The organism is Acinetobacter sp. AG1, assembly GCF_001005525.1.
GTDB classification, from domain to species: Bacteria; Pseudomonadota; Gammaproteobacteria; order Pseudomonadales; family Moraxellaceae; genus Acinetobacter; species Acinetobacter modestus.
The window spans coordinates 1-45,164 of record NZ_LBMZ01000097.1 but is presented as its reverse complement, the minus strand read 5'-3'; the positions used below and the strand labels follow the sequence as shown (position 1 = coordinate 45,164).

The 45,164-nt window shown below is 38.7% G+C and carries 39 protein-coding genes; 26 read left to right on the top strand and 13 right to left on the bottom strand.

Annotated elements, in window-relative coordinates; genetic code table 11:
- Positions 1–21: 21 nt before the first annotated feature.
- Positions 22–981 carry a hypothetical protein gene (locus AAV96_RS05015; RefSeq protein WP_046738519.1) on the bottom strand — a complete coding sequence of 320 codons (960 nt, stop codon included), beginning with the start codon at positions 979–981 and terminating at the stop codon, positions 22–24.
- A gap of 75 nt (positions 982–1,056) precedes the next feature.
- Positions 1,057–1,416 (bottom strand): hypothetical protein, encoded by a 360-nt coding sequence (locus AAV96_RS05010; protein ID WP_004658999.1) that lies wholly within the window; start codon positions 1,414–1,416, stop codon positions 1,057–1,059.
- 1,111 nt (positions 1,417–2,527) lie between these two features.
- Between AAV96_RS05010 and AAV96_RS05005 the strand changes: the two genes are divergently transcribed.
- The 8 genes from AAV96_RS05005 (at position 2,528) to AAV96_RS04970 (ending at position 13,239) form a co-directional block, all read left to right on the top strand.
- Complete coding sequence (locus AAV96_RS05005) at positions 2,528–3,559, top strand: AraC family transcriptional regulator (protein ID WP_046738518.1); 1,032 nt, start codon at positions 2,528–2,530, stop codon at positions 3,557–3,559.
- A gap of 341 nt (positions 3,560–3,900) precedes the next feature.
- On the top strand, positions 3,901–5,493 hold the full coding sequence (locus AAV96_RS05000; protein WP_005218358.1) for a peptide chain release factor 3: 1,593 nt from the start codon (positions 3,901–3,903) through the stop codon (positions 5,491–5,493).
- Between the two features lie 68 nt (positions 5,494–5,561).
- Positions 5,562–6,389: a hypothetical protein gene (locus AAV96_RS04995; RefSeq protein WP_046738517.1), complete on the top strand. Its 828-nt coding sequence runs from the start codon at positions 5,562–5,564 to the stop codon at positions 6,387–6,389.
- Between the two features lie 108 nt (positions 6,390–6,497).
- The gene (locus tag AAV96_RS04990; RefSeq protein WP_046738516.1) at positions 6,498–7,412 is read left to right on the top strand and encodes an RsiV family protein; all 915 of its coding nucleotides are present in this window, start codon (positions 6,498–6,500) and stop codon (positions 7,410–7,412) included.
- Positions 7,412–8,227 (top strand): TatD family hydrolase, encoded by an 816-nt coding sequence (locus tag AAV96_RS04985; protein WP_046738515.1) that lies wholly within the window; start codon positions 7,412–7,414, stop codon positions 8,225–8,227. The genes AAV96_RS04990 and AAV96_RS04985 overlap by 1 nt, the downstream gene beginning before the upstream one ends.
- Before the next feature lie 126 nt (positions 8,228–8,353).
- Positions 8,354–11,110 (top strand): aconitate hydratase AcnA, encoded by a 2,757-nt coding sequence (gene acnA / locus AAV96_RS04980; protein ID WP_046738514.1) that lies wholly within the window; start codon positions 8,354–8,356, stop codon positions 11,108–11,110.
- A 109-nt stretch (positions 11,111–11,219) separates the two neighbouring features.
- Positions 11,220–12,407, top strand: a complete 1,188-nt coding sequence (locus tag AAV96_RS04975; protein ID WP_046738513.1) for an MFS transporter — start codon at positions 11,220–11,222, stop codon at positions 12,405–12,407.
- 61 nt (positions 12,408–12,468) lie between these two features.
- A complete protein-coding gene (locus AAV96_RS04970; RefSeq protein ID WP_046738512.1) occupies positions 12,469–13,239 on the top strand; it encodes a ThiF family adenylyltransferase in 771 nt (256 codons plus the stop codon).
- 30 nt (positions 13,240–13,269) lie between these two features.
- Here the strand turns inward: AAV96_RS04970 and AAV96_RS04965 are convergent, their stop codons facing one another.
- Entirely contained in the window at positions 13,270–13,752 is a 483-nt protein-coding gene (locus tag AAV96_RS04965) for a hypothetical protein (RefSeq protein ID WP_004658972.1), read from the bottom strand.
- 336 nt (positions 13,753–14,088) lie between these two features.
- Here AAV96_RS04965 and AAV96_RS04960 point away from each other — a divergent pair, with 336 nt between their 5' ends.
- Positions 14,089–14,520, top strand: a complete 432-nt coding sequence (locus tag AAV96_RS04960; RefSeq protein WP_046738511.1) for a GNAT family N-acetyltransferase — start codon at positions 14,089–14,091, stop codon at positions 14,518–14,520.
- A gap of 9 nt (positions 14,521–14,529) precedes the next feature.
- On the opposite strand, the gene dusA is transcribed toward AAV96_RS04960, so the two are convergent.
- Complete coding sequence (dusA, locus tag AAV96_RS04955) at positions 14,530–15,534, bottom strand: tRNA dihydrouridine(20/20a) synthase DusA (protein ID WP_046738510.1); 1,005 nt, start codon at positions 15,532–15,534, stop codon at positions 14,530–14,532.
- A 504-nt stretch (positions 15,535–16,038) separates the two neighbouring features.
- Between dusA and AAV96_RS04950 the strand changes: the two genes are divergently transcribed.
- Both AAV96_RS04950 and posA read left to right on the top strand, forming a co-directional pair.
- Positions 16,039–16,602 carry a phosphatase PAP2 family protein gene (locus AAV96_RS04950; protein WP_046738509.1) on the top strand — a complete coding sequence of 188 codons (564 nt, stop codon included), beginning with the start codon at positions 16,039–16,041 and terminating at the stop codon, positions 16,600–16,602.
- A 382-nt stretch (positions 16,603–16,984) separates the two neighbouring features.
- On the top strand, positions 16,985–20,983 hold the full coding sequence (gene posA, locus AAV96_RS04945; protein WP_046738508.1) for a delta-poly-L-ornithine synthetase PosA: 3,999 nt from the start codon (positions 16,985–16,987) through the stop codon (positions 20,981–20,983).
- Positions 20,984–21,047: 64 nt separating this feature from the next.
- On the opposite strand, the gene AAV96_RS04940 is transcribed toward posA, so the two are convergent.
- Positions 21,048–21,659 carry a DoxX family protein gene (locus AAV96_RS04940; protein WP_046738507.1) on the bottom strand — a complete coding sequence of 204 codons (612 nt, stop codon included), beginning with the start codon at positions 21,657–21,659 and terminating at the stop codon, positions 21,048–21,050.
- Positions 21,660–21,819: 160 nt separating this feature from the next.
- Here AAV96_RS04940 and AAV96_RS04935 point away from each other — a divergent pair, with 160 nt between their 5' ends.
- The 5 genes from AAV96_RS04935 (at position 21,820) to AAV96_RS04915 (ending at position 24,557) form a co-directional block, all read left to right on the top strand.
- Positions 21,820–22,128, top strand: a complete 309-nt coding sequence (locus AAV96_RS04935; RefSeq protein ID WP_005218272.1) for a hypothetical protein — start codon at positions 21,820–21,822, stop codon at positions 22,126–22,128.
- Positions 22,129–22,194: 66 nt separating this feature from the next.
- Entirely contained in the window at positions 22,195–23,058 is an 864-nt protein-coding gene (locus tag AAV96_RS04930; protein ID WP_046738506.1) for a DUF692 domain-containing protein, read from the top strand.
- Entirely contained in the window at positions 23,009–23,761 is a 753-nt protein-coding gene (locus AAV96_RS04925) for a DUF2063 domain-containing protein (RefSeq protein WP_046738505.1), read from the top strand. The genes AAV96_RS04930 and AAV96_RS04925 overlap by 50 nt, the downstream gene beginning before the upstream one ends.
- Positions 23,762–23,763: 2 nt before the next feature.
- Positions 23,764–24,384 carry an RNA polymerase factor sigma-70 gene (locus tag AAV96_RS04920; RefSeq protein ID WP_046738504.1) on the top strand — a complete coding sequence of 207 codons (621 nt, stop codon included), beginning with the start codon at positions 23,764–23,766 and terminating at the stop codon, positions 24,382–24,384.
- Complete coding sequence (locus AAV96_RS04915) at positions 24,378–24,557, top strand: zf-HC2 domain-containing protein (RefSeq protein ID WP_046738503.1); 180 nt, start codon at positions 24,378–24,380, stop codon at positions 24,555–24,557. The genes AAV96_RS04920 and AAV96_RS04915 overlap by 7 nt, the downstream gene beginning before the upstream one ends.
- Before the next feature lie 22 nt (positions 24,558–24,579).
- Here the strand turns inward: AAV96_RS04915 and AAV96_RS04910 are convergent, their stop codons facing one another.
- Together AAV96_RS04910 and AAV96_RS04905 are read right to left on the bottom strand one after the other, a co-directional pair.
- Positions 24,580–25,773: an MFS transporter gene (locus tag AAV96_RS04910; RefSeq protein WP_046738502.1), complete on the bottom strand. Its 1,194-nt coding sequence runs from the start codon at positions 25,771–25,773 to the stop codon at positions 24,580–24,582.
- Positions 25,774–25,793: 20 nt separating this feature from the next.
- Positions 25,794–26,213 carry a RidA family protein gene (locus tag AAV96_RS04905; protein WP_046738501.1) on the bottom strand — a complete coding sequence of 140 codons (420 nt, stop codon included), beginning with the start codon at positions 26,211–26,213 and terminating at the stop codon, positions 25,794–25,796.
- 71 nt (positions 26,214–26,284) lie between these two features.
- On the opposite strand from AAV96_RS04905, the gene soxR reads away from it, so the two are divergent.
- The 4 genes from soxR (at position 26,285) to AAV96_RS04885 (ending at position 30,387) form a co-directional block, all read left to right on the top strand.
- A complete protein-coding gene (soxR, locus tag AAV96_RS04900) occupies positions 26,285–26,770 on the top strand; it encodes a redox-sensitive transcriptional activator SoxR (RefSeq protein ID WP_046738500.1) in 486 nt (161 codons plus the stop codon).
- A gap of 696 nt (positions 26,771–27,466) precedes the next feature.
- Positions 27,467–28,594, top strand: coding sequence for a Re/Si-specific NAD(P)(+) transhydrogenase subunit alpha (locus AAV96_RS04895; RefSeq protein WP_004664153.1), 1,128 nt, complete (start codon positions 27,467–27,469; stop codon positions 28,592–28,594).
- An 11-nt stretch (positions 28,595–28,605) separates the two neighbouring features.
- Entirely contained in the window at positions 28,606–28,929 is a 324-nt protein-coding gene (locus AAV96_RS04890) for a proton-translocating transhydrogenase family protein (protein WP_004664154.1), read from the top strand.
- Between the two features lie 3 nt (positions 28,930–28,932).
- Positions 28,933–30,387 carry an NAD(P)(+) transhydrogenase (Re/Si-specific) subunit beta gene (locus AAV96_RS04885; protein WP_004664155.1) on the top strand — a complete coding sequence of 485 codons (1,455 nt, stop codon included), beginning with the start codon at positions 28,933–28,935 and terminating at the stop codon, positions 30,385–30,387.
- Positions 30,388–30,446: 59 nt separating this feature from the next.
- Here the strand turns inward: AAV96_RS04885 and AAV96_RS04880 are convergent, their stop codons facing one another.
- On the bottom strand, positions 30,447–31,268 hold the full coding sequence (locus tag AAV96_RS04880; RefSeq protein ID WP_046738499.1) for an SDR family NAD(P)-dependent oxidoreductase: 822 nt from the start codon (positions 31,266–31,268) through the stop codon (positions 30,447–30,449).
- Positions 31,269–31,530: 262 nt separating this feature from the next.
- Between AAV96_RS04880 and AAV96_RS04875 the strand changes: the two genes are divergently transcribed.
- Together AAV96_RS04875 and AAV96_RS04870 are read left to right on the top strand one after the other, a co-directional pair.
- On the top strand, positions 31,531–32,853 hold the full coding sequence (locus AAV96_RS04875) for an ammonium transporter (protein WP_046738498.1): 1,323 nt from the start codon (positions 31,531–31,533) through the stop codon (positions 32,851–32,853).
- A gap of 12 nt (positions 32,854–32,865) precedes the next feature.
- A complete protein-coding gene (locus tag AAV96_RS04870) occupies positions 32,866–33,480 on the top strand; it encodes a hypothetical protein (RefSeq protein ID WP_004664158.1) in 615 nt (204 codons plus the stop codon).
- A 40-nt stretch (positions 33,481–33,520) separates the two neighbouring features.
- On the opposite strand, the gene rsfS is transcribed toward AAV96_RS04870, so the two are convergent.
- The 5 genes from rsfS to AAV96_RS04845 form a co-directional block, all read right to left on the bottom strand.
- Positions 33,521–33,919, bottom strand: a complete 399-nt coding sequence (gene rsfS, locus AAV96_RS04865) for a ribosome silencing factor (protein WP_046738497.1) — start codon at positions 33,917–33,919, stop codon at positions 33,521–33,523.
- An 81-nt stretch (positions 33,920–34,000) separates the two neighbouring features.
- Positions 34,001–34,795: a hydroxypyruvate isomerase family protein gene (locus AAV96_RS04860; RefSeq protein ID WP_004664162.1), complete on the bottom strand. Its 795-nt coding sequence runs from the start codon at positions 34,793–34,795 to the stop codon at positions 34,001–34,003.
- A gap of 23 nt (positions 34,796–34,818) precedes the next feature.
- The gene (locus tag AAV96_RS04855) at positions 34,819–35,685 is read right to left on the bottom strand and encodes an NAD(P)-dependent oxidoreductase (protein WP_046738496.1); all 867 of its coding nucleotides are present in this window, start codon (positions 35,683–35,685) and stop codon (positions 34,819–34,821) included.
- Between the two features lie 18 nt (positions 35,686–35,703).
- Positions 35,704–36,492 carry a crotonase/enoyl-CoA hydratase family protein gene (locus AAV96_RS04850; RefSeq protein ID WP_046738495.1) on the bottom strand — a complete coding sequence of 263 codons (789 nt, stop codon included), beginning with the start codon at positions 36,490–36,492 and terminating at the stop codon, positions 35,704–35,706.
- Positions 36,493–36,568: 76 nt separating this feature from the next.
- Positions 36,569–39,379, bottom strand: coding sequence for an ATP-binding protein (locus tag AAV96_RS04845; RefSeq protein WP_046738494.1), 2,811 nt, complete (start codon positions 39,377–39,379; stop codon positions 36,569–36,571).
- Positions 39,380–39,528: 149 nt separating this feature from the next.
- Here AAV96_RS04845 and cysM point away from each other — a divergent pair, with 149 nt between their 5' ends.
- The 4 genes from cysM to AAV96_RS04825 all read left to right on the top strand — a co-directional run bounded on the left by cysM (position 39,529) and on the right by AAV96_RS04825 (position 45,121).
- The gene (cysM, locus tag AAV96_RS04840; RefSeq protein WP_004664170.1) at positions 39,529–40,452 is read left to right on the top strand and encodes a cysteine synthase CysM; all 924 of its coding nucleotides are present in this window, start codon (positions 39,529–39,531) and stop codon (positions 40,450–40,452) included.
- Between the two features lie 90 nt (positions 40,453–40,542).
- Positions 40,543–41,364: a 3'-5' exonuclease gene (locus AAV96_RS04835; protein ID WP_046738493.1), complete on the top strand. Its 822-nt coding sequence runs from the start codon at positions 40,543–40,545 to the stop codon at positions 41,362–41,364.
- A gap of 9 nt (positions 41,365–41,373) precedes the next feature.
- Positions 41,374–42,783, top strand: a complete 1,410-nt coding sequence (gene rlmD, locus AAV96_RS04830; protein ID WP_046738492.1) for a 23S rRNA (uracil(1939)-C(5))-methyltransferase RlmD — start codon at positions 41,374–41,376, stop codon at positions 42,781–42,783.
- Positions 42,784–42,814: 31 nt separating this feature from the next.
- The gene (locus AAV96_RS04825) at positions 42,815–45,121 is read left to right on the top strand and encodes a RelA/SpoT family protein (RefSeq protein ID WP_004664174.1); all 2,307 of its coding nucleotides are present in this window, start codon (positions 42,815–42,817) and stop codon (positions 45,119–45,121) included.
- The last annotated feature ends 43 nt before the right edge of the window (positions 45,122–45,164 follow it).

Here is a 45,164-nt window from a genome sequence, read left to right as displayed (position 1 = left end):
TATGGTTGTACATGAAAAACCTTATATTTTTAGATGATTTCTGATTTTATTGAAAAAATTAGTTAAGAAGCTTCTGCTACTACTTTCTTTGAGTATCTCATTTTTCTTATAATTGCTTTCTAATTCTAGTATTTTTTTTCCATTCATTGATATCAGACATGCAGATATAAACTGTTGGACTGTTTTAATTGGAAGGTTTAGTTCATTTGCGACTTTAGAAAGCTGAGCACCATGGATAAAACATGCTGAAAGTTGTAATATGATCTTTTGGTCCTTATTTTGATTAGGTTGTGGCCAATAAAAAATCTTATAATATTCATTTTCTTTTAATGTTAATTTACTAAATTCAGGTGATCTCCAGAATAAATTCCAAATCCAATCTTCTAAATTAGCTTCAGACGTAAAATTGTTTTTTAATAAATCTGAATTGGTTGCTATTTCATAATTAAAACTTTGATTTGTTTTTCTAGATAATTGTTGAGGATCAAAAAAAGCTAATCTTCTGCCAGTATCAATAATCGCTAAACTACCATTATCATCTGATAGGTGAAGTTTAGTGTTCTTAAATTTAAAAATATCATTTAAGTATTTTAAATCTATAGAATTTTTTTCTGGCGAACTGTTATTGATATTTGTTGGTATTTGGTGTGATAAATTATTGATAACATAATACTGTATCCAGTTTTTTAATATTGCAGATTGGTGTATTGAGATAGATATGTCACTATTTTCAATAGTGGTAATATTTTGTTTTTCTGATATTTTTAAATATTTAATTTTTTTCTGTTTTATGAAACGTTGGATTGTATGTGTATCGAAAATTGAATCGCCTACTATGATGAGGTCTATATTTTCATCTAATGTATAAATCCAATTAAGATGTATTTGCCTTGGAATTATTCTTCGTAATTCACTTTTTAACTCTAAAGTTGTTTTGATGTCTAAACCTAGAATTATAATATTGATATAAATTTCATTCATGGTATCACTTTATTTTAAAGTTTATTTATTAGTACCCCTTATGCAAGATAAATTTGTATAAGGGGTTTGATTTATTTAAGAAAAGTCTAATTCTTTTTCGAAAGTTTTTAATTCATGTCGTGCCATAGCTAAATTAGATTTAGCACGATCTAATACAAGATATAAAAATAAGTTTCCATTGCTTTCTAATGGTCTTATCAAGTGATAGGCTTTACCAAGCGTAATAAGAATATCTTCGATATCATCATTTAGTTTTAATGAACTCGCTACACGACGTTTTGCGCGAACTACTTCTGTATTACCAGCGGCTGCCAACTCTAAATCAAGAGTTCCTTTTTGTTGGGTTGATAGTGCTAAACCGCTTTCAGCATCAACCAATGCTGCTGCCACAAAACCATCGATGCCTGTCAAACTTTCTAAAGAAATTTTAGCCATTTTTATCTCAACTTTTTATTTAGATTTAATATTCATAAAGAAGATCTTTGCTGAATAACTTAATTTTAAAAACGAGAATATTTCACACATATTTTTATTAAGAAATTTTATGTAATTAATATTCCTAGTTAAAATTATAGAAAATTTGAAAAATTGTATTGACACTAATCATGGTGAAAATTGACATCTCTTAGCTTTTTGATAAATGGATTATGTGTATGAATTATTGAAAAAAGTATTTAGCCAATAACTAAGTTCTGCAAATTCAGGCTTGTTTTTTAATTATATGTTGTTATTTTCAATTGAATTTTTACTTTAAAATTATTGTTCTTTTGTTCACGTGATCTTGAAAATATCTATTAATTTGAATAAACAACACCAGATTATTTTTAAGCAGGATCAATTTTTTTATCTTACTATGTGATCAGTAATGAGGATCTTCAACAAATCATCATGAGTTTGTCATTGATGGCACATGCTAATTGTCGCAGAAAGTTGAAATCTTTAGTAAGTACAACTCTAAACAGCGTAGAAAAATTCTATCAGTGGATTTCGCAATAGAACAAATTTTTCCCCTCTGTATTGTATACAGTTTTTCTCAATCTAAATTACAACTAGTGCTCATGAACCATCCTATCCAATAAATGAATCGTCTAAGTTTCTAAATAATATTGCTTTTTTAGACATTACTAAACACTTCATTCTAGCTTATCGAAGCGGTCACATCGTCCATTGATTGTTTAGCTTTCTTGAGGGCTTATTGAGCCGAATTCATTAATGTCAATTTTTGATAATTTTATTGTCAATGTATTTTTAACAATCTTTGCTAAAATTAATAATGTGACACATGTCACAATCTTGTTGGTTAATGTCAATTTTATCGTTTTAGCGAACAAGAAAATTTTTTCTATAAGCCATAGTTATGCCAATTTCTATTTGAAATAGCGGGATAAAAAATAAATTTAAAATTAATATTTAACGATAGATTTTTTTAAATTTATAGTTGGAGATTAAATTTTTTATCAAATTCTATTAATTAGAATGGTCGCAGAAGTTATGATTTTAAAATGACTTTTTATAAAAAGTTATAAGTAATGGAATACTTTTTTAAATGAATAAGTCTGTTTTTTTGGGGTCTGTAGCTACACCATTATTAATGACAATAGTTGATTTTTGCTTATTCAATAAAATTAATTTACCTGAAGAGTGTCTTTATTATTTGGATGTTAATACATTACAACCAAAAGATCTTGATGAACGTGTACCATTTCAAATTTGGCATAATATTTTACATAAAATTAGTTTGCAGCATCCAATCGAAGGATTAGGTTTGGAAATTGCTAAACATATTCAATTAGCTCATGCTGGAATTTTATCTTACCTGGCATTTTCGGGGGCTAATTTATTCGAAGCATTCTTAGATTTTGTGACTTATAATCGTTTAGTATATGATTTTAATCTTATAAATTTTTGTAGTCAAAATGATTCAATTGAATTAAGTTGGGGAGATTCAAGAGGGCGTCCAGGCTTGTTGGTTGATGAAACAGCAATTGCATTATTTTTGAATATTATTATAAAAGCGATAGATCCACTCAAATTTTCAATAAAAAAACTTAACTTTATTTACCAACAACCAAAAAATATAAAAGTATATGAAGATTATTTCGATTGCCCAGTTTTTTTTGATGCTCACATCACGTCAATCGTTTTTTCTTTTTCAGAAATTGAGACTATTTATTTAGATCGAGCCGACCCTATATTGTATAGAATATTAAAGAAGCAAGCAGACAAGTTAATTGATAAATTAGAAGTATATGATGATATAGAGCATCGACTTTATATGGGTATTAAGTGTTGTATTAAAAATAAGAATATCAATATTGATGAGGTGGCAAAACATATGGGAGTTTCAAGGCAAAAGTTAAAAAAAGACTTGTTTACGGCAAATATTAATTTTAATAAAGCAGTCAATCAAGTGAGGGAAAATTTAGCAAAGGAGTATTTAAGTGATAAAAATTTTAATATGAATGAAATTTCTGATTTATTAGGATATGCGGAGCAAAGTGTTTTTCAGCGTGCTTTTAAAAACTGGACTAAAAAAACACCATTACAATTCAGAAAAGATATATTAAAAAAGAGTTAATTCATTTTTTATTTCTGTCTTTAGGTAGCAACATGCTGTTTCATAATAATATTTTAAAAAATGATTACTTTGTGTAACTAGTTGTCTTCGAGTCTACCTATATAAAGAAGAGTTTTCGTTTTATTTATAATTTACACTTAACGTGAACATCTTTTTTAGCTCCATTTCAATTTGATTTTTAGCTAGCAACGCTTTTTGTGGATAACTTGGTACATATCAACAATCAATAAACAAGTTCACTAAATCTGCTACAATTGCGCCAATTTCGAATTCTCACTTTTCAGTTATGGTACATATCGAGTCATGTGTACGTAACTGTGTACATATTGAAGATTTTTCTCATGAGTTTTAAAGACGAATTAGCGGCACAAGTTGCCCAACGACGTACCTTTGCGATCATTTCCCACCCCGATGCGGGTAAAACTACGATGACCGAAAAGCTTCTATTATGGGGCAAAGCTATTCAGGTTGCTGGGATGGTTAAAAGTCGTAAGTCGGATCGTGCTGCGACATCTGACTGGATGGAAATGGAAAAAGAGCGTGGAATTTCGATTACCACTTCTGTCATGCAATTCCCTTTTAAAAGTCACACTATCAACTTACTTGATACACCGGGGCACGAAGACTTCTCGGAAGATACTTATCGTACTTTGACTGCTGTTGACTCTGCATTAATGGTGATTGATGGAGCAAAAGGTGTTGAGGAACGTACGATTAAATTGATGGAAGTGTGTCGAATGCGTGACACACCGATCATTTCTTTTGTCAACAAGATGGACCGTGAAATTCGCGAGCCTCTAGAATTGCTTGACGAAATTGAAAATGTTTTAAATATTCGCTGTGTCCCAATTACATGGCCTTTAGGTATGGGGCGTGACTTTGCAGGGGTTTATAACCTACTTGAAAACAAGTTGTATGTTTATAAAGCAGGTTTTGGCTCGACGATTACGGACATTGAGGTGCGTGATGGTTATGATCATGCTGATATTCGTGAAAAAGTGGGTGAATTAGCTTGGGCTTCTTTTGAAGAATCACTTGAGTTAGTTCAAATGGCAAATGAACCACTTGATCGTGAATTATTCTTACAAGGTAAACAAACGCCAGTACTTTTTGGTACGGCATTAGGTAACTTTGCTGTTGATCATGTGCTTGATGCATTTATCAATTGGGCACCGGAACCAAAAGCACATCCAACACAAGAACGTACGGTAGATGCCAATGAAGAGGGTTTCACTGGTTTTGTTTTTAAAATTCAAGCCAATATGGATCCGAAACATCGTGACCGTATTGCCTTTATGCGTATTTGCTCAGGTAAATATGAAAAAGGCTTGAAAATGAACCATGTGCGTATCGGTAAAGATGTACGTATTAGCGATGCATTAACCTTCCTTGCGGGTGAACGTGAACATTTGGAAGAAGCTTGGCCTGGAGACATTATCGGTTTACATAACCATGGTACGATTCAGATCGGTGATACATTTACCAGTGGTGAAAAATTACATTTCACAGGTATCCCACACTTTGCACCTGAAATGTTCCGCCGAGTTCGTTTACGTGATCCGCTCAAATCTAAGCAATTGCAAAAAGGTTTGAAAGAGTTATCTGAAGAGGGTGCAACACAGGTATTTATGCCTCAAATTAGTAATGATTTGATTGTCGGTGCAGTCGGTGTGTTACAGTTTGATGTGGTCGCTTATCGTCTGAAAGAAGAATATAAAGTTGACTGTATTTATGAGCCTGTCAGTGTTCATACAGTACGTTGGGTCCATTGTGATGATGAAAAAATTCTCAATGAGTTCAAGAAAAAAGCGCATGATCAGTTATCGGTAGATGGCGGCGGTCATCTGACTTATCTTGCACCAAGCCGTGTAAACTTGCAGTTAATGCAAGAACGCTGGCCAGATATTCAGTTCCGTAACACGCGAGAACACTAAAATGCACAAAAACAGCTTCTAAATTAGAGGCTGTTTTTAATTGAACGATCTAAAAAAAGGATGATGAGATGAATACTTTAAAACCACTTTTTGCTGTCAGTATAATGATTGGAATGATGGCTTTAACGGCATGTGATCATCCTAAAAAAAATGAGACTGATACAGCTCAAAACAAAAATCAAGTATCAACGCATACTGAAAAAGCTGAAGTCCTGCCATACCTCAATATGCAAGAAGCCAAAGCGGATTATGCCTTGCCGTTCTGTGAAAAGAAGAACTGTATTGATGTCGATATTCAAACTATCAAAACCCAAGATGCGTGGCTTAACACATGGATTGCAAAAAATCAGGCCAATGTGATTCAACAACAAATTGAGCAAAACAAGAATTTAACCTTACAGCAAGCCGTGAATGCTTATGTGAAAAAGTCAGATGAATGGCAAGATAAATATTCTAAAAATAAAGCGTATGAGCTACGCTTAACGACACGTATTGCTTCACAACGTAATCAGTATGTGTTGTTGCAAATTGGCGTTGATACGCAGCAAGAAGATATTGCGGTTAAAGACAGATTTTACTTTTTCGTTGCTGATCGTAAGTTACAGAAAAATCTAACCGTACTCGATGTGATACAGAAAAATCAGCAAAATGAATTAAATAATATTATTCAAGCACATTATCAACAATGGATTGAAAAACAAAGTACAGAAGTGAAGAAACAAGTTCCTAAAAAACTGTATTGGGGGCAGGCAGATTGGTTCTTCGATGGAGAAGGAATCGGCTTGCATTATCGTGCCAATGAAATCAGTAAAGATGCACCGCAGTTGGATATTTATTTAACCACTGAACAAAGCAAACAGATGCTACAACCTGAAATTTATCAGCAAATGTTTTAATCTACTTGCTTGAGTTTCGTATAGAAATTGCATGCGCTTATAGCGGTTTTGCTTTAACTTCGATAGCATTTAAAAATCTTGTGTAATAACAATACTGATAGGTTTTAAATGAAAGCATTTTATAAATATAGCATTCTTGCAGGTGCGATTTTGCTTGCTGCTTGCCAGCCGAAATCAGAGCCGAAAGAATCACAGGATAAACCGACAGATCCGCCAGTGGTACAGCAAACTGCTGAGCCAATTCTGCGTGGTGAAACCGTGAAATTGCAGGTAAATTTACCTGAATGTAAAGGCAATACCTGTCCAGATTTCACAGTTGAACGATTACAAAGTAATTTCCCATTTATTGATCAGTTATTGGATCAACAGATTCTCAATCAACTGAGTAAAATGCTCGATGTCGTTGATGCTGATACCGCAGCAGCATCGGCACCCAAAACTGCTGAACAAAAAACAGGTTTAGATACTCAAGCACAAGCCTATGCTAATGCTTTTGTAAAGATTGATGAAGAGTTAAAAGCGCTCAGTAGTAGTCATCAGATCAGCTTGATGGTTAAGCCAAAGATTTTACAACCGAAAGGCAAGTTGGCAACCGTAGTGTTAAATAGCAGCAGTTATTTGGGTGGAGCGCACGGTTCAACCTCACAACGTTACTATAACTTTGATTTAGCGAACCAAAAACAGATTCAATTGCATGATCTATTATTACCGAAGCAAAAAGCAACTCTAGACAAACTGGCGCATGAAGCCTTTAAAGTGTGGATTGTTGATGCCAAACTTGCCACTGACCCGAAAGAATATGAACAGGCTTGGCCATTCCAAGTAACAGATAATTTTTTATTGGGTGAGCAGGGGTTAATTCTACAATATGGCGAATACGAGATTGGTCCTTATGTTGTCGGTTTACCACGTTTAGTCATTCCATTTAGCGAATTACAAGGGGTATTAAAGCCTGAGTATTTACCAAAAATAGATACGCCAGCAGCCTCAACACCTACTGCAAGTACGCCAAGTCAAAGTTAATGCAACTGTTCGATACCCATACCCATTTTGATGTTGCCGATTTTGATCATGATCGGCAACATCTGGCTGAACAAGCAAAACAGGTTGGGGTCTATGCTTTAGTGTTAATTGGTTTTGTTGAATCCCGATTCGATGAACTGATCCACACCCATCAACAATTACACGCTTGGGAAAATGTGCCATGCTCTTATCTGGCGCCTGGCTTACATCCATTTTATATCGAACAACATCAGCCAGAACATTTACAGCGGCTTGAGCAAGTCCTACAGCAGCATGACTGTGCTGCTGTAGGTGAAATCGGTTTAGATACTTTTTTAAAACAGCATAAACAGCCCGAACTATTTGCCAAGCAACAACGTTATTTTATTGAGCAACTTGTATTGGCAACACAGTATCAAAAACCGGTGTTATTACATATCCGTAAGGCACATGCAGAAACGATTTCCATTTTAAAAACACAAAAATTCAAATTAGGTGGCATTGCTCACGCGTTTAGTGGTGGAGTCGAAGAAGCCAAAGCCTTGGTTAAACTGGGCTTTAAAATCGGGGTGACAGGACAAATCACCAATCCGAATGCCAAGAAACTGCATCAAGTGGTACAGGCGATAGGCAGTGAAAACTTGGTGATCGAAACTGACTGTCCAGATATGACACCGTTGTGTTGCCAAACTTCGAGCGAGCATCGTACCCGTAATACCCCAGTCAATTTACCTTATGTGCTGGAGAGTTTGGCTCAGACCCTTGACCAGCCTGAATTGCAACTGGCTGCACAACTCTGGCAAAACTCATTGACTGCATTGCGACTTAAATTTTAAGAGAATAAGCAAATAATCTCGTTAAAAATAAGATACTAAAAGGGAACACATGCTTTTCTAAACAGGGGTACATTAAAAGAACAATTTGATAATAAACACATCAGCCAATACTGGGAGGGTAACCTTATGGCCAGATATAGCAAAATCAATAGTTTCAATGCATTACAAACACTCAGCGTCGGTTCGACATCCTATCAAATCTATAGTTTAGCGCGAGCAGCTGAAACACTTGGTAATATTGATAAATTGCCAAAGTCTTTAAAGGTTTTACTCGAAAATTTACTCCGTTTCGAAGATCAAAAAAGTGTAAAAGTGGAGCATATTCAGGCTTTGGTTGATTGGCAGAAAACCAAAAGTTCTGATCAGGAAATTCAGTATCGCCCTGCACGGGTGTTAATGCAGGATTTTACTGGTGTTCCTGCAGTGGTGGATCTGGCGGCGATGCGTGCTGCGATGTCTCAAGCAGGCGGTGATCCTAACCTCATCAATCCTTTGTCACCCGTCGATTTGGTGATTGACCATTCGGTGATGGTCGATCATTTTGCCGATGAAAATGCCTTTGCCGAGAACGTTGAAATTGAAATGCAGCGCAATGGGGAACGTTATCAATTCCTGCGTTGGGGACAATTTGCATTTAATAATTTTAGTGTGGTGCCACCCGGGACAGGGATTTGCCATCAAGTCAATTTAGAATATTTAGCGCAAGCTGTCTGGTTAGGGGATGATGAAGGTCAGGTTTTTGCCTTTCCAGATACCTTAGTTGGAACAGATTCACATACCACTATGATCAATGGTCTTGGTGTATTGGGATGGGGTGTTGGAGGGATTGAGGCCGAAGCAGCCATGCTCGGGCAACCTGTATCAATGCTCATTCCAGAGGTGATCGGATTCAAACTCACAGGTAAGTTGAATGAAGGGATTACTGCGACCGATTTGGTTTTGACCATTACTCAGATGTTGCGTCAAAAAGGCGTGGTGGGTAAATTCGTTGAGTTCTACGGCGATGGTTTGGCTGATTTACCTCTGGCTGATCGTGCCACCATTGCCAATATGGCACCTGAATACGGTGCGACTTGTGGATTCTTCCCAATTGATGAGGTGACATTGGGGTATTTATCCCTGACAGGTCGCAAGCAAGAGCGGATTGATTTAGTTGAAGCTTATAGTAAAGCACAGGGCTTGTGGCGTCATATGGGTGATGAGCCGATCTTTACCGATACACTGAGCTTGGATATGAGTACCGTTCAGGCAAGTTTGGCAGGACCAAAACGCCCACAAGATCGTGTTTTGCTGTCAGATGTTCCGAAGACCTTTAATGCATTGATGGAATTGAATCTCAAACCCGCCAAAGAAGCCAAAGAACGTTTGGAAAATGAAGGCGGCGGAGGGACTGCCGTTGAAGCCAAGAAAGCAAATTTAGCCCATGAAGAACCCGCATGTACCATTGATGGAAAATCATATCCATTGACGGATGGTGATGTGGTGATTTCAGCGATTACCTCCTGTACCAACACCTCGAATCCAAGTGTCATGCTGGCAGCAGGTTTGCTGGCGAAAAAAGCCATTGAAAAAGGTTTACAGCGTAAACCATGGGTGAAAAGCTCACTGGCGCCAGGTTCTAAAGTTGTGACTGATTATCTGGCCGCGGCGGGCTTAACGCCGTACTTGGATGAGTTGGGTTATAACTTGGTTGGTTATGGTTGTACCACCTGTATTGGTAACTCAGGGCCTTTACCTGAACCGATTGAAGAAGCAATTCAATGTCATGATCTGAATGTGGCTTCGGTACTTTCAGGTAACCGTAACTTTGAAGGGCGTGTTCATCCATTGGTAAAAACCAACTGGTTGGCGTCTCCACCTTTGGTGGTGGCTTATGGTTTAGCAGGGAATATCCGTACTGATTTAACCACGCAACCGATTGGACAAGATCAAAATGGTCAAGATGTCTATTTGAAAGACATTTGGCCAAGTCAGATTGAAATTGATCAAGTCTTGCAGAAGGTCAATACCGACATGTTCCATAAGGAATATGCAGCGGTGTTTGATGGAGATGCAACTTGGCAAGCGATTCAAATTCCACAAAGCCAAACTTATGCGTGGCAAGAAAACTCGACCTATATTCGACATCCGCCATTTTTTGAAGAAATTAATCAACCTCCAAAAGCCATTACTAATATTGAACAAGCAAGAATCTTGGCGGTATTGGGTGACTCAGTTACCACCGATCATATCTCTCCAGCAGGGAATATCAAGAAAGACAGCCCAGCAGGACGTTATTTACAGCAGCAAGGGGTCGAACCAAAAGACTTCAACTCTTATGGTTCTCGCCGTGGTAATCATGAAGTGATGATGCGTGGGACGTTTGCCAATATTCGGATCAAGAATGAAATGCTGGATGGTGAAGAGGGCGGCAATACCATCTTCATCCCAACAGGTGAAAAGCTGGCCATCTATGATGCATCCATGCTTTACCAGCAACAGCAAACGCCGTTGCTGATTATTGCAGGTAAGGAGTATGGAACAGGTTCGTCACGAGACTGGGCAGCAAAAGGCACTAATTTATTAGGCGTTAAAGCGGTCATTGCCGAGAGTTTTGAACGGATTCACCGTTCGAATCTGGTTGGCATGGGCGTATTACCTTTGCAGTTTGTGGATGGTCAAACCCGTCAATCTTTAAATCTGACCGGCCGAGAAGTACTGTCGATTTATGGCCTATCCGATGATATTCAGCCACACCAGACGCTGGATATTCAGGTGCTACGAGAAGATGGCAGTCAAGACCAGTTTAAAGTGTTGTGCCGCATCGATACCTTGAATGAGGTGGAATACTTTAAAGCAGGCGGTATTTTGCATTATGTACTACGCAATCTGATTGCTGCATAACGAGACACCTTCTGAAAAAAAGATGAAAGCTGGTCTTTCATCTTTTTTTGTTTGAATTTCAAGCATTCAGCGTTAAGGTAGTCAGGCTCGATTAAATTGGATAAAGGCTTTGAATCAGTTACCTCGCTATGTTTATTATCTGTTGGTGGCTCAGGCCTTTAACTTAATTGCCGCTGTTTTGTCTGTTATTGTAGCTGCAATTGTGGGGTTAAAATTAGCGCCAACACAGGCTTTGGCTACGGTTCCTTATGGCTTGCAATTTTTAGCAATGCTACTGACGACTTTTATTTTTTCATTCTTGATGAAAAAGTTAGGGCGGCATTTGGTTTTCCAGTTTGGTTGTATCTGTCTTTTCTTCGCGGGTGTTCTGGGCTATCTGGCATTACAGCATGAACAGTTTTATTTATTATGCCTGAGCCATTTTGCTCTCGGTTTATTTATCTCCACGGCTAATTTTTACCGCTTTGCTGCTTCTGATCGGCTAGCAACAGATTTAATTCCGAAAGCCACCGCGATGGTCATTTCGGGCGGTGTGATTGCAGCAATTATTGCGCCCATATTGGCAATTCAATTTCAGCAGGTAGCAGGTTTACCCGATTTCACTGCGATCTATTTCATCTTTAGTGTCTTGGCTTTGTTACTCTCTCCGACTTTGTATCTATGGAACAAAAAATTTCAACGCCAGCAAACACAGCAGGTGCTAATTGAACCAACCCAGCGTAGCAAACTGCCAAGTACTTTGATTATTGCTGCGGTGATCAGCGGAGCATTTGCCTACTATATTATGAATGTCATGATGATTATGTCCTCCTTGCATCTCAAGGAACATCACTCATTTCATTATGCTTCGATCTCGATTCAGTTACATGTGCTGGCAATGTTTATCCCATCCTTCTTTGTGTCGAAACTGATTCAACGATGGGGAACGCATACCACGATTTATGTTGGTTTTGCTTTGTTGATGTTGTCGTCTTTAATTCCAATGTTTGGACAGGTCGGTATCTATATTAATGTTGCCTTGATCGTCCTAGGCGTGGGTTGGAATTTTGCTTATTCAGGTGCATCAACCTTGTTAGCAGGTCTTAACGAACAGCAAAAGCATCGTGTCCAAGGCATCAATGAAACAGGAATTGCTTTGTTTGCGACTTTGGGAGCATTTTTACCTGCACCGATTTTGAGTAGCGTTGGATGGATTAATGCAAACCTGTTGGCTCTATGCATGAGCCTGATGGTTTTTATCTTATTGGTGATTTTAATTCGTCGAGATCAATCATCCCTTAAAGTTTCACGGGGCTAACCTAAATGGGTTTAAACACGCTAAAATAGTGCTTTGATTAAAAAGATAGACCACGACTGTGATGACCGATGTTCCTGTAAATGATGAATATGAACGCCGTTTTGCTGGCGTTGCCAAAATTTATGGAGAAACTGCCTTTTCGCATTATGAACGCAGTCATGTCATGGTGATTGGGATTGGTGGTGTTGGCAGTTGGGCGGTTGAGGCGTTAGCACGTACAGGGATTGGTGAGCTGACCTTAGTCGATATGGATGTGGTGGCTGCATCGAATATTAACCGTCAATTGCCTGCGATGAGCTCAACACTCGGACAAGAAAAAATTGAAGTGATGGCGGAGCGTTGTCGCCAGATCAATCCACGCATGAAAGTGAATGTGATTGATGACTATCTGACGCCTGAGAATGTCAAAGAAATTTTAAATCCAGTACCAAGCATTGTTTTGGATTGCATCGATGATGTCAAAGCCAAACTTGCCTTGATGCTGCATTGCCGCTTTAACAAAATCCCGTTGATTGTGTCAGGCGGAGCAGGAGGAAAACTCGATCCACTGAAGATTCGCGTGGCAGATCTGTCCAAGACCGAACAAGATCCAATGCTTGCAAAGTTACGCACGCAACTGCGTTCAAAAGGGATTTGTAAAAAACCAAAAGAGAAATTCGGAATCACTTGCGTGTATTCGATTGATAATCCATTTTCCAGTGCAGATGTTTGTCCAAGTGCGGGTCTGCGCTGTGGCGGCTATGGTTCTGCGGTGGTGGTGACTTCAAGCTTTGCCATGGTGGCGGTGGCTGAAGTGCTGAAAAAATTAGATGCTAAAAAGCCTAAAACATAATGTTCGTTTAGGCTTTGATTCAGTCTTTTATTAACCAAGACGGTAATAAGTATAAGTGACGTTTTTGTCTTTATAAACGTCATAGCTAGTCTGCTTAAAATCAGAAACCCATTGTGAGCCTGTAAAACCGGCAATATGGCCATACACATGTTTTTTGGTGCGATGAATAATATAAATATCACCTGGCATTGGGTTATCAAAAGCAGGGTCAATTTGCTTATAGCCAATCTTTTGTAGCGTTCCACCCCAATCTGAGGCGGCTATAGGATGTTGTGCAATTTTTGCGCCCGCTGTTTGTAATGCGATACGAATTGATTTGGCACACTTTGCTGAACTATGAAATGAGGAAACACGAGAAAGTTTATCTGAAAACTTCTGTAAGTTAATTTGCTGCGAATTCTTGGATAATGCGTATGGCGGTGTAATATCTGCGGGAGTTTCTCTGAGCATAATGACTGCATTTTGAGTCTGTGCATGCATCATCGAATCTAATGAGGGTGCATCATAAATCATAGTTCAATCTCAACCAATCCTAAAACAACTTTGAAGCGGTCGCCAAATTCCGTGGCTCGCAGATATTAAGCGATAAATCTTAAAAAAACTTATTTGCAATGTAATAACGTAACTTTTTGAGGGTGTTGTGAGGAACTTAGCGTAAAAATCACATAAAGAATCTTTTTTATTATCATGAATTTAGTTATTAATTAGTTTGAATAAAATGATTTGTAAGATTATATTTCTTTTTTGATTGAAAAATATACGCAAGCGCTGATTCAAAGAAACAAAGCTTTGTGATTTACAAAATAATAAACTATTGTTTATTAAAGTGAAAAATGGAAAGAATAACAAGTGATACGTCCAGCAAAAGCAACAGATATCAAGCAAATAATAGAATTAATTCAGCCATATATAAAAGATTTTGCACTGAATGCTGAGGGTGAAGCAAAATTTAGTCAGGATATGATTGAGAAATTACTTGAAATGCAAAGCATTGAATATTTTGTTTTCGAGAAAGATTTATCAATTATTGGTGTGATTGCTTATAAACAACCTTCTCATTTGATTCATTTCTTTGTTAAGCAGGATTCACAACAGCAAGGAATAGGTCGTCAGCTTTGGATGTTTTTAGAAGATAAACTTTCTCAGCAACATTCAAAAATTACTGTAAATTCTAGTTGTTATGCGCAGCCCGTTTATGAAAATTTCGGATTTACAGTCACTTCAACAGTGATTGAAAATGGCGGATTACGCTATATTCCGATGTGTAAACGTTATGCGTAGAACATCAAATTAACTTTGATGTTCTCGAACGTAATCTTCAGTACGTTGCATCGCTGTTTGGATATTGATGATTGCATTTTCAATATCAGCAATCGTTTTGGCATTTCCACCACTGAGGGCCTGACGCCATTTACGTGCGCCTGGTAGATTTTGAAATAAACCTAGAATATGGCGAGTGATAATCGAAAGTGGAGCACCTTCAGCAACGCGTTGATGAATATAAGGCATCATGTGCTGCATGATCTCAAAACGATTAGGTGCTTCCAAATTCCAAAGTTCACCCATCTCCGCCAATAAGTACGGATTATGATATGCCTCACGACCAATCATGACTCCATCAACATGCTGTAAATGTTGTCGTGTTTCTTCAAAGGCCTTGATACCGCCATTAATCTCAATGGTTAGATGTGGGCGTTCTTGCTTTAAACGATAGACATCTTCATAGCGTAATGGTGGAACTTCGCGATTCTCTTTCGGCGATAAGCCCTGCAAGATCGCAATACGTGCATGTACAATAAAATGTGTGCAGCCTGTTGATGCCACCGTATCAACAAAATGCAGCATTTCTTCGTAAGATTGCATGTCATCAATCCCGATACGATGCTTTACAGTTACAGGAATCGATACTGCTTTTTGCATACTATGAATACATTCTGCAACTAAATTGGGTTCAGCCATTAAGCAAGCCCCAATTTTATTGTTTTGCACGCGATCACTTGGACAGCCGACATTCAGATTAACTTCGTTATAACCCCAGTCCTCGGCCATTTTGGTGCAGGTAGCTAGCTCTTGTGGATTTGAGCCACCAAGTTGTAGCGCAATCGGATGCTCTTGCTGATTGAAATCGAGATGCCGATTAGCACCACCGTAAATAATCGCGCCTGTAGTGACCATTTCTGTATACAACACGACATTGGGATTAAATAAGCGAGCAAAGAAACGATAGTCTTTTGTGGTCCAATCCATCATGGGCGCAACACTGATTCGTGGTGTCTGAGTTTTTTCAATATTCATAAAAAATCATGCCTTTATTCAGTGTTAAACAACCTAATGAAATGATGGAGTTGATTGAAAAATGGACTATTTATGACAAATAGTGGGAATTAAACTTAAAAATAAGAATTCATCGCTGATGTATGCCCAAACATTTTTAAGCAAAGCATAACCGATTGATCTGATCAAACAGATACCATGACTAAATATTTGTATACATTGAGAGTGAGCATCAAAGAACGAAACTCCTCTAGCTTGATTAAGAGATTTCCAATCGCGCGTAATACTACCACAAATATTTAATCTATACATTTCGGACGGTATTGATGCTGTGCACATGTCGAGGTTTTCTTTAAATGCTATCTAGCATCGTTCAGCTGTTAACTGATTGGAAAGTCTTTAATTCTGTTAATGGTGTCTACGGTGGGCGTAGTCTCTATTTTCATCTATTTAATAAGACTTAATTTTGGTTTAAGTTCGTGTTTTTAGTCTATCTCGCATAAAGCCCTTATGGATTGATAGGCAATGTCTATTGAAGAGATCAATATTCGTATATTTAACTGGATTAATTCTGGTGCTACAGAAAACTCATTTTTTGCGAAAGTCGCTATGTTCTCATCATATAACCTGATAGGGGCTTTTCTGATTTTTCTAACGGTTTTATTGCTATTTAAGGATAAAAAATATCAATTTCAGTATTTTAAAACTGTGGTGATGGTCGTTCTATCTTCATTTGTTGTGAAGTTATTACACGCATTTTATCATCATCCTAGACCTTTCGATCTTGGATTAGGGCACACCTTGATTCACCACAGTTCCAGTTCATCTATGCCTAGCCAACATACACTCACAGTTGCAATTATCGCATTTTCATTTCTGATGTCTGAGTATCGTCAAATTGGTGTTTTCGGATTATTTGTAAGTTTGATTGTAGGATGGTCAAGGATTTACATGGGAGTTCATTTTCCTTTTGATGTATTAGGTTCTTTTGTTATGGCTTTTCTAATTGTATTCAGCGTCAATATTTTGATTAAACGATTTATTTCAAAATCAAAGCAATCAATTACAGTACAAGCTGTAGATGTATAAATTGATAGGTGGTTTGTGTAAAAAACGAGCGATATATTGTGGTCGCTTCTTTAAATAACGACTGTCTTTAAACCATAAGAAATTTACCATAGCATTTTGTGGATTTAGAAATCCTTGCATGATCTATTTTCTGTGAAGAGTATTTGTTTAAATCTTGTTCAGTTTTTTCATTTTTAATATTTTGATTTAATTATATTTCCATATTTTAAAATCTCTTTTTGTCCACTTGGTTACTTATATTCACTTTTCTAATGAGTTCAATTTAATCTCTTTTTAAGTTCAGCTCTTTAACTTACAGCATAACGACTAAATTTGATTCGTAAGCAGAAAGTAAGATAGGTCTAAATTCTAGCGAAATCAGAACATTAAAGAGAGTATAAAAATGAACCAATGTGTGATGAACGCAAAAAATATTATTCGTGGTAAACACCACCCTGAGTTTTTGCAGAATGAAGTTTTAACCGATATTTTTATCCAGACAGCACAACGCCTACCAGAAAAAATAGCTTTAATCGAAGCAGATCAAACGATTAGCTATGGTGAGTTATATCAGCAAGCTCAACTTATGGCCAAACATTTAACCCTCAAAGGTGTTAAAGCTGGCGACATCGTTGGATTGTGGTTGCCACGTGGTATTGAATTATTAAAGTCTCAATTAGCAATCTGCTTAAGTGGTGCTGCTTGGCTACCATTTGACATGGATACCCCTGCAGATCGAATCGCAGTTTGTCTTGAAGATGCAGCGGCTGTAGGAATGATTACCACTGATGAGTGGTATGAGCATGTATTGGAAGTGCCACAAAGCAAATGGACCAATACTGAACTACAAAAAACGCTGCATGAAACTATAGAGTTGGCAAAATCGACCCCTGAGCAACCTGCTTATATTATTTATACTTCAGGCTCAACAGGAAAACCCAAAGGTATTGTCATTACTCAGAAGAATATTTGTCATTTTCTGCGCAGTGAAAACAGTATTTTAGGTATCCAAGAACAAGACAAAGTTTATCAAGGCTTCTCAGTTGCATTTGATATGTCTTTCGAGGAAATCTGGTTGTCCTATTTGGTTGGAGCAACTTTATGGATTGCACCAAAATCTTTGGTCAGTGATCCAGAACGATTATGTAAAACCTTGCAACAAGAGCAAATTAGTGTTTTGCATGCTGTACCAACTTTGCTCGCTTTGTTCCCTGAAGATGTTGCTAATTTACGCATCATCAATTTAGGAGGGGAAATGTGTCCAGACTCATTGGTTGAGCGTTGGGCATTGCCACACCATCAAATGTTTAATACTTACGGACCGACAGAAACCACAGTCTCTGCGAGTCTTGAGTTATTACAGCAGGGTAAGCCTGTCACGATTGGCAAACCATTACCTAACTACGGTATGTTGGTGATTAATGCTGATCGAGAGCTATTGGCACAAGGGGAAACGGGCGAATTGTGTATTTTTGGGCCAAGCGTGGCACAAGGTTATTTAGGTCGCCCAGATCTAACAGCTGATAAGTTTATTCAGAATCCATGGGCAACGAGTCCTGATGAAGAAAGTTTATATCGGACGGGTGACTTAGCTAAAATCGATGAATTTGGTCAAGTACATTGTTTAGGACGTGCGGATGATCAAGTAAAAATTCGTGGTTTCCGCGTAGAACTTGGCGAAATTGAAGCTGCATTATGTGATCTCGATGGTATTGGCACAGCTGCTGTCATTTTACGTAATGAAGATGGTATTGATCAGTTGATCGCCTTTATAGCCGCAGAAATTGATGCAAAACAATCCATAGAAATTAAACAGCTTCGACATCATCTTGGTCAGCGCTTACCGCCATACATGGTACCTAATCGTTTTGAAATTATTGAAGAAGTACCGCGATTACTTTCTGGGAAAATTGATCGAAAAGCACTAAAAGCGAGACCTCTAACAAGTGTGGTCGATCGGAGTGAATCAGATCAACCTCAAAATGAAGCTGAAGAAATTTTATTTGAAATCTTAAATCGACTGTTTCCGAATCTTCCAATTAAATTGGATGCCGATTTCTTTGATGATCTGGGTGGACACTCTTTATTAGCTGCAGTTTTAATTTCAAATTTACGTGAACATTCTGAATATAGTCACCTCACGATTCAAAGTTTATACCAAGCACGAAGAGTAGGAGCAATTGCAGCTTTGATGCTTGAGCAACCAGAGCCATCAATATTTGATAGCCAAATTGGTCAAGACAATCCACGAAATCAAACCTATAAATGGCTCTGCGGTATTGCACAGGTAGTCACAATTCCAGTGTTGATTTCAATTAACATCATGCAATGGCTCGCTCCATTCTTTACCTATCATTATTTTACTGGTGGCGCACGAGACAGTATTCCTTCTGCAATTTTGCTTTCTTTATTGGTTTATGTCAGTGTCATTATTGCTAGTTTTGCCCTTTCTATCACGGTTAAACGTGCGCTAATGGTTGGCGTGGGTGCGGGTCGTTATCCGTTATGGGGAATGACTTATTTCCGTTGGTGGTTGGCAGATCGGATTAGTAGTATTTCACCTGTTTATCTCTTATCAGGTTCAACTTTACTGAATTTATATCTCAAAGCACTTGGAGCGAAAATTGGACATGATGTTTCTATCAGTTCAGTGCATATTCGTATGCCATCCTTATTGACGATTGAAGATGGTGTCAGTCTTGGTTCTCAGGTGAATTTAGAGAATGCTAAAGTTGAACATGGGCATTTGGTCTTAGGTTCAATTCATTTAAAACGTGATAGTTATGTGGGTTCTTATGCGGTATTAGAAGAAAATACTGTGTTAGAACAAACTGCTCATATCAATGCTTTGACTGCGATTGAATATGATACGACTGTGCCTGCTGGTGAAATTTGGGATGGCACGCCTGCGAAGAAGATTGGTCATGTGGATCAGTTAGAACAGTTAGCACCGCGTCCAAAACTTTCTTTAATGCGTAAAGTTTCAGAGTATGTTTACTATGGAGTGAGTGCATTAATTATCGCTTGTATTTTCTTTATTCCAATCTTTCCAAGTTTCTTATTGGTTGATTGGTTAGATGTGAATGTTTTCAATATTGACCCGAATAATCATATTCAAACAGCGCTTTATTATTTCCTATTGGCTATCCCTGCGAGTGCGATGATGATGATCATTACCGCCTTGATTTCTTCAGCTTTACGTAAAATAGTATTACCTCGTTTAGAGGTGGGTACTTATGCGATTCACGGTGCAACGTATTATCGGAAGTGGTTCGCAGCCCAAATTTTAGAAACCAGTTTACAAACGCTACATGGTCTATTTGCAACAATTTATGCACCAACTTGGTTTCGTATGTTAGGCGCAAAGGTTGGTAAAAATACTGAAATATCAACTGCAACAGGCGTTATTCCTGAAATGCTTACCTTGGGTGAAGAAAGTTTTATTGCTGATGCGGTGATGTTGGGTGATGAGGAGATTAAAGGCGGTTGGATGTCATTAAAATCAACAAAAATTGGTCATCGTAGTTTTGTTGGGAACAGTGCTTATATCGCAGATGGTACGGTATTACCTGATAATATTTTAATTGGTGTGCAGTCTAAAACGCCAGATAATCGAGAAATGTATTCAGGACAAACTTGGTTTGGTTCTCCAGCGCTACTTCTCCCAGCACGAGAAGCCGCAGAGAAATACCCAGATTATCTTACTTTCAAACCGAGTCTCAAACGCCGTTTCATGCGTGCTTTTATTGAGGGGCTACGGATTGTATTACCCGCAGCGCTTGCGATTGGTGTGGGGTATATGATTGTGCTAGAAGTGATTGATGTCATTAATAACTATACGATTCCAATGGGATTGTTGGCCTTAACCCTCGCAGGCTTATTGTATGGTGTGGGTTGCTTTATCATCGTGGCTTTATTGAAGTGGATTTTAATTGGACGCTACCAACCTCGTTCAGCGCCAATGTGGACCATGTTTGTTTGGTTAAGTGAAGGGATTACAAGTTTATATGAATCAGTCGCAATTCCAAATTTCCTGAATTATTTAAGAGGAACACCAATGCTGCCATTTTTCTTGCGTATTTTGGGGGTTCGAATAGGGAAAGACGTTTATATGGATACTGCGGATATTACAGAGTTCGACTGTGTTGATATTGGAGATCGCGCTGAATTTAATAGTTTTTCAGGTCCACAGACACATTTATTTGAAGATCGTATTATGAAGATTGGTCAAGTAAATGTTGGAAGTGATGTGGTCGTGAATGCGAGAAGTATCATTTTATATAATGCTAATGTCAGTCATCATGCGGTGTTAGGGCCGTTAACTTTAGTGATGAAAGGTGAAAATATTCCTGCCAAATCAGCATGGATTGGCTCACCAGCAGTACCTTGGAAACATAAATAAGCTCTGTGGCTTAGAATATTCGAATACATGAAATTAATTGAATATTCTAAGCCTTTCATAGGGCTTATAAGCGTTTGGTTAAATGATATTTCATCCAGAAATCTAAACTGATATAACGCCCACCACCGATAAAGATTAAAGCGAGTAACATCACTAAATAGGTCACTGCGAATTCAACACCATTATTTAAAATGACAAATGATCCGCTGGCAGTAAGCCAGTCATAGTTACCATAGTTTTGTAAAATCTGATGGGCTTTTTCTAACTTCTCAGCGGAGGCGAGAACTTGAGCGTTTGCAAATGGTGCATTTGGATCAGCAATGGCTTGCCAACCATTCGGTAAGTGTACGGTTAAAATTGCTACCAACATTGTGATGATGAGTGGAATACTGATAAAGCGAGTGAATAAACCTAATCCTAACAATACTGCACCAGCTAATTCTGTTGAGGTTGCGAGTGCTGCCATCAATGTAGGGAATGGTAAACCGAGACCCCAATCAGGATTACCAAACCATTCAATTGTGTCTTGGAAATGCATGAGTTTATTACTTCCTGCCATCCAAAAAATAGGGACTAAATATAATCTGAGTGCAAGCGCTGCAATTCCATCGAAATGTTTTATACAGTGAGAATTTTTTTGATAATGTTGTGTTAAAGAATAAATAAAGTTTTTCATGGGAATTTCACATTGAGTGCTATTGAATAGTTATTAGTCGGATGAACATGGAACTTCTTACATATTTTTTTCATTTGATCTGTAATAAATCGTCTTTTACTCCGTCTAACTTAATGTACCTCCGTACAAACCGAGCAATTACCTTACAAGGAATACAAAAATGAATAAATTAAACTCAATCACATCAGTCGCTGCATTACTGGCTTTATCAGCTGTAGGCATCACTCACGTATCTGCTGCACCAACCACGACCACAACTGAGTCTCATGCATCGAAAGCTGCTGATGGAAAATGTGGCGAAGCCAAATGTGGTGCAAATAAGGCAAAACAGCAACAAAAGTCTGCTGATGCAAAATGTGGGGCAAATAAAAAATCAGCAGAAGGGAAGTGCGGAGCAGCTAAGAAAACTGCTGATGCAAAATGTGGTGCAGATAAAAAAGTTGCAGATGGCAAGTGTGGTGCTAAATAGTTTAGATCAGCCGAATGATACCGATACATTTCAAATTGTCGGTATCAGTTCAAAAAGGAAAACAGCATGGCTGCATTGAATGGTGTTGGTTTAGGCTTAAGGCGTGATTTTATTGATACGTTTTTGAATGCGGAATCACATCCAGACTTTATTGAAGTTGCACCAGAAAATTGGATGGGTTTTGGTGGACGACACGCCAAGTTATTGGCTCAATGTACTGAAAAATCACCTTTGGTGTGTCATGGTCTGTCCCTTTCTATTGGGGGACCTCATCCTTTAAATATTGAATTTATTCAACAGATCAAAGCTTTTTTAAAGCAGTATCAAGTTTCCATCTATTCTGAGCATCTCAGTTATACCTCTGATGGGGGGTATTTATATGATCTATTACCGATACCGATGACTGAAGCTGCGGTCAAATATGTCGCTGAGCGTATCTTACGTGTTCAAGACATTTTAGGGCAGCCGCTCGTTATTGAAAATGTATCTACCTATTTAATGCCAAATGCAGAAATGAGTGAGGCTGAGTTTGTTTGTGAAGTACTTGAGCAAGCAGATTGTGAATTATTACTTGATGTTAATAATGTCTATGTGAATAGTATCAATCATGGCAGTGATGCACATGGCTTTATCCAAGCGATGCATAAAGAACGCATACGTTATATGCATATTGCTGGGCATGAAAAAATGAATGAAAACTTATTGATTGATACGCATGGCGCCGAAATTTGCGATCCTGTATGGCAGCTATTGCAATTTAGTTATCAACATTGTGGCGTTAAACCAACCTTGTTGGAAAGAGATTTTAATATTCCATCATGGCAACAATTACAGCAGGAATTGACTACAATTAAAACGATGCAGCAACAGGAGAACGGTTATGGTGCTCAAAGTAAGCACTTTCAAAACCACTCAGCAGCAATTCTGTAATTGGATTCGTGAACCAAATGCTGAACACATTAAAATATGTGATCTTGAGCGAATGCAGATTTATCGAGATTTATTGTTCAACAATATGTGTTCATTTATAAATTTGGTTTATCCCATAGCTCGCTCTATTCTACCTGTGGATCAATGGCAGCTTTTATTGGAAGAATTTTTTCAAAAAGCTAAATGCCAGTCACCTTTCTATAATGATATTTCGTTGCAATTTAGAGATTATTTGACTGAAAACCGACATCCAGTTTTAAGCCAATATCCTTGGCTAGAAGAGTTGTTGCAGTTTGAGTGGTTGGAGTTGTATTTAGATACGCTTGAAATTGAAGACATTAACATTGTTGAAAAGACAGGTTGGCAACTCACACACAAAGTGTGGATTTTGGTCTATCAATATCCTGTTTATGCTTGGACGGTTCATACAACGCTGGCAGATATTGAAGTAATGCCAAGTGCAATTATGGTTTGGCGAGACAATCAGGATAAGATTTGCTTGGAAAGATTGTCCCCCTTATTTGCAATGTTGATTGAGCAAATGAACCTAAGGATATACTCAGAGCTTGAGCTTCATGACTTAATTAAATTAATTGCACCAACTTTTTCTGAGCAAGAGATTACAATACAACTGAATCAGTTGGCAGCAACACTCACGAATCTAGGCTTGTTAAATCATCCTCAGAACAGTAATAGGAAGTGATCATGTTTGGGGCTGAATTGAATAATAATCAAGAAATATTGCATCAGCTTGAAAATCCTGAATTTCTAATGGATTTAAGACAACAGATGCTGAAGTTTACTGTTTTACAACTGTCCTCATTTCAGCAAGCTGAAGATGTGGTTCAAGAAGCGTTAGTGAGTGCTTTGCAGCATCTAGGCTCTTTTTCAGGAAGAGCGGCGTTTAAAACGTGGGTTTTTGCGATTTTAAAAAATAAGATCATTGATCTGATCCGACAAAAGTCTCGATTAGTGACTATGACTGAATTATTTGATGAACAAGATAATGAGTTGAGTATCGACGAATTATTTGATGCCTCGGGCCACTGGCATAAATATCAAGCGCCTAAAGCGTGGCAAAGCCCTGAAGAAATGATGGAACAGCAAGATTTTTGGATTGTTTTTGATGCTTGTTTGAATCATTTGCCTGCTAAATATGCGCAGGTGTTTATGTTACGAGAAGTAATTGAACTCAGTTCTGATGAAATTTGCGAAAGGTTAGAGATTACTGTCTCAAATTTTAATGTCTTGATGTATAGAAGCCGAACTAGATTACGTGAATGTCTAGAAAATAAATGGTTACTTAAGGAGGATTGCTCATGCTAACTTGCCGACAAGCAACACAGTTGATTTCCGAGAAACAGGATAGACCACTTCAGCTTATAGAGCAGAGCAATCTACAATTACATTTATTTGCTTGTCGTTCTTGTCGCCGTTATGGAAAACAAATCAAAACACTTCATCAGCTTTCAAAAGCATTTAGCAAATACGAGGGTTAAGCCCAAATAGATTGCTCATGAATTAATTTTTAACACCCTTGTTTTTCTGTGTTAAAAAATTATCCAATAAACTAAAAAGCATACAGGCAAAAACAAGACTTATTCCAGCGAGGCAAGTCATTGTCCAACCGCCATGGTTCCATGAAAAAATCCCAAGTGCAGAGCCACAAGCACCGCCTGTAAAATACGCCGTCATATATATGGCATTAATTCGAGATTTTGCATCAGGTCGTAAGCGGAAAATAATACTTTGATTACTGGTATGGACAAGCGCTAAAGCCAATTGGATAACGGCAAATCCAAGAATGTAGCTGAATAGAAAAGTTTGTCCAAAATAGAAACAAATCCAACTGAGGATGAACAAGCCACAACCGATCCAAGTTAATTGTTTGGTATAACCTTGGTCAGCGTAGCGACCTATATATTGAGTTGATAATGCGCCGAAGATACCGACTAGGCTAACCATTCCAATCACAAGGTCAGGAAGGTGATGTGCTGCTGTGAGCAATAACGCAATCGTTGAGTACAAAATACTGACTGCTGCAAATGCAAAAGCACCTGTCAATGCACGTAATAGCAAACGTTTTTCTTGTTTTAATAATTCAGCCATAGAGACAAAAATTTGTCTGTAATCCATTTTGATTCGCATAACATATGGGAGTCGACTTTTGAGTGCATAAGCCAAAATCAACATTAAAATACCACTCACGACATAAATGACTTTCCAATGAAACAAATTTGAAAAGAGCCCTGCAAGACTTGTGGAAAGTAAAATACCAACCAATAAACCACTCATGAGAAAGCCAACAACTTCACCTGTTTTTTCTGGTTCAACAGTCATGGTTGCGAGTGGAATTAAAACTTGAGCAGCTACAGAAAATAGTCCAACTAGAATTGTACCAATCCAAAGCATTGGTAGATTCACAGAGAAAGCACAAATAAATAGGCCTACCGCACACAATGCCATTAAGAGCGGAATAAATTTTGTCTTATTAACGACATCGCCCATTGGAACAATAAAAAGCAAGCCGAGCGCGTAAGAAACCTGAGCAAAAGTTACAGTCAGAGCTGCCTGTCCCTCTGTAACCGCAAAAAATTGCTGAATGGAGTGAATTAAGGGTTGGCTATAATAGTTTGCACCTGCGCATAAACCACATGCTGCTGCCATAAACCAGAGTAAGGCTTTATTTTGACTAATATTTTGGGTGTTTGACATAATATTCTCTTCTCTGGTTCTTAGGCAGTATACGCAGTCGCTTCGATTTCAATTTGCATTTCTGGTAATGCTAAGCTTGTGACTGGAATAAGTGTACAAACAGGGAAATCAAGAGTTTTCCAAAGATCTACTATTGTTTTAATCACCAGCTGATGTTTCTGAGCGTCATGATCAACAATCAGAACACGTAACACGGCAATATCTGAAAGCGTTGCTTGAACTGAGGCTAAAGCCTGTTGAATATTATAAAAGACTTGTTGTACCTGTTGGTCAAAAAAAGGTGAAATTTCACCATTTTTATTTTCTCCACCTTGCCCCGCGAGATGAATAGCTCGCATATTCGGTTTTACAACAGCAATATGACTATATCCATTGCTTTTAGGATGATAGAGCGCTTCAGGATTAATTATTTGAAAGGCTTGAGTATTTATTTTATTCATTACTGTACATCTTCATAAAATCTGATATGTGCTAGTATCAAAGCTCAAGTTAACTAGAGGTCAAGAAAATTTTGAAGCAATATTCGCCAGAAACATGGCTTAGCATCGGAGAACTTGCAAAACGTAGCGGCGTAAGTGTTCCAACGATTCGTTTTTATGAAGAAAAATATTTGATTTGGAGTACTAGAACGGAGGGAAATCAGCGTAGATATCAGCGTGCGATGCTTAGGCGAATTGCAATTATAAAAGCGGCTCAACAGGTTGGGATCAGTTTAAAACAAATAAAACAAACGCTGAGTATTTTACCAAAGCAACAAGTAGCTACGAAAAAAGATTGGCAAATCATGTCACAAGAGTGGCAAGGGCAATTGGATCAGCAAATCATGATGTTGTTGCAGTTACGCCAGCAATTGGATCAATGTATCGGTTGTGGTTGTTTGTCTTTGGAGCAATGTCCTTTGCGAAATCCTGAAGATTGTCTTGCAGAGGAGGCAATGGGTGCACATTTTCAAGAAATTTTATTTTTAATGAATCACAAAAATGAGTCAGAATTTTAAAAGATGATTTTATTGCACTAATTTTGTGCAATTTTCAGGATTTGATTAGATAAAATCATACAAATATCACTTGAAAAAATGCCATTTAAAATTTTTACATTTATTTTTGATAATTATCTATATCGATCACTATTTAAATCTTTAGAGCATTTTGAATGATTTGCTTAGTCTTTACTAATCGATGATTTTATCTGTAAAAATTTGATCGAAGTCGCTCTAAAAACGCTATAAATGTTCTAAGAAGCCAATCCCACCGATTAATTGCATGATTATGATGCAGATTCGAATGATTTATAAACCACAATACGTTCAATATCTAAACCAGATAAGTAATTTGTATTGATTATGAGTCATTGATGGAACAAAGCCCTGATTTGTTATTTGTACCTTACTTTTTTATCTGTTGTTGAGGACTGAAAAGACAGCGAGCTGGTGAGTTTGTCTAAATAATCAGACTTATTCATATAGTATATAAAGATAAAGTGTTTTTACTTATAAGCAGGCAAACATGCTGATTATACAAGTTGTAAACATTAATCTGAATCATCAGTTCAAAATATAGGTATTTATTAAATAAATATTGGGTGGAATTTTAAAAAAGTTCCATTAGAATCCAAAATTCAACAAAGAATACTCCTGGGGGAAACATTGCTACTCGCGATGTTTACTTAAGAAAAACTAGCTTGAGGAACGCTCATGCAGATCGGAATCCCAACCGAAACTGTTGCAGGTGAAAGTCGTGTAGCGGCAACACCAGAAACAGTTAAGAAGTTGATTAACGCAGGTCATAGTATTGTCATTCAACGTGGCGCTGGTGTTAAAGCAGCCTATATTGACAGTGCTTATGAACAAGTTGGCGCAACTATTACGGACGATGCTTATACAGGCAGCCAAATTATTTTGAAGGTACGTGCTCCTAGCGGTGACGAAATTCAAAAACTTGCGGCGAATACAACTGTAGTAGCTATGTTTGACCCTTACCGCAATCCAGAACTAGACCAGTTTGCTACTCAGCAAGTGTCTGCTTTTGCTTTAGAATTACTTCCTCGTACGCTTTCACGCGCACAAAACATGGACGTACTTTCTTCTCAAGCAAACTTAGCGGGTTATAAATCTGTATTGTTAGCTGCGGCTGAATATCAACGTATGTTCCCAATGTTAATGACTGCTGCGGGTACCGTAAAACCTGCGCGTGTCGTGATCATGGGTGTTGGTGTTGCTGGTCTTCAAGCGATTGCGACTGCAAAACGTTTAGGTGCAGTTGTAGAAGCAACTGACTTACGTCCAACTGCTAAAGAACAAGTTGAGTCTTTAGGTGGTAAATGGTTAGACGTACCAATGTCAGACGAAGAAAAACAACGTGCTGCTGAAGCTGCGAAAAGCGGTTATGGTTGGCAGCCGGGTGAGCAATACATCAAAGATCAAGCTGCGATTGTAGATAAAGCTGTATCAAATGCTGACATCGTAATCACGACTGCATTGATTCCGGGTCGTAATGCCCCACGTCTGATCAAAGCTGAAACTGTTGCCAAGATGAAACCGGGTTCTGTCATTTTAGATATGGCAGTTGAAACGGGTGGTAACGTTGAAGGTTCTAAAGAAGGCGAAACTGTTGTTACTGAAAATGGTGTGAAAATTTTGGGTATTCCAAACATTCCAGGCACAGTTGCAACGGAAGCATCTGCATTGTATGCACGTAACGTTTTTAACTTCCTTGAAACATTATTCGACAAAGACAAAAACTTTGCGATTAATCCAGAAGAAGAAATCCAAAAAGCGTTACTCGTGACTCATGGCGGTCAAGTACTGCTCAAGCGCGGTTAAGGAGAGTTCTCATGGTTGAAACGATTACAATTTTCGTCCTTGCCATCTTCGTAGGTTATTACGTGGTGTGGGGTGTAACGCCAGCGTTACATACACCATTAATGGCAGTAACGAATGCGTTGTCTTCAATTATTGTGGTTGGAGCGATGATCCAGACTGTAGGTATGCCTGCAATTGGTGTTGATGCCAATGTAGCATTCCAAAGTGTAAATGTTGTAAGCATCTTAGGTGCTGTTGCTGTGTTCTTGGCAAGTATCAACATTTTTGGTGGCTTTGCTGTAACTGCTCGTATGCTTGAAATGTTCAAGCCGAAGCAAAAGAAAAAAGAGGGCTAAGCAATGGAATTTATTCGAGACTATGCGGATTGGTTCTACCTGATTGGTGCTGTCCTCTTTATCTTAACTTTACGTGGCTTGTCTGGCCCTAAGACTGCAATTGCAGGTAACCGCTACGGTATGATCGCAATGGCGATTGCTGTAGTAACAACCTTCTTTGTTGCTGAGCATCCAGTAGTTTGGATGATTGGCGGTGCAATGGTATTGGGTGCTGTTGTTGGTATCGCACGTGCGAAAACAGTTCCAATGACGCAAATGCCTGAGACTGTAGCATTGATGCACTCTCTTGTGGGCTTGGCTGCGGTATTGATTGCGATTGCTGCGATTCTGCACAACAACCAACTCAATGTATTATTTGAACAAAATGAAGCTGCTTTAACTGCTGCTGGTGTTCAACACGCACATATGAGTCCAGTTCATTTATTCGAATTGTTTGTTGGTTGTTTCGTTGGTGCGATTACATTTACTGCGTCGGTATTTGCTTACGGTAAATTGGCTGCGAAGAAATGGGCAAAAACAATTTCTGGTGCATGGGTTAAACCAGTTCAAGCAACAATCTTTATTGCGATGCTTGCATGTGGTTTCTACTTCTTCACTACGGGTAACATGACTGCATTCTGGGCAATGACAGCACTTGCACTTGCATTTGGCTGGGTATGGATTGCGCCAGTAGGTGGTGGTGATATGCCAGTTGTAGTATCACTCTTGAACTCATTCTCTGGTTGGGCTGCGGCAGGTATTGGTTTCACACTTGAAAACAATATGTTGATCGTTGCGGGTTCGCTTGTAGGTTCTTCTGGTGCGATTCTTTCTTACATCATGTGTAAGGCGATGAACCGTTCAATCATCAACGTCTTGTTTGGTGGTGCGATGGGTGGTGCAGCAGTTGCATCAGCAGATAAAGGTGAGCAAGTTCAACGTAATCACCGTTCTGGTTCAGCAGATGACGCAGGCTTCCTGATGTCAAATGCAGACAGCGTTGTGATCGTACCTGGTTATGGTATGGCGCAAGGTCGTGCACAGAATGCTGTAAAAGAATTGTGTGAAATTTTGAAAGAGCAAGGCGTAAAAGTTCGCTTCGCGATTCACCCAGTTGCTGGGCGTATGCCTGGTCATATGAACGTATTACTTGCTGAAGCTGATGTTGCATATGAAGACATCTTAGAGATGGATGAGATTAACTCAGACTTCCCTGCAACAGACGTAGTACTTGTGATTGGTGCGAATGATGTAGTGAACCCTGCGGCGAAAGACGATCCGACATCACCAATCTATGGTATGCCGATCCTTGAAGCGCATAAAGCACGTACCATCATGGTGATCAAGCGTTCTATGGCAACAGGTTATGCTGGCTTAGACAATGACTTGTTCTATAACGAAAAAACGATGATGATCTTCGGTGATGCGAAGAAAGTTGTGGAAGATATGACGAAAGCAATTAATGGTGGTGGTCACTAATCTGACCTCATTAAGATTGTAAAAGCCACCCTCGGGTGGCTTTTTTATTTTCGATTTAATTAAAGATATTTTTCTACCAGATCCATAGACTGAGCATAAAGATCGCGTGCAAGCTGTTGGTTTTTAGCATGTGGTGATTTCCAATCTGGCATATGAGCACTGACATATTCTCCATTACGCTTTGCCCACTCATCTCCAGTCGCCATTTGTGTAATCAACTTTGCAGGAACCGAGGTTGGCACTAAACCAATTTTCATGACTTCATATACTGGTTTAGGGAGTTCTCTATAGATATCTGATGCAACACCGCCTGGATGTAAAGCATTATTGGTAATTGTGCTGTTTGCCATTCTTTCTGCTAGTGCATTACTGAATAATAGATTTGCAAGTTTAGACTGGCCATAATAAAACAGTGGATTATAAAAACCCTCAGCACGAAATTTATTTGGTTTGATTGAACCCGCCCAATGTGCAATTGAAGCAAGGTGTACGATTCGGGCTTTAGGAGCTTTTTCTAGAACAGGGAGTAATTTTTGAGTTAAAAGGAAATGTCCTAAATAATTCACCCCAAATTGTTGTTCAAATCCATCAGCGGTGAGTTGCTTGGTTTTGGCAAAAAGACCGGCATTGTTAATTAAAACATCTAGATTGCCATATTGATCGGCGATTTGATCTGCCGCTTTTCGGGTTTGTTCAAGACTATTTAAATCAAGTGAAACTAAGTCTACTTGTGCTTGATCAAGTTTACGTAATTTTTCTTGTGCAGCTTGTGCTTTTTGAGGATTGCGGCAGGCAAGAATGACATGCTGTCCTTGTTTGACCAATTGTTCCGCTGTAGCAAAGCCAATTCCTGTATTTGCACCTGTAATCAAGACCTTCATGTGTTACTCCTGTGATACTTTTTATTAACTGAGTTCTAAGGTAGTGTTATAGTGCGTTAAATTTGACAATTTGTCATGTCAATTTTTTAAAATTACCAATAGCTCATCTTTGTACTTTGAGTAAAAAACTTTAATCATCAATATGAATGTTAAATCGCTTTTTTATGATAGATAAATATAAACCAATAAATTTTTTGAATAAATGAAGTTTGTTTTGGCATTCTCTTTGCATTTAATTTCTTGTTCTTTTTAGGGGAATTATATGAAAAATGTCGTATTGATTTTGCCATTTCTGTTGTTTCTCTCTTCCGCTACTTTTGCCGAAACTACACCTAATATTCAAGAAATTCGCCTTTCCTTGGATAGCGTGTGGGTGGTTGTTGGTGGAATTTTAGTTTTCTTTATGCAAGCAGGATTTGCTTTAATCGAAAGTGGATCTGTTCGTAGTAAGAATACCGTTAATGTTCTTATGAAAAATTATATGGATACCTGTATAGGCGGCATCATTTTCTGGCTATTTGGTTTTGGTTTGATGTTCGGTTTAAATCAAACAGGCTGGATAGGGTGGGGATATTTTATGCCGAGTCAATTAGATGACTGGCATTGGAATTTATTATTTTTCCAAATGATGTTTGCAGCAACAGCAACCACGATTGCAAGTGGTGCGATGGCAGAGCGAATACATTTTGTGGCCTATGTGGTGAGTGCAATCTTTGTCAGCGGTGTGATTTATCCGATATTTGGAAGTTGGGCTTGGGGAGGATTGTTTGGTGGAGATGGTTGGTTAAAAGCTCTAGGTTTTATTGATTTTGCAGGTTCAACAGTCGTGCATTCAATTGGTGGTTGGGTGGCACTGGCAGGCATTATCGTGTTAGGACCACGTTTAGGTCGATTTGGTCGCAAAGGGCAAAGCCATTTTTTAGCAGGACATAACTTACCTCTTGTTGCATTAGGGGGCTTTATTTTGTGGTTTGCTTGGTTTGGTTTTAATGCCGCCTCAACCGTTGCAGCCAGTGTTAGTATTGGGCGTATTGCACTGAATACACATCTTGCTGCGTGTGCGGCAGCTTCAACTTATATGATTCTTGCACTGCTTCAATCAAAAGCAGTCTTGATGCGTCATACGATTAATGCTTCATTAGCAGGCCTAGTCGCAATTACGGCAGGATGTGCCACAATGTCACCGCCGTTTGCCATTATCACAGGGGCAATCGCGGGATTTTTAATTACCTTTGTTCCACAATTTATAGAAAAGATGCAATTAGATGATGTTGTGGATGCAGTGACTGTTCATGGTGTTTGTGGTGCATGGGGGACATTAGCCGCAGGTATTTTCTTTGAAAAAGCACTATTTAATTTAGATATTATTCTTGTTCAAGCCTTAGGTGTGGGAGCTGCATTGATTTGGGGATTTGGTGCATCTTTTATTATGTTTAAATTACTTGATAAGCTCTTAGGTGGTTTGCGAGTTTCACAACAGCATGAACAACGTGGTTTGGACTACACTGAACATGCGGAGTTATCTTATCCTGAGTTTCAAAGAGATGTGACTTTTGAGACTGAAAACATCACTCATCGGCATTAAGGGGTGATCGTTATGGTAGAACTGACAATTGAACAAAAGAAGCAGGCAGTCACAAAAGGATTATCCCAATTTTTGCCAGATACCGTGTTGCAACGTGTTTTACAGTATTGGGAAAGTGAATATGGACATCAGCCTTCTTTTGTATTAAACCGTTTTTTAAGTGAAATTTGTACAACACATGAGTTGCGATTGCTCCGCAAAGACATGTTGCGTCAGGTCTTGCATGAAATATCGATTGTTGAAAAACAGCAACATCTTGAGGTTAAAGAAGATCAAGATGTGGTGATTGTGGAAGAAGAGCAGCCTGTAGATCTATTTCAAGCTTTTTATGATTTTATTATCACAATTTTAAAATCAGTTCATCGGAATGATTATTTAGAGTTCGTAGATGAATTGGGGATAAAAATGAAGAAGCATCGCTCATTGGCTGCTTATCGGTTTATTGATGGTTCAGAAAAAAATTGTCTTAAGCAAATACCTCAAACACTCTATGCGGAACTGATTACAATTTTTTATGCCATTTATTGTGATTTTTATGGGCCAAATAAAGCTGATCAGCTTTATGCGCAGATTAAGAATATAGTGAAGCAACAATATCCTGAAATTGATTTAAAACAGTTATTATGAATATAAAAAAAGCGACCAATTTGGGTCGCTTTTTTGAGCATTACGCTACTGATTCTGGTGCACGCCATAAACTTTCTAAGTCATAGAACTTACGGGCGGTAGGTAACATAACGTGTACAACAACGAACCCTAGATCAATTAGGATCCATTCAGCGTCTCGTTCACCCTCAACACCAATCGGGCGAAAACCTGCTTTACGTGCTTCATCAGCAACATTGTCAGCAAGTGCTTTGACATGACGAGTAGATGTTCCGCTTGCAATCACAATTGCATCGGCAACATTGCTAATAGAACTTACATCAAGTTCTAGAATATCTTTGGCTTTTACATCAGTAAGGACTTCATGTACAACTTTTAAACAAGCATGTACATCTTTGTTTGCTGTTTTGATTTTTAGGTCGTGAGAATTAGAAGCGCTGGGCGATGGTTCTAAATTCATAGAGGGTATATTTTCCTGACAATTGCTCATCGTCAAATATACCGTTTTTCTCTATAAAATTCAAATTTCAGCAGTAACAGTTTATGTATTCACGTCATTGGAAAAGTACTTTTCTTTCCATGCAAAAGATTGATCTGATTGAGTTTTTGGTCGGTATTCTGCACCAATATAACCTTGATAGTCACTTTGACGTAACCAGTCAAAAATTTGCTTATAGGGAATATTTCCTGTGTCAGGTTCATGTCGATTTGGATAGTCGGCGAATTGGATATGTCCAATTTGATGTAAATTTTCCTGTAATCCAGCCAAAATCTCTTCACCCATCATTGCCATATGGTAACAATCATATTGCATTTTTAAAGCAGGATGGTTGACGACTTCCAGCATTTCTTGGGCTTGAGCGATATTCTGAACTAGAAAGCGTGGCATATCTGTGCCATTAATCATTTCAAAAACGGGTTCAATACCTTGTTCACTGAGCATGTGGCAAGCCAGTTTCAAATTGCTTGCTAAGGTATTTAAACAGGGTAAGAGGTCAGCATCTTGAGGCTGTTTACCCGCTAAAATATTAACTCGAGGAACATTCAGTGCCTTTGCATAACGAATTGCAAGCATAAGGGCATGATGAAATTCAATTTCTTTTCCAGGAATACCTGCTAGGCCATTACCGCCCTGCATTAAATCGCCAGCAGGCACATTAATGAGGCAAAGGGAAAGATCGTATTGTTCAAGCTGAGTTTGAATATCAAAAATTTCTAATTCATATGGGAACTGAATTTCGATATGTTGGAAGCCATGTGCATGAGCTAAAGCAAAACGCTCAATCAAAGGGACTTCCGTAAAAATCATCGACAAATTGACTGCAAGATGGCTCATATTCAATCTCCTTCAATCAATTATTATTGCTCTATATATTGAATAATAGTCGCTAAATCATTATCAGCAAAGCCGTTTTCTTGGTGGGCTTGTAACTGTAGTAGAGCTTTTTGTGCAACAGGTATATTTAGGTTAAAACTATGTGCAAGTTTTAATGCATTATTAAGGTCTTTGGATAAGGTCTGCACTTTCCATTGCACAGGCTCGAAAGTATGGGTTGCCATACGAGGAGCTAAAATTTGAAATGGTTTAGAATCTGCAAAACCGCCCGCGAGAGCAGGGGCAAGCAAGTTAGTATCTACGCCTGCTTGGCTTGCTAATGCAACAGCTTCTGCGATCAACGTGCTATTTGCAGCAACTATTAATTGGTTACAAATTTTGGTGGCTTGTCCAGTCCCTGTTTCACCCATACGGGTGACACGTTGTGATAAGACTTTATAAATAGGCTCGAGTGCTTGGATGGTGTGTTCATCGCCACCAGCAAAAATGACCAATGTACCTTGTTCTGCCCCGATAGTCCCACCTGAAACAGGCGAGTCAATCCAAGTCACTTGTTGCTGTTGGGCAGATTGCGCCAATTGTTGTGTCACGGTTACCGACAAGCTAGAAAAATCAACAATCACTTGCTCTGCTTTTAAATAGGGCTGGATTTGATCGAAAACGCTTTGAACAGCTTGATCATCCGCTAAACAGATTAAAATAACAGGGTATTCCGCAATCTTGTTTAATTCTAACTGAGTTGCACCTTGTTGAATAAGTGCTTCACATGCATGTTGGCTGCGATTCCATACAGCTACAGTATAACCAGCTTGAAGAAGTCGAGAAGCCATACGTGTACCCATTAAACCCATACCTAAGAACGCGATAGGTGTTTGTTGATTCGCATGCATGTGAATTTATCCTGGTGCTTATTTATATTGGCGCGGCAAGAATTGAATTTCTGGATTTTTATCTTTTTTGCGTGCAAGGCTACTGTTTTTACCTAAAAGTAATTTAAGCTGCCACAGTTTTTCTAAACGTAAAGCCTTTTCAGGTTGATGTTCCATTGCATCCAATACTCGTTTCGCTGCCATAATTGCATCTGGCGAGCGCTGTAAGATTTCTTTGGCGATCACGTTTGCTTTGGCTAATGGATCTTGATCTAAATGTGTCACTAGACCAATTTCTTTAGCGTATTCTGCGTCAAAGATACGCGCAGTCAGCGTTAGTTCTTTGGCTAGATCAACGCCGATCAGCCCTTTTAATGAGCGTGTTAAACCCATGTCAGGTACTAGGCCCCAACGGCTTTCCATAATCGACATTTTAGTAGTGGGAGTCGCAATACGAATATCCGCTGCGAGTGCAAGCTGCATTCCTGCACCAAAGCAAAAACCTTCGATCGCTGCAATAACTGGAATAGGCAAATTTTGCCAAATTAAAAAAGCTTTTTGAAATAAGCTTTGTCCTGGTTTGATCAGTTCCCATGCTGCAAATGCTGTATTTTTTGGATTATTTAGATCTGATAAGTCGATACCAGCACTAAATACCTGTGCTTCACCCGTGAGGATGACACAACGAATTGAACGATCTTTCTCAATTTTTTTAGCTGTTGCAACCAGTTCTTTTAATAACGCAAAACTCATTGCATTGCGTTTATCTGGTCGATTTAAGGAAACAGTTGCAATCCCATTGTTCTTTTCAACGCGTAAAAGTGCCATTTACCATACTCTTATTGTGTTTGATTGGGGCAGCATAACATGAGTCTTTAACCTGAAACATGACACCGCAGTCACATTAAATGTCATGGGCGTGTAAGATGAGATTTGCGGCTTGTCGTACCTGTTCAATGGCTGTATTTAATTCGTTAAAGCGATAATTTGTTTCCCGAATAAAGCCGTCGTCTGCTTTACGTCGTTCTTTACGCAGGGTTGAAACGAATTGTTCAAACTCGCCAGAAACCTGTTGCAAATTCGGTGTTCCTACGTATCGAGTAGCACCATATAGACGGTGCAATACATGTTCCAGTTGAGGAAAGTCTTCCATTTCAATTAATTGTTGCATTTCAGCAAGTTCAGTATCGAAACTGTCTACCAACATATTCAATAGATCTTGTGCTAGATCTTCTTTGTTCGCTGCTAATTGAACACTTTGTTGCCAATTCAAAATTTGAGGATCAATCGTTTCAGTTGAACGTTTTTGTTCCGTATTTGCTGGTTGAGAAGAGAAATTGTTTTTCGTCCAGTGTGTTAAGATTTGAATGATTTGTTCCATTTGAATCGGTTTGGTTACGTAATCATTCATACCAACTTTGAGTAATTTTTGCTTCTCGTCTGCTAGAGCATGTGCAGTGAGTGCAATAATCGGAAGTTGCATGCCTGTATCTAAAGTTGACTCTAAGGAACGAATTGCTCGTGTTGTATCGATTCCTGACATCACTGGCATTTGGATGTCCATAAAGACTAAGTCAAATGGCGGTAATTTTTGTTGTATACGTGCTTGAATGATATCAATCGCTTTCTGCCCGCTGAGCGCTTTTGTAGTGGTGACGTTCAATTCACCAAGTAATGCTTCCAGTACAATCAAGTTAGGTAAATGATCGTCTACAGCAAGTATATGTAATCCTTGACCATTAAAGTTTTCTGGTTCTGGCTCGAAGATAGGTTGATTTCCCAATAACTGAACTAGTTCACGACGACTCAATGGTTGGTAGAGCGGGCGCGCACGATATTCATTCAGCATGTTCGGCTCAAGGCTCATTTGATAACCGTAAACGGCTAAGTTCCCTTGGTAACGCTGACGAATTTCTTTGAGTAGTGCTTCTGTGTCACCACTGTGATCGACAATCAGCCATGTGTTTTCTTGCTGATTTAAATGGTTCAGACGGCTGAATAAATCCAAAATCGATTGTGTTTCGATATGTGAGACACGGTAGTTTTCTAAATATGAACGAAGCACGCTCGCTGTGGCAGGATGGGCAAGGTAAGAGACCACTTGTAAATGATCAAAATGTGGATGCTCAACAAATTCATCTTGTTCATCCACTTTAAATGAAGCCGTAAACCAAAAGGTTGAACCTTTTTCTGTTGGGGCACGTTCTTGGTTGTCTTCAAAGCCAATTTGACCATGCATCAAATGAACAAGTTGTTTGGAAATCGCTAAGCCTAATCCTGTACCACCAAATTGACGAGTAACGGAAGCATCGCCTTGAGAGAATGATTCAAATAATTTTTTACGGTCGGTACCACTGAGACCAATACCACTATCTTGAACGCTGAAATGTAATAGGCATTGTCCAATATCATCATCTTCCATACGTACACGAACGATGATTTCACCATCTGGAGTGAACTTAATGGCATTGGAAATGAGGTTGGTCAGAATTTGCTTAAAACGTAAGGCATCGCCAACCACATGCTGTGGAATATTCTCAGCATAGTAAAATGCCATATTGATATGTTTTTGCGCTGCAAGCGGAGAAAGCATATCCATCACATCAAAAATAGCTTCTTCCAAATCAAATGGCGCTGTTTCGAGCTCTAATTTACCTGCATCAATTTTAGAAAAATCGAGGACATCATTAATGAGTGCTAAAAGGTGAGCTGAAGATTTACGAATAGTTTGAAGATACAGGTTCTGTTCATTACTTAAGTTTTGCTGACGAAGCAAGAGGTGAATAAAACCATCAATACTGTTGAGAGGTGTTCTAAGTTCATGACTGATATTGGCTAAAAAGACTGATTTAGATTGATTCGATGAAATCGCTTGGTCACGTGCTTGACGATAAGTAATATTTTGGACTTCGAGTGTATCTAAAGTACGACGTAAATCCTCTTCGGTTTGTTCAGTATGCTCTTTCAACTCCAAGAAGCTAAAATGTAAACGTTTGACTACATTGGCAATATCACGCTGGAGTAAGCGTAACTCACCTGTACTGTTCACCACGATATGCTGATCAAGTGTATCTGCATTTAAGCGTTGCATCTGCATGCGAATTTCATAGAGTGGCGCAAGCCAAATTCTTGAAAATACGTTTAAGCAAAGTAATAAAAGTAATAGGGTGATTAGTCCAGTAACGACCAAGGCTAATAGAATTTTATAACGAGCTAACTCAAGTGGCTGATTGTCTAATTCAATCATGAGCCAAATCGATTCGTTATTACCACCAGCCAATTTTGCACCATAGATGCTGTTGTGGTTATGTGCGATTGGACCAAAAAAATTACTGTTATTTGGGAAAGTTGGCCAAAAACGATTATTTTGATAACCAACACTGAGATAGGTTTGCCCTTGGTTATCAATAATGACAGCGCGTTGTAAGTTTTTCTCATCAAACATTTTTTGCATAATGTTTTGAGCGCGATCATATTGATCGGGGTGTTGTTGTACCAGTTGTAGTAATTTTTCTGCGGTTTGATGGTAGCGAGCTAAAATCGCAGAAGCATCTGAATATTGTTGTTGTTTTGCTGCACTGGTGGTTTCAGATAGAACCCATAAAATACCAACTCCTGTTAGAACAGCGATTGGCACTAAAATAAGTGCAATCAATTGTCCATAAGCATGATTGAGCCGTAAGCGTTTAGATAGGGTTTTATTGAAATTTGACATAGCGCGGTCAGATTTATCATTCTGTGAAACATCTTATCATGCTTTGCCGAAATCAGAGGTATTGGCTAGCCAATAAAAAGCATAGTGAAAAGGTGCAGTATTTCTTATTTTTTCATACAATAGTCGCCACCTTAATATCGGTGTCGATCATGACGAATACGCAAACTGATTTTTTAGCAGATGAATTTTTACTAGACTATTATGTCGGTAAAAGCCCTTTAGTGCGTTTGCAACGTTTAGCAAGTCATACTCAAGCTACCGTATTAGCGAAATTAGAAGGTAATAATCCTGCTGGCTCAGTCAAAGATCGCCCTGCTTATAACATGATTGTTCAAGCAGAGAAGCGTGGACAAATTCAACCTGGTGATACTTTAATTGAGGCCACTAGCGGTAACACTGGCATTGCTTTAGCCATGGTTGCAGCCATGCGTGGTTATAAAATGAAGCTGATCATGCCAAATAACATGAGTCAAGAACGTAAAGATGCAATGTTGGCTTATGGTGCTGAGTTAATCGAAGTGACTCAACAGCAAGGTATGGAAGGTGCACGTGATTTAGCTTTACAAATGCAGGCTGAGGGCAAAGGTTTTGTCCTAAATCAATTTGGTAATCCAGACAATGTAGAGGCGCATTACCTCACAACCGGACCTGAGATCTGGAAGCAAACGGGCGGAAAAATTACCCACTTTGTGAGTTCGATGGGGACGACAGGAACGATTATGGGGGTCTCTAAGTATTTAAAAGAACAGAACCCTGATATTCAAATTGTGGGCTTACAACCATCTGATGGTTCGAGCATTGCAGGGATTCGTCGTTGGCCGGAAGAATATCTTCCAACTATTTTTGATCGTCGTCGTGTGGATCGAATTATTGATATTCCACAAATCGAAGCAGAAAAAACCATGCGTAAGTTAGCACGTACTGAAGGTATTAGTGCAGGGACTTCTTCTGGTGGTGCAGTTTGGGCGTCAATTAAAATTGCTGAAGAACATCCAGATGCTGTAATTGTCTGCATTATCTGTGACCGAGGTGATCGTTATTTGTCAACAGGGCTGTTTTCAGTTCAAGATTAAAATCTCCTCCTAATCCCTCTCTGTTAAAAAGAGGGAGAACACCCTCCCTTTATAAAAGGTGGGTTGGGAGGGATTTGAAGAGATTTCAAGATGAATTTACGTTTTCCAATTTTAGTTTTTGATATTGAGACACTAACCGATTTAAAGGCCGGTGCTCATCTTTACCATCTTGATTTACCTGAAGCCGATGTTGAACAAGCATTAACTAAGATTCGCCGTCAAGAATCTGGTATAGATTTTCAACGCCTACCTTTGCATGAAATTGTGTGTATTTCTGGTTTGTGGATTGATGAAAAAGGTGTTCGACTTTTTTCATTTAGTCAGGAGCAAAATACAGAAGCTGAGATGTTGACTAAATTTTTATCTATTTTTGATAAGAAGCAACCGACACTAATCAGTTGGAATGGCTCGCAATTTGATCTGCCTGTGATTTTATTCCGCGCCATGTATCATGGTTTGTCTGCGTCTAGTTTATTTGATCAGGGTGAAATTGATAACCAAAAGCGTTTCAATAACTATCAAAACCGTTATCACCATCGTCATGTCGATTTGATGGATGTGATGGCAATGTTTAATGGTCGAAATTTTCAAAAACTTGATGATGTTGCTTGCCTTTTAGGATTCCCTGGGAAACGTGGTGAGACTGGTTATCATGTGCCAGAGTATGTCCGTACTGAACAATGGTTAAAACTGACCAGTTATTGTGAAGGTGATGTTTTAAATACATGGTTGATCTATTTACGTTGGTTGTTGCTCAAAGGGCAGCTTAATCAACATGATCATCAGCATTGGCTTCAAACCACGATCGATTATTTACAAACTCAAACGCAACAAACAGAATTCTTACAGGTATGGCAACAAACATCGCAATATACTGTATTTACCGCAAATACGTTTGCGCCAAAAAATTAGGTTGATCTTTTGAAACATAAAGCGAAACAGCGCCCAGCTCAATATCCAACATATACCTTTCAAATCGAAGCTTTTTCTCATGAGGGGCGAGGGATTGCGCATTATGGAACGCATCCTGATCATCCAAAAGAAAAGCACGGTAAGAAGGTTTTTATTCGTTATGCTCTCGTGGGTGAAACAGTACAAGCCAAGATTAGCAATCAAACTTCTCGTTTAGAAGAAGCGGATATGGTTAAGCTAGAAAGTGATGCGGCTGTGGGACGAGTCGATCCGATTTGTCCGCATTTTGGGGTTTGTGGTGGCTGTAGCTTGCAACATATTCATCCAGATGAACAGATTTTATTAAAACAAAATGTATTGAAGTCACATTTACAACATTTTGCTGGTTTACAACCAGAGCAATGGTTAGATCCAATCCGCTCTGAAAAAATAGATTATCGCCGTCGTGCTCGAGTGGGCGTTCGCTATATTGCGAAACAAAATCGTTTGGTGATGGGCTTTCGTGAGCATCACAGTAATCATTTAACACCGATTCAGCAGTGTCATGTTCTTGATCAGCGCTTGTCCGAAAGTTTGGTGGAGTTGAGAAAACTACTCGAAAGTCTAACAGGCAAAGCCCACATTGGTCATATAGAATTAGCAATGGGTGATACCGAGACAGCGTTATTGATTCGCCACTTGGATGAATTAAATGTGTCGGATGTCAACCAATTACGTCAATTTGCGTTACTAAAGGATTGGCAGTTGTATTTGCAACCTAAGGGCGCAGATAGTTTACATCGTGTTGATGATGCTCAAGCACCTATGCGTTTGCACTATAGTCTGGATGAGTTTGCGGTTAAATTTGCATTTTCACCTTTAGACTTTACTCAGGTAAATAGTGGTGTAAATGCAAAGATGATTCACTTGGCATGTGAATTGCTAGATTTACAAAAAGGGGAGAGAGTGCTCGACCTATTTTGTGGACTGGGTAATTTTTCCTTACCTTTAGCACGTTGTGTTGGTGAGACCGGCCAAGTTGTTGGTGTTGAAGCAAGTGACGAGATGGTACAACGGGCAACTGAAAATGCGAAAGCAAATCAATTGTCTCAGGCATTGTTCTTTTCACAAGATTTAACAAAAGACTTTTCGCATCATTCTTGGGCAAAACAGGGATTTGATGCATTATTAATTGATCCTCCTCGATCAGGTGCGTTTGAGGTTATGCAATATGTACCTAATTTTGGAGCAAAAAGAATCGTTTATGTTTCATGTAATCCATCAACACTGGCAAGGGATGCGGGTGTACTGGCACAATATGGTTATCAACTTAAAAAAGCAGCAGTAATGGATATGTTTACCCATACTGAGCATGTTGAATCAATTGCCTTATTTGAAAAAATTGAGCAATTTGAAAAGACCCAAGAAATAAACGATTAGAGAATGAGTTACATATCCAGAGGAGAATGGTATGGTCACAGTACGTGAGCAGTTACCTGGACGACTCCATGAGTTGTCAGAGGAAACGACTGTAGAACATGCCGCTGAAGCGCAAAGTGGTCTGGTCTCTTGGCTAGATCGAGTGCGTGATATTTTGGATGGGGCAGAGCTAAAGCAACTTCAAAAAGTTGCAGAGCTGACCTTGGCAAAAGAATTAGAAACCACGGTTCATCATCGTAGCAATACCTTTAGTACAGGTATTGGTATGGCTGATATTTTGGCGCATTTACATGTTGATGAAGACACATTGTCAGCGGCAGTGTTGTATCGAAGTGTGCGCGAAGGTTTAATTACTTTAGAGGATATTCAACAACAATTCGGCGAACAGGTGCTTGGTCTTGTACAAGGCACGCTTGCGATGGGTAAGCTCTCTGAATTGATTGAAAAAAATAAACGTTTAGAAGATCATTTTAATAACAATCAGCGTGAGCACTTAAACGGTATTTATAAAATGCTGATTTCAGTGACAGAAGATGTACGCGTTGTTTTGATCAAATTGGCTGAACGTACTTATGCTTTACGTGAATTAGCCACTGCAAGTAAAGAACGCCAAGAACGCGTTGCACGTGAGATTTTAACGATCTATTCACCACTTGCACATCGATTAGGTATTGCACAGCTAAAATGGGAATTAGAAGATCTCGCTTTCCGTTATTTGGCACCTGAGCGTTACAAAGAAATTGCATCGTTGCTGAATGAAAAACGTTTAGAGCGGGAGCAATATATTCAGTTTGTGATTGATAAGCTAAAGACTGAACTGGGTATGCATCATATTCAGGCGGAAATCACTGGACGAGTGAAGCACATTTATTCGATTTATCGAAAAATGAAAAGCAAAAATCTGAGTTTTGATCAGCTTTATGATATTCGTGCAGTGCGTGTATTGGTAAAAAGTGTACCAGACTGTTATCACGCTTTAGGTATTGTGCATCAGTTGTGGCGTCATATCCCGAACCAATTTGATGACTATGTCACCAATCCAAAAGCCAACGGCTATCGTTCATTACACACAGCAGTGATTGCTGAAAATAAGTCTTTAGAAGTACAAATTCGTACCTTTGAAATGCACAATGAAGCCGAACTGGGCGTTTGTTCGCATTTTAATTATAAAGAAGGTGCAAAAAATACCGATCATTCATTTAATCATCGTCTACATTCTTTACGTGCGGTACTGGAACATTATCAAGAGCGTACCGAAACCACGCCACATGGTGAGGATGAAGAGTCAAATGGTATAGATCAAATTCAAGATTTTGAAAATTTTGAAAAAATCTATGTATTTAGCCGTGACGGTGATATTAAAGAATTGCCAAGAGGTTCGACGGTTTTAGATTTTGCTTACCATGTACATACTGAGGTAGGTAATAAGTGTTATGCAGCACGTGTCAATCAACGTTATGTGCCATTAACCTATACGTTGAAGACGGGTGAACAGGTTGAGATTTTAACCAAAAAAGATCGCGAACCGAATCGTGATTGGTTGGTGAACTCTTTAGGTTATATCAAAACTGCTCGTGCGCGTGACAAGTTGCGGCATTGGTTTAGACAACAAGATCGTAGTAAGAATGTTGAGGTGGGGCGTGAGTTACTCAATAAAGAGTTAGCACGGTTAGCAATTCACCCTAAAAGTATCGATCTTAAAGACTATTCATCTCACTTTAATCTGAAATCTGGCGATGATATTTTAGTTGCTTTGGTCAGCGGTGATATCAGTTTGCATGCCTTGATGAATCAAGTGAATCGCCAGATGCACTTGGATCAAGATGAGCCTGAACTGGTCTTAAAACCTGCCTTAAATCCACGTGCCAGCCATACCTTATCTGCACATGGGATTTTGATTGACGGTTTGGATAATGTTGAATTGCATATTGCACAGTGTTGTCAACCTGTACATGGTGAGTCGATTGGGGGCTATATCACTTTAAATCGTGGTGTCAGTATCCATAAGGTTGCTTGTCCAGATTATTTGCGTATGACTACACAAGAGCCTGAACGTGCTGTTGAAGCAGATTGGGAAATGCAGCCAACGCGTGGTCAGAGCGTGCAAATTGTGGTTGAAGCCTATGATCGTCGTGGTCTACTTAAAGACCTCACGCAAGTGATTTTCTCAGATCAAATAAACATTCGTCAGGTTAATACGATTTCTGAGGCAGATGGGATTGCCAATATGAAGTTACTGATTGAAGTGAAAGGGTTGGCGCAATTGTCTCGTCTTTTAGCTCGTTTAGAGCAGCAGCCGGGCATTATCAGCGCACGACGATTGGTTCAAGGCAGTTAATTGACATTATCTTTATAAAAAAGAACACTTTAAATTAATTTAA

What these genes read in the sequence shown, in the direction of transcription:
- AAV96_RS05010 (WP_004658999.1), bottom strand. Translation starts at nt 1,416, where the DNA reads ATGGCTAAAATTTCTTTAGAAAGTTTGACAGGCATCGATGGTTTTGTG.
- AAV96_RS04875 (WP_046738498.1), top strand. Translation starts at nt 31,531, where the DNA reads ATGAAAAATGTCGTATTGATTTTGCCATTTCTGTTGTTTCTCTCTTCC.
- AAV96_RS04920 (WP_046738504.1), top strand. Translation starts at nt 23,764, where the DNA reads ATGTTTGGGGCTGAATTGAATAATAATCAAGAAATATTGCATCAGCTT.
- AAV96_RS04885 (WP_004664155.1), top strand. Translation starts at nt 28,933, where the DNA reads ATGGAATTTATTCGAGACTATGCGGATTGGTTCTACCTGATTGGTGCT.
- AAV96_RS04895 (WP_004664153.1), top strand. Translation starts at nt 27,467, where the DNA reads ATGCAGATCGGAATCCCAACCGAAACTGTTGCAGGTGAAAGTCGTGTA.
- AAV96_RS05000 (WP_005218358.1), top strand. Translation starts at nt 3,901, where the DNA reads ATGAGTTTTAAAGACGAATTAGCGGCACAAGTTGCCCAACGACGTACC.
- AAV96_RS04860 (WP_004664162.1), bottom strand. Translation starts at nt 34,795, where the DNA reads ATGAGCCATCTTGCAGTCAATTTGTCGATGATTTTTACGGAAGTCCCT.
- AAV96_RS04940 (WP_046738507.1), bottom strand. Translation starts at nt 21,659, where the DNA reads ATGAAAAACTTTATTTATTCTTTAACACAACATTATCAAAAAAATTCT.
- AAV96_RS05005 (WP_046738518.1), top strand. Translation starts at nt 2,528, where the DNA reads ATGAATAAGTCTGTTTTTTTGGGGTCTGTAGCTACACCATTATTAATG.
- AAV96_RS04985 (WP_046738515.1), top strand. Translation starts at nt 7,412, where the DNA reads ATGCAACTGTTCGATACCCATACCCATTTTGATGTTGCCGATTTTGAT.
- AAV96_RS04925 (WP_046738505.1), top strand. Translation starts at nt 23,009, where the DNA reads ATGGTGCTCAAAGTAAGCACTTTCAAAACCACTCAGCAGCAATTCTGT.
- AAV96_RS04825 (WP_004664174.1), top strand. Translation starts at nt 42,815, where the DNA reads ATGGTCACAGTACGTGAGCAGTTACCTGGACGACTCCATGAGTTGTCA.
- AAV96_RS04910 (WP_046738502.1), bottom strand. Translation starts at nt 25,773, where the DNA reads ATGTCAAACACCCAAAATATTAGTCAAAATAAAGCCTTACTCTGGTTT.
- AAV96_RS04850 (WP_046738495.1), bottom strand. Translation starts at nt 36,492, where the DNA reads ATGGCACTTTTACGCGTTGAAAAGAACAATGGGATTGCAACTGTTTCC.
- AAV96_RS04890 (WP_004664154.1), top strand. Translation starts at nt 28,606, where the DNA reads ATGGTTGAAACGATTACAATTTTCGTCCTTGCCATCTTCGTAGGTTAT.
- AAV96_RS04950 (WP_046738509.1), top strand. Translation starts at nt 16,039, where the DNA reads ATGTCTATTGAAGAGATCAATATTCGTATATTTAACTGGATTAATTCT.
- AAV96_RS04970 (WP_046738512.1), top strand. Translation starts at nt 12,469, where the DNA reads ATGACCGATGTTCCTGTAAATGATGAATATGAACGCCGTTTTGCTGGC.
- AAV96_RS04930 (WP_046738506.1), top strand. Translation starts at nt 22,195, where the DNA reads ATGGCTGCATTGAATGGTGTTGGTTTAGGCTTAAGGCGTGATTTTATT.
- dusA (WP_046738510.1), bottom strand. Translation starts at nt 15,534, where the DNA reads ATGAATATTGAAAAAACTCAGACACCACGAATCAGTGTTGCGCCCATG.
- AAV96_RS04905 (WP_046738501.1), bottom strand. Translation starts at nt 26,213, where the DNA reads ATGAATAAAATAAATACTCAAGCCTTTCAAATAATTAATCCTGAAGCG.
- AAV96_RS04990 (WP_046738516.1), top strand. Translation starts at nt 6,498, where the DNA reads ATGAAAGCATTTTATAAATATAGCATTCTTGCAGGTGCGATTTTGCTT.
- posA (WP_046738508.1), top strand. Translation starts at nt 16,985, where the DNA reads ATGAACCAATGTGTGATGAACGCAAAAAATATTATTCGTGGTAAACAC.
- AAV96_RS04935 (WP_005218272.1), top strand. Translation starts at nt 21,820, where the DNA reads ATGAATAAATTAAACTCAATCACATCAGTCGCTGCATTACTGGCTTTA.
- rsfS (WP_046738497.1), bottom strand. Translation starts at nt 33,919, where the DNA reads ATGAATTTAGAACCATCGCCCAGCGCTTCTAATTCTCACGACCTAAAA.
- AAV96_RS04995 (WP_046738517.1), top strand. Translation starts at nt 5,562, where the DNA reads ATGAATACTTTAAAACCACTTTTTGCTGTCAGTATAATGATTGGAATG.
- AAV96_RS04915 (WP_046738503.1), top strand. Translation starts at nt 24,378, where the DNA reads ATGCTAACTTGCCGACAAGCAACACAGTTGATTTCCGAGAAACAGGAT.
- AAV96_RS04965 (WP_004658972.1), bottom strand. Translation starts at nt 13,752, where the DNA reads ATGATTTATGATGCACCCTCATTAGATTCGATGATGCATGCACAGACT.
- AAV96_RS04855 (WP_046738496.1), bottom strand. Translation starts at nt 35,685, where the DNA reads ATGCATGCGAATCAACAAACACCTATCGCGTTCTTAGGTATGGGTTTA.
- AAV96_RS05015 (WP_046738519.1), bottom strand. Translation starts at nt 981, where the DNA reads ATGAATGAAATTTATATCAATATTATAATTCTAGGTTTAGACATCAAA.
- AAV96_RS04835 (WP_046738493.1), top strand. Translation starts at nt 40,543, where the DNA reads ATGAATTTACGTTTTCCAATTTTAGTTTTTGATATTGAGACACTAACC.
- acnA (WP_046738514.1), top strand. Translation starts at nt 8,354, where the DNA reads ATGGCCAGATATAGCAAAATCAATAGTTTCAATGCATTACAAACACTC.
- AAV96_RS04845 (WP_046738494.1), bottom strand. Translation starts at nt 39,379, where the DNA reads ATGTCAAATTTCAATAAAACCCTATCTAAACGCTTACGGCTCAATCAT.
- cysM (WP_004664170.1), top strand. Translation starts at nt 39,529, where the DNA reads ATGACGAATACGCAAACTGATTTTTTAGCAGATGAATTTTTACTAGAC.
- AAV96_RS04880 (WP_046738499.1), bottom strand. Translation starts at nt 31,268, where the DNA reads ATGAAGGTCTTGATTACAGGTGCAAATACAGGAATTGGCTTTGCTACA.
- AAV96_RS04870 (WP_004664158.1), top strand. Translation starts at nt 32,866, where the DNA reads ATGGTAGAACTGACAATTGAACAAAAGAAGCAGGCAGTCACAAAAGGA.